Annotated in this window: 51 protein-coding genes, 1 tRNA gene and 1 pseudogene; 23 read left to right on the top strand and 30 right to left on the bottom strand. The window is 63.9% G+C overall.

Annotation, left to right across the window (positions count from 1 at the left end):
• Positions 1 to 482: pseudogene (gene proA / locus B4F07_RS03785) on the bottom strand (gamma-glutamyl-phosphate reductase); the annotation flags it as partial.
• Between the two features lie 79 nt (positions 483 to 561).
• Between proA and B4F07_RS03780 the strand changes: the two are divergent.
• Entirely contained in the window at positions 562 to 1,686 is a 1,125-nt protein-coding gene (locus tag B4F07_RS03780; protein ID WP_293697714.1) for a DUF3667 domain-containing protein, read from the top strand.
• Between the two features lie 82 nt (positions 1,687 to 1,768).
• Entirely contained in the window at positions 1,769 to 3,400 is a 1,632-nt protein-coding gene (locus tag B4F07_RS03775) for an alkaline phosphatase D family protein (RefSeq protein ID WP_293697712.1), read from the top strand.
• Here the strand turns inward: B4F07_RS03775 and B4F07_RS03770 are convergent.
• Positions 3,397 to 4,320 carry a crotonase/enoyl-CoA hydratase family protein gene (locus B4F07_RS03770; RefSeq protein WP_293697710.1) on the bottom strand — a complete coding sequence of 308 codons (924 nt, stop codon included), beginning with the start codon at positions 4,318 to 4,320 and terminating at the stop codon, positions 3,397 to 3,399. The genes B4F07_RS03775 and B4F07_RS03770 overlap by 4 nt on opposite strands.
• 245 nt (positions 4,321 to 4,565) lie before the next feature.
• Here B4F07_RS03770 and purC point away from each other — a divergent pair, with 245 nt between their 5' ends.
• Together purC and B4F07_RS03760 are read left to right on the top strand one after the other, a co-directional pair.
• Positions 4,566 to 5,345 carry a phosphoribosylaminoimidazolesuccinocarboxamide synthase gene (gene purC, locus B4F07_RS03765; RefSeq protein WP_293697885.1) on the top strand — a complete coding sequence of 260 codons (780 nt, stop codon included), beginning with the start codon at positions 4,566 to 4,568 and terminating at the stop codon, positions 5,343 to 5,345.
• A gap of 179 nt (positions 5,346 to 5,524) precedes the next feature.
• Positions 5,525 to 8,419: a M16 family metallopeptidase gene (locus B4F07_RS03760; protein WP_293697708.1), complete on the top strand. Its 2,895-nt coding sequence runs from the start codon at positions 5,525 to 5,527 to the stop codon at positions 8,417 to 8,419.
• Between the two features lie 145 nt (positions 8,420 to 8,564).
• On the opposite strand, the gene B4F07_RS03755 is transcribed toward B4F07_RS03760, so the two are convergent.
• The 3 genes from B4F07_RS03755 to B4F07_RS03745 form a co-directional block, all read right to left on the bottom strand.
• On the bottom strand, positions 8,565 to 8,984 hold the full coding sequence (locus B4F07_RS03755; protein ID WP_293697706.1) for an addiction module antidote protein: 420 nt from the start codon (positions 8,982 to 8,984) through the stop codon (positions 8,565 to 8,567).
• A 304-nt stretch (positions 8,985 to 9,288) separates the two neighbouring features.
• Positions 9,289 to 9,771, bottom strand: coding sequence for a bacterioferritin (bfr, locus tag B4F07_RS03750; protein WP_293697704.1), 483 nt, complete (start codon positions 9,769 to 9,771; stop codon positions 9,289 to 9,291).
• A gap of 99 nt (positions 9,772 to 9,870) precedes the next feature.
• Positions 9,871 to 10,044, bottom strand: coding sequence for a (2Fe-2S)-binding protein (locus B4F07_RS03745; RefSeq protein ID WP_293697884.1), 174 nt, complete (start codon positions 10,042 to 10,044; stop codon positions 9,871 to 9,873).
• Positions 10,045 to 10,237: 193 nt separating this feature from the next.
• Here B4F07_RS03745 and purS point away from each other — a divergent pair, with 193 nt between their 5' ends.
• Positions 10,238 to 10,468: a phosphoribosylformylglycinamidine synthase subunit PurS gene (purS, locus tag B4F07_RS03740; RefSeq protein ID WP_037513977.1), complete on the top strand. Its 231-nt coding sequence runs from the start codon at positions 10,238 to 10,240 to the stop codon at positions 10,466 to 10,468.
• 14 nt (positions 10,469 to 10,482) lie between these two features.
• A complete protein-coding gene (purQ, locus tag B4F07_RS03735) occupies positions 10,483 to 11,148 on the top strand; it encodes a phosphoribosylformylglycinamidine synthase subunit PurQ (protein WP_293697702.1) in 666 nt (221 codons plus the stop codon).
• Here purQ and B4F07_RS03730 read toward each other — a convergent pair.
• Together B4F07_RS03730 and B4F07_RS03725 are read right to left on the bottom strand one after the other, a co-directional pair.
• Entirely contained in the window at positions 11,110 to 11,505 is a 396-nt protein-coding gene (locus tag B4F07_RS03730) for a hypothetical protein (RefSeq protein WP_293697700.1), read from the bottom strand. The two genes, purQ and B4F07_RS03730, sit on opposite strands and share 39 nt — an antisense overlap.
• A 3-nt stretch (positions 11,506 to 11,508) precedes the next feature.
• The gene (locus B4F07_RS03725) at positions 11,509 to 12,297 is read right to left on the bottom strand and encodes a queuosine precursor transporter (RefSeq protein WP_293697698.1); all 789 of its coding nucleotides are present in this window, start codon (positions 12,295 to 12,297) and stop codon (positions 11,509 to 11,511) included.
• Between the two features lie 58 nt (positions 12,298 to 12,355).
• On the opposite strand from B4F07_RS03725, the gene B4F07_RS03720 reads away from it, so the two are divergent.
• A tRNA-Arg gene (locus tag B4F07_RS03720) sits at positions 12,356 to 12,432 on the top strand.
• A 54-nt stretch (positions 12,433 to 12,486) separates the two neighbouring features.
• Here the strand turns inward: B4F07_RS03720 and B4F07_RS03715 are convergent.
• The 5 genes from B4F07_RS03715 to B4F07_RS03695 form a co-directional block, all read right to left on the bottom strand.
• Entirely contained in the window at positions 12,487 to 14,556 is a 2,070-nt protein-coding gene (locus B4F07_RS03715; protein ID WP_293697696.1) for a transglycosylase domain-containing protein, read from the bottom strand.
• 175 nt (positions 14,557 to 14,731) lie between these two features.
• Positions 14,732 to 15,139, bottom strand: coding sequence for a peptide-methionine (R)-S-oxide reductase MsrB (gene msrB / locus B4F07_RS03710; RefSeq protein ID WP_293697694.1), 408 nt, complete (start codon positions 15,137 to 15,139; stop codon positions 14,732 to 14,734).
• A gap of 94 nt (positions 15,140 to 15,233) precedes the next feature.
• Positions 15,234 to 16,331, bottom strand: coding sequence for an NAD(P)/FAD-dependent oxidoreductase (locus tag B4F07_RS03705; protein ID WP_293697692.1), 1,098 nt, complete (start codon positions 16,329 to 16,331; stop codon positions 15,234 to 15,236).
• A complete protein-coding gene (locus B4F07_RS03700) occupies positions 16,328 to 17,041 on the bottom strand; it encodes a methyltransferase domain-containing protein (RefSeq protein WP_293697690.1) in 714 nt (237 codons plus the stop codon). Before B4F07_RS03700 ends, B4F07_RS03705 begins: the two co-directional genes overlap by 4 nt.
• Positions 17,038 to 18,111, bottom strand: coding sequence for a type III polyketide synthase (locus B4F07_RS03695; RefSeq protein ID WP_293697688.1), 1,074 nt, complete (start codon positions 18,109 to 18,111; stop codon positions 17,038 to 17,040). The genes B4F07_RS03700 and B4F07_RS03695 overlap by 4 nt, the downstream gene beginning before the upstream one ends.
• 95 nt (positions 18,112 to 18,206) lie before the next feature.
• On the opposite strand from B4F07_RS03695, the gene B4F07_RS03690 reads away from it, so the two are divergent.
• Positions 18,207 to 18,719 carry a DUF4402 domain-containing protein gene (locus tag B4F07_RS03690; RefSeq protein ID WP_293697686.1) on the top strand — a complete coding sequence of 171 codons (513 nt, stop codon included), beginning with the start codon at positions 18,207 to 18,209 and terminating at the stop codon, positions 18,717 to 18,719.
• An 8-nt stretch (positions 18,720 to 18,727) separates the two neighbouring features.
• Here the strand turns inward: B4F07_RS03690 and B4F07_RS03685 are convergent, their stop codons facing one another.
• Positions 18,728 to 19,675 (bottom strand): WD40 repeat domain-containing protein, encoded by a 948-nt coding sequence (locus B4F07_RS03685; protein WP_293697684.1) that lies wholly within the window; start codon positions 19,673 to 19,675, stop codon positions 18,728 to 18,730.
• 163 nt (positions 19,676 to 19,838) lie between these two features.
• Here B4F07_RS03685 and B4F07_RS03680 point away from each other — a divergent pair, with 163 nt between their 5' ends.
• The 3 genes from B4F07_RS03680 to B4F07_RS03670 all read left to right on the top strand — a co-directional run bounded on the left by B4F07_RS03680 (position 19,839) and on the right by B4F07_RS03670 (position 22,180).
• Positions 19,839 to 19,985 (top strand): hypothetical protein, encoded by a 147-nt coding sequence (locus B4F07_RS03680; RefSeq protein ID WP_293697682.1) that lies wholly within the window; start codon positions 19,839 to 19,841, stop codon positions 19,983 to 19,985.
• Between the two features lie 72 nt (positions 19,986 to 20,057).
• Complete coding sequence (locus tag B4F07_RS03675) at positions 20,058 to 21,059, top strand: HEAT repeat domain-containing protein (RefSeq protein WP_293697680.1); 1,002 nt, start codon at positions 20,058 to 20,060, stop codon at positions 21,057 to 21,059.
• A 161-nt stretch (positions 21,060 to 21,220) separates the two neighbouring features.
• Complete coding sequence (locus tag B4F07_RS03670; RefSeq protein WP_293697678.1) at positions 21,221 to 22,180, top strand: transposase; 960 nt, start codon at positions 21,221 to 21,223, stop codon at positions 22,178 to 22,180.
• On the opposite strand, the gene B4F07_RS03665 is transcribed toward B4F07_RS03670, so the two are convergent.
• Together B4F07_RS03665 and B4F07_RS03660 are read right to left on the bottom strand one after the other, a co-directional pair.
• Positions 22,152 to 23,072, bottom strand: a complete 921-nt coding sequence (locus tag B4F07_RS03665; RefSeq protein WP_293697676.1) for a XamI family restriction endonuclease — start codon at positions 23,070 to 23,072, stop codon at positions 22,152 to 22,154. The two genes, B4F07_RS03670 and B4F07_RS03665, sit on opposite strands and share 29 nt — an antisense overlap.
• The gene (locus tag B4F07_RS03660) at positions 23,062 to 24,270 is read right to left on the bottom strand and encodes a DNA cytosine methyltransferase (protein WP_293697674.1); all 1,209 of its coding nucleotides are present in this window, start codon (positions 24,268 to 24,270) and stop codon (positions 23,062 to 23,064) included. Before B4F07_RS03660 ends, B4F07_RS03665 begins: the two co-directional genes overlap by 11 nt.
• A gap of 505 nt (positions 24,271 to 24,775) precedes the next feature.
• On the opposite strand from B4F07_RS03660, the gene lepA reads away from it, so the two are divergent.
• From lepA to B4F07_RS03645, 3 genes are all read left to right on the top strand, one after another.
• Entirely contained in the window at positions 24,776 to 26,599 is a 1,824-nt protein-coding gene (lepA, locus tag B4F07_RS03655) for a translation elongation factor 4 (protein ID WP_293697672.1), read from the top strand.
• A gap of 92 nt (positions 26,600 to 26,691) precedes the next feature.
• Positions 26,692 to 27,537, top strand: a complete 846-nt coding sequence (locus B4F07_RS03650) for an alpha/beta hydrolase family protein (protein WP_293697670.1) — start codon at positions 26,692 to 26,694, stop codon at positions 27,535 to 27,537.
• Between the two features lie 69 nt (positions 27,538 to 27,606).
• Positions 27,607 to 28,254, top strand: a complete 648-nt coding sequence (locus tag B4F07_RS03645) for a GNAT family N-acetyltransferase (protein WP_293697668.1) — start codon at positions 27,607 to 27,609, stop codon at positions 28,252 to 28,254.
• 224 nt (positions 28,255 to 28,478) lie between these two features.
• On the opposite strand, the gene B4F07_RS03640 is transcribed toward B4F07_RS03645, so the two are convergent.
• The 3 genes from B4F07_RS03640 to B4F07_RS03630 form a co-directional block, all read right to left on the bottom strand.
• Positions 28,479 to 28,754, bottom strand: a complete 276-nt coding sequence (locus B4F07_RS03640) for a hypothetical protein (RefSeq protein ID WP_293697666.1) — start codon at positions 28,752 to 28,754, stop codon at positions 28,479 to 28,481.
• Positions 28,755 to 28,940: 186 nt separating this feature from the next.
• Positions 28,941 to 29,240 (bottom strand): DUF1153 domain-containing protein, encoded by a 300-nt coding sequence (locus B4F07_RS03635; protein WP_088442398.1) that lies wholly within the window; start codon positions 29,238 to 29,240, stop codon positions 28,941 to 28,943.
• Positions 29,241 to 29,242: 2 nt separating this feature from the next.
• Positions 29,243 to 29,623, bottom strand: coding sequence for a hypothetical protein (locus tag B4F07_RS03630; RefSeq protein ID WP_293697663.1), 381 nt, complete (start codon positions 29,621 to 29,623; stop codon positions 29,243 to 29,245).
• Between the two features lie 132 nt (positions 29,624 to 29,755).
• Between B4F07_RS03630 and mnmA the strand changes: the two genes are divergently transcribed.
• The 5 genes from mnmA to B4F07_RS03605 all read left to right on the top strand — a co-directional run bounded on the left by mnmA (position 29,756) and on the right by B4F07_RS03605 (position 32,761).
• Positions 29,756 to 30,907: a tRNA 2-thiouridine(34) synthase MnmA gene (gene mnmA / locus B4F07_RS03625; protein WP_414711674.1), complete on the top strand. Its 1,152-nt coding sequence runs from the start codon at positions 29,756 to 29,758 to the stop codon at positions 30,905 to 30,907.
• 63 nt (positions 30,908 to 30,970) lie between these two features.
• Entirely contained in the window at positions 30,971 to 31,411 is a 441-nt protein-coding gene (locus B4F07_RS03620; protein WP_293697662.1) for a hypothetical protein, read from the top strand.
• 106 nt (positions 31,412 to 31,517) lie between these two features.
• Entirely contained in the window at positions 31,518 to 31,664 is a 147-nt protein-coding gene (locus B4F07_RS03615; protein ID WP_293697660.1) for a hypothetical protein, read from the top strand.
• 17 nt (positions 31,665 to 31,681) lie between these two features.
• Entirely contained in the window at positions 31,682 to 32,374 is a 693-nt protein-coding gene (locus tag B4F07_RS03610; protein WP_293697658.1) for a DsbA family oxidoreductase, read from the top strand.
• A 75-nt stretch (positions 32,375 to 32,449) separates the two neighbouring features.
• Positions 32,450 to 32,761: a hypothetical protein gene (locus tag B4F07_RS03605; RefSeq protein WP_293697656.1), complete on the top strand. Its 312-nt coding sequence runs from the start codon at positions 32,450 to 32,452 to the stop codon at positions 32,759 to 32,761.
• Here the strand turns inward: B4F07_RS03605 and B4F07_RS03600 are convergent.
• On the bottom strand, positions 32,758 to 33,468 hold the full coding sequence (locus B4F07_RS03600) for a hypothetical protein (RefSeq protein ID WP_293697654.1): 711 nt from the start codon (positions 33,466 to 33,468) through the stop codon (positions 32,758 to 32,760). The two genes, B4F07_RS03605 and B4F07_RS03600, sit on opposite strands and share 4 nt — an antisense overlap.
• 146 nt (positions 33,469 to 33,614) lie before the next feature.
• On the opposite strand from B4F07_RS03600, the gene B4F07_RS03595 reads away from it, so the two are divergent.
• The 3 genes from B4F07_RS03595 (at position 33,615) to B4F07_RS03585 (ending at position 35,455) form a co-directional block, all read left to right on the top strand.
• The gene (locus B4F07_RS03595; protein WP_293697652.1) at positions 33,615 to 33,854 is read left to right on the top strand and encodes a DUF2171 domain-containing protein; all 240 of its coding nucleotides are present in this window, start codon (positions 33,615 to 33,617) and stop codon (positions 33,852 to 33,854) included.
• A 256-nt stretch (positions 33,855 to 34,110) separates the two neighbouring features.
• Complete coding sequence (locus B4F07_RS03590; protein ID WP_293697650.1) at positions 34,111 to 34,887, top strand: hypothetical protein; 777 nt, start codon at positions 34,111 to 34,113, stop codon at positions 34,885 to 34,887.
• 61 nt (positions 34,888 to 34,948) lie between these two features.
• A complete protein-coding gene (locus B4F07_RS03585) occupies positions 34,949 to 35,455 on the top strand; it encodes a hypothetical protein (RefSeq protein WP_293697648.1) in 507 nt (168 codons plus the stop codon).
• 73 nt (positions 35,456 to 35,528) lie between these two features.
• On the opposite strand, the gene B4F07_RS03580 is transcribed toward B4F07_RS03585, so the two are convergent.
• The 10 genes from B4F07_RS03580 to B4F07_RS03535 form a co-directional block, all read right to left on the bottom strand.
• The gene (locus B4F07_RS03580; protein ID WP_293697646.1) at positions 35,529 to 36,239 is read right to left on the bottom strand and encodes a hypothetical protein; all 711 of its coding nucleotides are present in this window, start codon (positions 36,237 to 36,239) and stop codon (positions 35,529 to 35,531) included.
• 268 nt (positions 36,240 to 36,507) lie between these two features.
• Positions 36,508 to 36,822: a GIY-YIG nuclease family protein gene (locus tag B4F07_RS03575; protein ID WP_293697644.1), complete on the bottom strand. Its 315-nt coding sequence runs from the start codon at positions 36,820 to 36,822 to the stop codon at positions 36,508 to 36,510.
• Positions 36,823 to 37,593: 771 nt separating this feature from the next.
• A complete protein-coding gene (locus tag B4F07_RS03570; RefSeq protein WP_293697642.1) occupies positions 37,594 to 38,631 on the bottom strand; it encodes a DUF262 domain-containing protein in 1,038 nt (345 codons plus the stop codon).
• Between the two features lie 85 nt (positions 38,632 to 38,716).
• Positions 38,717 to 38,941 (bottom strand): hypothetical protein, encoded by a 225-nt coding sequence (locus tag B4F07_RS03565; protein WP_088442384.1) that lies wholly within the window; start codon positions 38,939 to 38,941, stop codon positions 38,717 to 38,719.
• Positions 38,938 to 39,204: a DUF2442 domain-containing protein gene (locus B4F07_RS03560; protein ID WP_293697639.1), complete on the bottom strand. Its 267-nt coding sequence runs from the start codon at positions 39,202 to 39,204 to the stop codon at positions 38,938 to 38,940. The genes B4F07_RS03565 and B4F07_RS03560 overlap by 4 nt, the downstream gene beginning before the upstream one ends.
• Positions 39,197 to 39,466, bottom strand: coding sequence for a DUF4160 domain-containing protein (locus B4F07_RS03555; protein ID WP_293697637.1), 270 nt, complete (start codon positions 39,464 to 39,466; stop codon positions 39,197 to 39,199). The genes B4F07_RS03560 and B4F07_RS03555 overlap by 8 nt, the downstream gene beginning before the upstream one ends.
• A gap of 92 nt (positions 39,467 to 39,558) precedes the next feature.
• Entirely contained in the window at positions 39,559 to 40,623 is a 1,065-nt protein-coding gene (locus B4F07_RS03550; RefSeq protein WP_088442382.1) for a ribonucleotide-diphosphate reductase subunit beta, read from the bottom strand.
• Between the two features lie 121 nt (positions 40,624 to 40,744).
• The gene (locus B4F07_RS03545) at positions 40,745 to 42,685 is read right to left on the bottom strand and encodes a ribonucleoside-diphosphate reductase subunit alpha (RefSeq protein WP_293697882.1); all 1,941 of its coding nucleotides are present in this window, start codon (positions 42,683 to 42,685) and stop codon (positions 40,745 to 40,747) included.
• 701 nt (positions 42,686 to 43,386) lie between these two features.
• Complete coding sequence (locus B4F07_RS03540) at positions 43,387 to 45,678, bottom strand: EAL domain-containing protein (RefSeq protein ID WP_293697632.1); 2,292 nt, start codon at positions 45,676 to 45,678, stop codon at positions 43,387 to 43,389.
• 115 nt (positions 45,679 to 45,793) lie between these two features.
• A complete protein-coding gene (locus B4F07_RS03535; RefSeq protein ID WP_293697881.1) occupies positions 45,794 to 47,536 on the bottom strand; it encodes an acyl-CoA dehydrogenase in 1,743 nt (580 codons plus the stop codon).
• 52 nt (positions 47,537 to 47,588) lie between these two features.
• Between B4F07_RS03535 and B4F07_RS03530 the strand changes: the two genes are divergently transcribed.
• Positions 47,589 to 48,548 carry an L-threonylcarbamoyladenylate synthase gene (locus B4F07_RS03530; protein ID WP_293697630.1) on the top strand — a complete coding sequence of 320 codons (960 nt, stop codon included), beginning with the start codon at positions 47,589 to 47,591 and terminating at the stop codon, positions 48,546 to 48,548.
• A gap of 120 nt (positions 48,549 to 48,668) precedes the next feature.
• Here the strand turns inward: B4F07_RS03530 and B4F07_RS03525 are convergent, their stop codons facing one another.
• Positions 48,669 to 49,571 (bottom strand): DMT family transporter, encoded by a 903-nt coding sequence (locus B4F07_RS03525; RefSeq protein ID WP_293697628.1) that lies wholly within the window; start codon positions 49,569 to 49,571, stop codon positions 48,669 to 48,671.
• Between the last annotated feature and the right edge of the window lie 80 nt (positions 49,572 to 49,651).

The following is a 49,651-nucleotide window of genomic DNA, read 5'->3' as shown; positions in this document are numbered from 1 at the left end:
CCGCGCAGGATCACGGCATTGCCCGACATCAGCCCCAGCGCCGCGGCGTCGGCGGTCACATTGGGGCGACTTTCGTAGATGATCCCGATGACGCCGAGCGGCACGCGCACACGGCTCAGCACCAGCCCGTTGGGGCGCGTCACGCGGTCGATCTCGGTGCCCACCGGATCGGGCAGCGCCGCGACGGCGTAGATCGCATCGGCAATCGCGGCCAGCCGCTCTTCGTCCAGCCGCAGCCGGTCGAGCATCGCGCCGGACAGGCCGTTTGTCCGTCCCGCCGCCATATCGTCGACATTGGCCGCCAGGATTTCGTTCGCCCGCGCGCGGATCGCGGCCGCTGCGGCCATCAGGCCGGCGGCCTTGTCGGCGGTCGGGGTCTGCGCCAGCCGTTTGGCTGCGATGCGCGCTTGGGCGCCCATGTCGGCAATCAGGGCGGCGGCATCGCCGGGCATCGGCGGCGGGGTGAGGGCTTCGGCGTTCATGCAATTGCCACTATCACGTTTCGCTGGGCGCCCGAAAGCCCCGTTGCACCCGGCCCTGTACCGCTTTAGGCAAGGCGCCATGAGCGGGGACGTGGAAGGCATTGGGGCGGCGGTGACGGCGGGGCTGGCGGGCCGCGCGGTCGAACCGCAGCATGGCGGTTTGGGCGGATCGCACGGCGCCCTTCGCTGCCTCAACTGCGGGACCAGCCTCACCGGCTCGCACTGCCACCATTGTGGCCAGCGCGCCGACGTCCATCGCAGTTTTGGCGCGATCGGGCATGATCTGGTGCACGCGATCTTTCATTTCGAGGGCAAGATCTGGAACACGCTGCCTCTCCTTGCGTGGCGGCCCGGCGACCTGACGCGCCGTTACATCCACGGCGAACGCGCGCGTTTCATCTCGCCGCTCGCGCTGTTCCTGTTCGCGGTGTTTCTGACCTATGCGGTGCTCGCGATGGTTGGCAGCGGCGGCGGGGTGGGGGAGGGCCTTGCCAAGGCAGCGGCCGAGCAGACGCGGTCGAACGCGCTCAAGGAAAGTTTCGAGGTTGAAGTCGACCGTGTCGACGCGCGGCTCGCCAACAAGACTTTGTTGGCTGCTGAGCGGACGGCACTCGAAGACGAACGGGCGACGCTTCAGAAAAGCGCCGACTATCTTGGTGTCGCGCGCCGCCTGAGCCAGGAGGAGCTCGATAAGGGGCCGCCGGTGCTCAAGGATCCGGTCGATCAGGTGATGACCGGCGCCGATTTCCTGTCGCGGACGAAGGTCGATACCGGGGTGCCCTTTATCGATCAGAGTTTGCAAAAGGCGATCGCGAACCCCGCGCTCATGTTCTACAAACTTCAGGCGAACGCCTATAAATTTGCTTGGGCGCTGATCCCGTTATCCTTGCCCTTCATGTGGCTGCTGTTTCCGTTCAGCCGCCGCTTTCATACGTACGACCATTTTGTGTTCGTCACCTATTCGATCAGCTTCATGCTGCTTCTGTTCGTGGTCGTGCGCCTATTCAACCTGTCGATCTTCGGCGACGTCGCGACGGCGTTCGCGATGCTCTACATCCCCTTTCATATGTATCGCCAGCTGCGCGGCGCCTATCGCTCGTCACGGTTCGGGGCGTTTGTTCGCACCAATTTGCTGCTGTTTTTCAGCCTGTTTTCGGTGATGATGTTCATGTTCCTGCTGCTCGCGCTCGGGCTGATGGGCTAGGGTCAAGGCCTTCGTTCGCCGCGCGCGCCGAATCGTAACAAAGGCCGGGCAAAGAACCCGCCGGTCGACGAGGAGATTTGTGATGCATCACCAATGGGGCGAAATGGATCGGCGTCAGTTGATCGCACTTGGGACGGCGGGACTGGCGGCGCTGTCGCTGCCCGGCGCCGCGAAAGCGATGATGGCGCAGGGCTTTACGCATGGCGTCGCGAGCGGCGAACCGGCGGCGAATTCGGTGCTGTTGTGGACACGCTATGCCGCGGCAAGCGATACGACGCTGACCGCCGAAATGTCCGAGACGTCGGACTTCGCCAAAATTGTCGGCGGCGGCAATGTCATCGCGACCGGCGATCGTGACCACACCGCGAAGCTGATTGTTTCCGGCCTCGAACCGGGCCGCTGGTATTTTTATCGCTTCATCGCCCCCGACGGGACGACGTCGCTGACCGGTCGCACCCGCACCCTGCCCGACGGGCCGACCGGTGCGTTCAACATGGCGCTCTTTTCCTGTTCGAACCTGCCCTTCGGCTGGTTCAACGCCTATGCCCATGCCGCGGCGCGGCAGGACATCGACCTCGTCGTTCATGCCGGCGACTATCTCTACGAATATCCGATCGGCGATTATCCTTCGCTCAAACAGGCGCTGCCGGGTCGCGAGATCCAGCCGGCGCACGAAATGGTGGCGCTCGCGGACTATCGTCTGCGCTACGCTGCCTACCGCAGCGACCCCGACCTCGCGCGGCTGCATGCGCTGTTCCCGATGATCGCCCAGTGGGATGATCATGAGATGACCAACGACGCGTGGAAGGGGGGCGCTGAAAACCACAATGCGGGCGAAGGCGAGTGGGCGGATCGTGTGATCGCCGCCGAACGCGTCTATCGCGAATGGATGCCGGTCGCCGACGCGCGCTGGCGCCAGTATCAGGTCGGCGATCTGGCAACGATCTTCCTGCCCGAAACGCGCGTCACCGCGCGCGACCGCCAGTTCGAAGTCGACGCGATTATCGCGGGCGGCGGCGATGCCGCGGCAAAGCTGAAACAATTTGCCGAAACCACCTATCGCGATCCGGCGCGCCAGATGCTGGGCACGGAACAGGAAAAATGGCTGTTCGGCGGCTTCGCGGCCTCGACCAAGGCGGGCACCCGCTGGCAGGTTTGCGCGCAGCAGGTGGTGATGGGCACCATCTTCACCCCGCCGGAAACCCGCGATTGGTTCGGCGGCAACCAGCCTGACTTTATTCGCCGCCGGGTCGAGGCGGGGCAATTGGCCGCAAAGGCCGGGCTGCCGCTGAATCTCGACGCCTGGGACGGCTATCCCGCGGCGCGCAGCCGGCTGCTCGCCGCGGCGCAGCGCGCCGATGCCGACCTTGTCACCTTGACCGGCGACACGCACAACGCCTGGGCGCTCGACCTGGCCGAGGACGGCCGACCGGCGGGGATCGAGATCGCCGGACACAGCGTCACCTCGCCGGGCTTTGAATCCTATATCAAGGGCGTCTCCGACGAGGCGCGGGTTGCCGCGCTCCGCCGTTCGTCGCCGCAGCTGAAATGGGCAAACACCCAGGATCGCGGATATGTGACCGTCCAGCTGACTCGCGACCGGGTCACTGCCAACTGGCACAATGTCGAAACGATCCGCACGCACACGCCAGCACTGAAAAACACGCACAGTATGACCGCGGCACGCGGGCGGCGCAAATATGACGCGGCCTAGCTATAGGGCGGCGTGTCCTCGAACTCGCCGAACCACGGATAATCGTTGGCGACGCTGACCGTGAAATTCGCCGGACGTTTTTCGAGGAAACTCGACACGCCCTCTGCCGCGTCGGCACTGCGCCCGCGTGCAAAGATCGCGCGGCTGTCCCAGCGGTGCGCGCTCATCGGGTGCGGCGCGCCCAGCATCCGCCACAGCATATGACGCGTCAGCGCGACCGATACCGGCGCGCTATGGTCGGTCAGTTCGCGCGCCTTGGCGATCGCGGCATCGATCAGCGCGCCGGGCGCGTGGACCGATTGCACCAGCCCTTTCTCATGCGCTTCGGCGGCATCGATCAGCCGGCCTGAATAGCACCAGTCGACCGCATTCTGGATGCCGACCAGCCGCGGCAGGAACCAGCTCGACGCGGCTTCCGGCACGATCCCGCGCCGTGCAAACACAAACCCATAACGCGCCGTTTCACTGGCCAACCGCGCGTCCATCGACAATGTCATCGTCGCGCCGATGCCCACCGCGGCGCCGTTGATCGCGCCCAGCACCGGCTTTTTGCAGTCGAAGATGCGCATCGACACCCGCCCGCCCGAATCGCGGATCAACGGATGCGACCAGTCGATTGTGCCGTCATCGGCGACCGGACTCGCAGACATGCCGTCGGGCAGCAGCGCCGCCTTGTCGGTGCGCTTGTCATAGTCGAACGTTGCGGCGCCTTGGCCCAAGTCGGCCCCGGCGCAATAGGCGCGGTCGCCTGACCCGGTAAAAACCACCGCGCGCACGGCGTCGTCGGCGTCGCATTCGTCGAGCGCGGCGACAATCTCCAGCATCATTTCCGTGGTAAAGGCGTTCATCCGGTCGGGCCGGTGGAGCGTCAGCAGCGCGATGCCTTCGTGGCGGTCGAGGCGAATCTGGTCGAAGCTCATATCTCTCTCCCTTGGTTGCGGCCATGGTTGCAAGAGAGGCGGGCGAGCGCAAGCTCTAGTTGACGTAAACGTAAGGGCGAGCGTCGTAGCGACATTCCCTCGCCCATTGGGAGAAGGATAGAGAGAAGCGAGGGATGACGCGCCCCCGCTTTGCCGCTATAGGCCGCCCGACCGCCCCGGCGCCGCCTCTCCCTGAGTCGCTTGCCGGGGCCATTCATTTGGTTCCGGCAGAAAGTTTGTACGCCATGTCCCGTCGCCGCCAGATCTACGAAGGCAAAGCCAAAATCCTGTATGAAGGCCCCGAACCCGGGACGCTGATTCAGTATTTCAAGGACGACGCGACCGCTTTCAACGCCCAGAAAAAGGGCACGATCAGCGGCAAGGGCGTGCTCAACAACCGGATTTCGGAGCATGTGTTCACGCTGCTCGGCAATATCGGCGTGCCGCATCATTTCATCCGCCGCCTGAACATGCGCGAACAGCTGATCCGCCAGGTCGAGATCGTGCCAATCGAAGTCATCGTGCGCAACGTGGCCGCGGGGACGCTGTCGAAGCGGCTCGGGATCGAGGAAGGCACGCAGCTTCCCCGCACCCTGATCGAGTATTGCTACAAGGACGATGCGCTCGGTGACCCGCTGGTGGCCGAGGAGCATATCGCCTGCTTCAACTGGTGCAGCCAGGAAGAATTGCACGATATCCAGGACATGGCGATCCGCATCAACGACTTCATGTCGGGCATGTTCGCGGCGGTCGGCATCCGGCTCGTCGATTTCAAGCTCGAATTCGGGCGGCTGTACGATGGCGATTTCAGCCGCATCATCCTGGCCGACGAAATCAGCCCCGACGGCTGCCGCCTGTGGGACATGACGACGAACGAAAAACTCGACAAGGATCGCTTCCGCCGCGACCTCGGCGGTGAGGTCGAAGCCTATCAGGAAGTCGCCCGGCGCCTGGGCCTGCTGCCGGAGGGCGGCGACAATGCGGTGCTCGATCTCGAAAGCCACCGCAAGAAAAAAGGCAGCTAAGCTTCAACGCGGGCCCGTTAATCCCGTTCGTATCCCGACTTTGCGCGACCCGAACGGTTCGATGGCCGTCCACATCGGTGCGGTCAGGATCGGACAAGCGCACGTCGTTCGTCAAAGTCCTCGGTGCTTTGGCATAGCCTTGGCTTGACCGCGCGCGCGGCGGTGGCCACATCGTTCCGATGTCTAGCTCCCTTGTTCGGCGCGCTTCGACCGCGCTTTCGCCCCTCGTCCTGCTTGCCGTCATTGCCGCACCGGCCTACGCCCGCGAAGCGCCGGCGCCGACCGCCGCGACGGCCGCCGCCAATCCGCAAACCGAAGCAGCCAAGGCGTGGAAATTTGCGGCCAGCGATGTGCCGGTCGATCCGAACATCCTGTTCGGCGTGCTGCCCAACGGGATGAAATATGCGCTGCTGCAAAACACTACGCCCAAGGACAGCGTCGTGCTGCGGATGCGGTTCGACGTCGGCAGCTTTGCAGAGGCCGACGACCAGCGCGGGCTCGCCCATTTCCTCGAACATATGGCGTTCAACGGCTCGACCAATGTGCCGGAGGGCGAGATGATCAAGCTGCTTGAGCGCAAGGGGCTGGCGTTCGGCGCCGACACCAACGCCTCGACCGGCTTCGACGAGACGATCTACAAGCTCGATCTGCCCAACGCTTCGGACGACCTGATCGATACCGGGCTGATGCTGATGCGCGAAACGGGCAGCGAGCTGACCATCGATCCCGCCGCGGTCGACCGCGAACGCGGTATCATCTTGTCCGAGCGCCGCGCGCGCGACACATATCAGCTGCGCAACCTCATCGATCAGCTCGATTTCCAGATGCAGGGGATGAAGGTCGCGAGCCGAATTCCGGTCGGCACCGAAGAGGTGATTCGCACCGCTCCCGCGGCGCGCCTTCGCGACCTGTACGACCGTTATTACCGCCCCGAGCGCGCAACGCTGGTGATGGTCGGCGATTTCGATCCGGCGGCGGTCGAGGCCAAGATCAAGGCACGCTTTGGCGACTGGAAGGGGCGCGGCCCCGCGGGCGCCGATCCCGACATCGGCAATGTCGATTATCGGCGCCCCGCCGCGGCCGACGATTTCATCGACCCCGCGATCCAGGATTCGGTAACGATCGCGGCGTTCAGACCGTGGATCGAAGAACCGGATACCAAAGTGAAGCGCGCCCGCACGCTGGCCGAAGATATCGGCGAGGCGATCGTCAGTCGCCGACTGGCCAAGATCGCCCTGAACGAGGATTCACCAATCCTGGCGGGCTATTTTGCCGAAGCCGGCGGCTGGAAAATTTTTGACCAGGTTACCTTCGGCGCGATTGCCAAGGAGGGCGCGTGGAAAGAGGCGCTGGCGCTGATCGAACAGGAACAGCGCCGCGCCATCGCACATGGCTTCACCCAGGCCGAGGTCGACGAGCAGCTGGCGAACCGCCGCACCGCGCTGCGCAACGCCGTTTCCGGGGTGACGACGCGGCGCAGCGATGCGCTCGCCGACACGCTGATCACTGCTGCCAAGGGCGATTTTGTGTTCGTTCGCCCCGAAACCTCGCAGGCTTTGTTCGAAGCGACCGCGCCTTCGCTCAGCGCCGCGGCGGTGACCGCCGCGTTCCGCAAGCGGATGGAGGGGTTCAGCGCTCCGCTGGTTCGGGTGTCGGCAAAGAAACCGATCGAGGGCGGCGCCGATGCGATCCTCGCCGCGCTGCGCAGCTCGGCCCAAGTCGCGGTGGCAGCGCCGACCGAGGCCACCAATGCGGCCTTTGCTTATGACAATTTCGGCACGCCGGGCAAAATCGTCGCCGATGACCGGATCGACGATCTTGGCATCCGCCGCGTCCGCTTCGCCAATAATGCGATGCTCAACATCAAAAAGACCGATTTCCAGAAGGACCGCGTGCTGCTGTCGCTGCGCGTCGATGGCGGCAATCTGCTCGCGACGCGCGAGGATCCGACCCGGGTGTCGCTGGCGGGTTCGCTGATGCTCGGTGGGCTCGAAGCGCACAGCCTCGACGAACTGCGTTCGATTCTGGCGGGCAAGACCGTCAGCCCGAGTTTCGGCAATGCCACCGACGCGTTCGGCGGCAGCGCGCTGACGTCGCCCGAGGATTTCGGGCTCCAGGCCAAGTTGATGGCGGCGTATCTGACCCATCCCGGCTATCGCCCCGACGGCCTCGCGCTGATCCGCCGGGCGCTGCCCCAGCAATATGCCGCGAATGATGCGACCCCGGCGGCGGTGATCGGCCGCGATGCGGGCGGCATATTGGCCAATGACGATCCGCGCTCGCAAACCCCGCCGCTCGAAAAACTCATGTCGCTCGACTGGGCGCAGCTGAAACCGGTGGTTGCCGACAGCTTTGCCAACGGTGCGATCGAGATCGGCGTCGTCGGCGACATCGATGAACAGGCGGCGATTAACGCGATCGCGGCGACCTTTGGCGCGCTGCCCGCCCGCCGCGCCGCCTTCGATCCGCGCCCCGACGCCCGAGTGCGCGAATATGCCAGGGACCGCAGTGAACGGACGCTGATCCACAAGGGACCGGCCGAACAGGCCGAATTGCGCGTCTATTGGCCCGCCCGCGACGACAGCGATCTGGCGGAGGCGATGCGCCTAAACTTGCTTGCGCGGGTGATGCAGCTCAAACTGACCGAGGAACTGCGCGAGAAGCTTGGCGAAAGCTATAGTCCAGGCGCTGCCGCCAGCTTGTCGGACGAGTTTCCCGGCTATGGCCATGTGTTCGCCGCGAGCAACGTCGATTTCAAGGATCTTGCGACGACGCGCGCCGCAATCTTTGCCATCGCCAAGGAATTGCGCGACATCCCCGTCGATGCCGACCTGCTCGACCGTGCGCGCAAGCCGCTGGTCGAAGCGATGACCAAATCGCGGCGGGAAAATGCCTATTGGCTGCCCTATGTCGCCGAGGCCGCCAGCCAAAGCGACCGCCTCGACCGCAGCCGCAACGGCATCCGCGAAGTCGAGGCCGCGACGCCCGCGGACTTGCAGGCGCTGGCAAAGCGCTATCTGGTCGATGACAAGGCGCTGGTGATCAAGGCGGTGAGTGACAAGGCGGGGAAGTAGACGGGCTGGTGACGATCTTTATTCCATCGTCATCCCGGCGAAGGCCGGGATCTCGCCGATGCGGCAAACCGAGAGGGTGAGATCCCGGCCTTCGCCGGGATGACGAATAAGGGAAGGTCGGGAATCCACCCATAGCCGTTCTCCCCTAATCCCGCCCCGGCGCCCGCGCCCGGATGAAATTTTCCAGCGCGACAAAGATCATCTCGCGCGCATCGCTCCCCAGCATCTCCGCGGTCAGCACATCAAAATGCACCCGGTCGCCCTGCGCCACGGCGTTGACCATGTTCGCCAGCAGCGCCTCGTCGAAACTCGCGCGCGGGCAGCAGGGCGGGGCGACGGCAAAGGGGTCGGGCCAGCTGTGGCCGATCGCCTCGACCACCAGACGATAGCGCCGCGCCGCGAGGATATTGCCCCAACGCCGCTCCAGCTCGGGCATCGGGTCGCGGTCGCCTCGGCGACAGACGATGCAATAGCGCAGCGCCAGCACCGCCTGCGCGGCTTCGACCGACAAGTCGCGGATCAGCGGTTGCTGAGTCAGTTGCCGGATCAGGGTGCTGCTTTGCATGGTTCTATCGTCTCCCGGCAGTGCCGTCCTCTGTCTCCGCTGTCGAAAAAGATGCCGGTCACTGCATAGGGCAGCGACCGGCAGGAGGGGACTGCCTCACCTTGCTATTGAGAATTAATCGCAAGTGCAAGCGAAAAAAGAGGCGCCCGAAAGCGCCTCTGATAACCGTGGGATTTTCCGTCGCGTCGCCCCCGCGCAGGCGGGGGCCGTCATCGGTTTATGCAGCGGCGCCGGAAAATGCCGCCTGCGGCCGTGTCGGGAGGCACGTGACTCCCGGCACCCTGCGCGGGGGTGACGATGAATCTCAATCCTCGCCCGACGGCCTCGACTGCAGCTGGATATAATTCTCGATCCCCATGCGTTCGATCAACTCGAACTGTTTTTCCAGCTCGTCGACATGATGTTCTTCGCTTTCGAGGATCGACCCGAACAGGTCGCGGCTGACATAGTCACGCACGCTCTCGCTATGCGCCATCGCGTCCTTTAGCAACGGGATCGCTTCTTCCTCCAGCGCCAGATCGGCCTTCAGGATTTCCTCGACCGTCTCGCCGACGCGCAGGCGGCCCAGCATCTGGAAATTGGGCAGACCGCCCAGAAACAGGATGCGGTCGGCCAGCTGATCGGCGTGTTTCATCTCGTCGATCGATTCTTCGCGCTCGAACTTGGCCAGCCGCGCGACCCCCCAATTGTCGAGCATCCGGTAATGGAGCCAGTACTGGTTGATCGCGGTCAGCTCGTTCTTGAGCGCCTCGTTCAGAAAATCGATGACCTTTTCGTCGCCCTTCATGCTGTCGTCCTGTCATTTTATCTTGGAATGGGATGGGCGCATTATACGCGCCCCGGCCCCGTCAGGCCAAGGTCAAAAATGGCGGAAAACCAAGAAAAATCAGGCGGTAGCGGTGACGTCGCTGATGATATTGCGAGCGAAAGGCAGGCATTGGCCGCACTTGGGTTTGCGACCCAATTGCGCATAGGCGGCCTTGGCGCAGCGCAACTGGCCGGTTCGCGCGACATCGCGAAGCTGGCTTTCCCTTATTGCGTTGCAGACACAGACGACCATGTGCGAATCCTTCTCAACAACTGTGGTGTAGGGATAGTGCGAGGGATTCGCAACAGGAAAGATGCGACTGGTTCGCAGTCTGAACTGCGGCATTTTTCACCGCTTCCGTGTCCCGCCGCCCCTTGCCCCCACAGTGATTCGCGGGCATAGGCGCGCCCATCCTCCCGCACCCCGCTTGCAAAGGTCCGCGCCCATGAAAGTGAATGTCTATGTGACGCTCAAGCCGGGGGTTCTCGACCCGCAGGGCAAGGCGATCCATCATGCACTCGAAGGCTTGGGGTTTGGCGGCGTCGCCGATGTGCGCGCCGGACGTTTCATCGAACTCGACGTCGCCGACGGGACCAGCGATGCCGATCTCGACGCGATGTGCGCCAAGCTGCTCGCGAACACGGTGATCGAAAACTACCGCATCGAACGCCCGTAACAGGAGCTCCGACCATGAAGACCGCCGTCATCGTCTTTCCGGGTTCCAACTGCGACCGCGACATGGCGGTCGCGCTGGAACAGGTTACCGGCCGCGCCCCCGCGATGGTGTGGCACCGCGAGACCGAACTGCCCGACGGGACCGACTTCATCGCGCTCCCCGGCGGCTTTTCTTATGGCGATTACCTCCGCTCGGGGGCGATGGCGGCGCGCTCGCCGATCCTGCGCGCGGTGGCCGATGCCGCTGGCCGCGGGGTGCCGGTGCTCGGCGTGTGCAACGGTTTCCAGGTACTGACCGAGGCGCAGTTGCTGCCTGGCGCCCTGATGCGCAATGCGGGTCTCAACTTCGTGTGCCGTACGGTGCCGCTGAAGGTCGAGAACAGCCAGTCGCTGTTCACCGCCAGCTATAAGGCAGGCGAAGAAATCAACATCCCTGTCGCGCATCACGACGGCAATTATTTCGCCGACACCGCAACGCTCGACCGGATCGAGGGGGAAGGGCGCGTCGCGTTCCGTTACGCAGACAGCGTCAACGGGTCGGCGCGCGCTATCGCGGGCGTCCTCAACGACGCGGGCAATGTGCTGGGCATGATGCCGCATCCCGAACGCGCGATTGACCGCGCGCACGGCGGCACTGATGGGCTACGCCTGTTCGAAGCGGCGCTCGGCGTTCTCGCCTGACATTTCGTCCACTGTCACCGCGGCCTCTTTGGCATGCGGTTGCAGCCAGCGTCCGACGAGCAGCAGCACGGTGGGCCAAAACATGGTGTTCCAGATGTCGTGCCAATGCGCGGCGTCGGGTTGGAGCATTGAATCGCCCATCTCGCGCGTCATGTCGAGCCACTCGCCGCCAACGGCCATCGCCAATACTGCCAGCCATGCGACGATCCAACCCCCCCGCCACCGCCAGACCAGGCGAATGAGCAGGAACAGCGTCAATCCGAAATAAATGTGCAGCGCGTCTTTATCGAGCCCGCTTAACTCGACCAGCGAAGCCTTGCGTTCGCCGAACAGCGAGGCGATTTCGATGAGGGTCATGGATCAAACCTTGGCAGCGAATGGCGTAAAGTCGGTGCCTTCGTCGAACACATCGACACCTTCGCGGCGTTTCAACGCACCCACCACGACATAGGTTGCCGGGGTCAGCGCCGCTTCCCACGCCACTTTGAGTGCCCAGTTCGTGACCATCACCAGCAGCACCTGTTCGGTTTCCCAGATGCCGAGAAAGGCGATCGGGTAAAAGATCAGGCTGTCGATCCCCTGGCCAACGATCGTCGATCCGATCGTCCGCATCCACAAAAAGCGTCCGCCCGTCGCGACCTTCATCCGTGCCAGGACATAGCTGTTCACAAACTCGCCCGCCCAGAAAGCGAGGATCGAGGCGAGCACGATCCGCCACGCGCTGCCGAACACGCTCTCATACGTCGCTTGGCACACCGCGCCGCTGCCGCTGGCCTCGCCCGACGTCAGGGTCAGGCTTTCGGTCCCGCTGCACCACCAATCCTGCGCGGGCGGCATTGCCAGCACGGCCCAGCTCATCAAAGCCATGAACACCAGCGCGCCAAAACCGGCCCAGATCACCCGCCGCGCGCGGGCATAGCCATAAACCTCGGTCAGCACGTCGCCGATGACATAGCCGATCGGAAAAAACAGGATCCCGGCGCCAAAGGTCAACCCGCCGAGCGTCGACAGCTTCGACGCCCCGATGATGTTGCTGAGCAGCAGGACGGTGACGAACGCCGCCATGACCAGATCATAATAGCGAAAATGATGGACGGCCGCGGCGGATGTCCGGGCGGGTGTGAACGAGGGCGGCGGCGATTCAGTCATCGGCCCGCTGCTTAACCCGCTTTGCAGCCCAAGCAAACCACGCTATTCGCGCCTCCGGGCGCCCGTAGCTCAGCTGGATAGAGCACCCGCCTTCTAAGCGGGTGGTCGCAGGTTCGAATCCTGCCGGGCGCGCCATCAACAATCCGCCAAATTATCGCTGCGCCCGCTGCGCCCGCTGCGAACTCGACTCTAATTAAACTCGGCGGGTGGCGGGCGCTGCGTCGGCGCTTTCACCGTTGGCGGGGCCATTTTTGGCTGACCACCATTTTTGGGGGCTGCGCCGGTGTCGCCGGACCCGCGCCGTCCGGTTTGCTCCTCAATCCATTGCTGATCGAGCACCGGACCCTCTTCGGGCGGGGGTGGGGCGGCTTCTTCGGGTGGGCGCATGTCATATGGCAGTTCGATCGGCATACCATTTTCATCGACCAGCCCGCCTTCGCCGGGCTCGCCCATATAGGCCTCGCCTTCGTCCTCCAGCTGCCATTCGGGCAGCACGACCTCGGTGTCGAACGCCTCGACCGGGCGCCGCGCGACCGCGACGCGCATATAATCGGCAAAGGCCTGCGCGGGGGCGCGGCCGCCTTGCAGCCCGCCGACCGCTTTCGCATCGTCGCGGCCCATCCATACGCCGGTGGTCAGCCCGCTCGAAAAGCCGAGGAACCAGCCGTCCTTGTTGCTCGTCGTCGTGCCGGTTTTGCCCGCAACGGGCCGCCCGATCTGCGCGGCGCGACCGGTACCCGTGTTGACCGCGGTCTGCAGCAGGTCGGTGATCCCCGCGGCAACCCAATTGTCGACCAGCACCTGTCCGCGCTCGGCGGGGCGCTGGTACAGCAGCCGTCCGTCGGCGGTCGTCACCTTGGTGATGCCATAGGGCTGCACCGAAATGCCGCCGCGCGACACCGCGGCAAAGGCGGCGGCCATGTCGATCACCCGCACTTCGGCGCTGCCCAGCACCATCGACGGGTGGGTGTTGACCGGGGTGGTGATGCCAAAGCGCCGCGCCATATTGGCGACCGACGAAAAGCCGACCTCGTCGCCCAGCTTCGCCGCGACGGTGTTGACCGAATAGGCAAAGGCGCTGCGCAGATCCATCGTCCCGGCAAAGCGCCCCGACGAGTTGCGCGGCGACCAGCCGTTGATCGTCACCGGTTCGTCGACCACCGGATCGTCGACCTTATACCCTGCCTCCAGCGCCGCCATATAGACGAACAGCTTCCATGCCGATCCCGGCTGACGCAGCGCCTGCGTCGCGCGGTTGTAGTTGGAGGTTACATAATCCTTGCCGCCGACCATCGCGCGCACCGCGCCGTCGCGGTCGAGCGAGACCAGCGCGCCCTGGACGCCGCTGGGCGTATTCGCCTGGATCGCCGCGGTCGCGGCGCGCTGCATATTCAGGTCAATCGTCGTATAGACGTCGAGCGCTTCGCTACCCTCGTCGATCAACAGATCGAGCTGCGGCAGCGCCCAGTCGCTGAAATAGCGCGCGCTGTTCTGCCCGGTTTCCTGCGCCAGTTTGACATTGGCGGGTTCGGCGCTGTCGGCCTGGCTCTGGGTGATCACCCCGGCATCGACCATCACGCTGAGCACCACTCCGGCGCGGCCCAATGCGGCACCGGCATCGGCGGTCGGCGAATAGCGCGAGGGTGCTTTCACAAGACCGGCGACCACCGCGGCTTCGGACAGGGACATTTCGGTGGCGCTATGCCCGAAAAAGCGGCGCGATGCGGCGTCGATACCGTAACTGCCGCCGCCGAAATAGACCTTGTTCAGATAGAGTTCGAGGATCTCGTCCTTCGAAAATTTCCATTCGAGCGCAAGCGCCAGGATCATCTCGCGCGCCTTGCGCTTGAAATCATAGCTGTTCGACAGGAACACGTTGCGCGCCAGCTGCTGGGTGATTGTCGAGGCGCCCTGCAAGCGGCGGCCACTGCCGCGATTCTCCACCGCGACCACCGCGGCGCGCGCCATCCCCACCGGGTCGAGCCCGGGATGATAGCGAAAGCGCCGATCCTCCACCGCGACCATCGCATCCTGCATCACCTGCGGCGTTTCGCGCAAGCTCAGCCAGCGGCCATAATTGGGGCCGATCGACAGGAACACGGTGCCGTCGGCGGCGCGGACGCGGATCGTCTGACCAGCGGGTGATTTCTTCAGCTCTTCAAAACTCGGCATCCGCTGAACGGCCAGTCCGACCGCCACCGCCAGGGCGATAAGGCAGACCACGCCCAGGCCGAGGCCCCAGCGAAAAAGCCGCCGCATCCAGATACGAAAGCGCGATGGCTCCGCCGTGTCGGGCGCGCGCGGCCGGTCGCCCGAAGATGATGATTTTCCTGACGATGACGGCTGTCGGTCGCGGCGCAAAGCGATAGTTTCCTTCCCTCGCTGCGCCCTGTCGCGACAGCCCGTTTGACGTCAGCCCCTCGACGACGGTTGGTTATCCGTCGTCGGTGTTGGCGTCATCCTGCCCGCGACCCGCGAAGTCAAGCGCCGCGCTGTTGATGCAATAGCGCAGCCCGTTCGGTCCGGGACCGTCGGGGAACACATGGCCGAGGTGGCCTTCGCATTTGGCGCAGCGCACTTCGGTGCGGACCATGCCGTGGCTGGTGTCGGTCAATTCCTTGACGGCGCCGCCCTCGGCAGGCGCGGTGTAGCTCGGCCAGCCCGAACCGCTGTCATATTTGGTGCGGCTGTCGAACAGCGGTTCGCCGCACCCGGCGCAGCGATACATGCCGTCACCCTTGTGATCGGTATATTTGCCGGTGAAGGCGCGCTCGGTGCCGCCCTCGCGCAGCACGTGATGCGCCATCGGGTCGAGCGGCTTGGCGTTGGTCGGGTCGGTCATGATGGCTGTCTCCTTCGCGGCGCGCCGGTCGTCGGTCGCATCGCACTTGTCGCCAATATCGGATCGAAACCGCGGTCGTGCAAGGGCGAGAGGGTCAGCCGCCCCGGATTCGCGTCGCTTGTGACATCCAACGGACAAGCGATGGAAAAGCGGACGCCAGCGACGTCAAGACGCCCGCGGTGCGACGATTCTCCCCGGCGCGCCAAACGGCGCTGGCAATGGCAAAAGGCCGCGCCATGCGCGCCGCCAGCGCGTGCTGGAACGCGGGCGCGGCGCCTGCACCGCCGTGACGCCACGCCGCCGCGGCCGTGTCGCCGCTGGCGAGCGCCAGTCCCATACCTTCGCCCGCCAGGCTGGGGATGACCCCCGCCTGATCGCCGAGGCGGAACAGGCCAGGTTGGGTGTCGGCAGTCCGCCAGCCATAGGGGACATGGCCGATCGCATCGATGGAAGCCGACCAGTCGGCATAGGCCAGCCGCTCGCCGAGGCACGGATGCCCGTTGCCGAGCGCGCGGAGCAGCGTGGCGGGATCGCCGCCCGCTTCGTCGAGCCGCGACTTGTGGGTCGCAAGGCACAGGTTCGCGCTGCCATCCTCCTGACGCACCAGCCCGGCATAGCCGCGGTCGAACAGGTGCAGTTCGACCGCATCGTCGATCAGCCGGTCGAGCGCGGTGTGGGGCGACAGCCGCAGCCTCAGGCCCATCACGGGGTCGTGCTGCTGCCACGCGGCCGGCTCGCGCGGTTGCCCGCGAAACCCGTGCTTGCCTGCCGCCAGGAACAGCGACGGGGCCAGCAGGGTGGCGCCGTCGCGTGTCTGGACCGCACCACCGTCGATCGTTGTCGCATGGACCCCGCGCTGCAGATCGGCCCCCGCCGCGACCGCCGCCGCTTGCAGAACGGTATCGAGTCGCCGCCGCGACACCCCCATTGCAGTTTGCGGCAGCGCCGTCTCGCTGCAGCGCGACCCGGCGAACAGCCGTACCCGCCCGACTTGCTGTCCGCCGAGCGCCGTGCGGTCAATCCCCAGCGCATCGAGCCGCGCCAACGACTGCCAGCTCAAAAACCCGCCGCACAGCGCGTCGCCGGTCTCGCGCGTCCGTTCCAGCAGCAGCACCTTGGCACCCGCGTGCGCCAGCCCGATCGCTGCAGCGGCTCCGGCGGGTCCAGCGCCGATGACGATCGCGTCGGTCATCGGATGCGCTCGACACAGAGTCGGTACGGAAAGCTGCGAAAGATGCGCGCGGTCGCCGCGGTAGCGGGCAGCGCGCTCCTCAGCATCGCCTGCCATTCGGCGCGGCGAAAGCTGCGCCCGACCGACAGCTGACCGTCGCGGCGCACGATCGGATCAACCAGCGCCAGCGCCGCAAGCAAGGGATAACCGGCAAAGGGTAGGCGCTGGCGGTGGAGGTCGTTGATCAGCCAGCCGCGCATGGCTTCACCGTCCATAAAGCGCAAAAATTCGGTGCGTTCTGCAACGCTCATATGATGGGTGACCAGGCTAGACAGGATGATGTCCCAATCCTGCCCCGCCAGATCGCGATAATCGCCGGTGACCAGCCGCGCACGCGTGCCCAATCGGCGTTCGGCAACGCTCTGGCTTTTTGGATTGAGATCGACCCCCACCAGCTCAAGCGCTATGCCGCGCTTGGTTCCCCAGCGGTCGATCCGCGCCAACATGTCGCCGCTGCCGAAACCCACATCCAGAATGCGCCATGGCCGCGCGCCGACGCCGCGCGCGGCGACGCGATCGAGAAAGCCGAGTGTCGGGCGCGCCGCCAGCGTCAGCGCATTGATCCGCGACAGGTCGTCCAGCACCTTGGCGTAGCGTTCCGGCGCCAGTTCGGCCGCGTCCATCTCCTCCTCGGCGCTCATCGGCGCGCGAAGGCTGGTGAAGGGGTTCATGCCGCGGTGAAACGGATCGCTTCGGCAGCAAGGCCGGGACCGAAAGCGATCGCCAGCCCGTCGCCCTTCGCCTCGCGCGCCATCATGTCGGCGAGCACGAACAGGATCGTCGCCGATGACATATTGCCAAAGCGCGCGAGCACGGCGCGGCTGTCCGACAGCGCTGCCGCCGGAACCCCCAGCGCTGCCTCGACCGCATCGAGCACCGAGCGCCCCCCGGCATGGACAGCCAGCAGCGGCGGCGGATCGCCGGCCCCGAACAGCTGGTTTCGTACCGCGGGCGCCGCCAACGCTTCGCGCAGTCGCCCCGGCACTTCGCCCGACAGCTGCATCGCAAAACCGGTGTCGCCGATTTCCCAGCGGATCAGGTCGGCGCTGTCCTCCAGTGCCAGACTGGCGCCCTCGCCCAATGCGAACCCGACGGGGTCGGCCGAGACGATCGCCGCCGCGGCGCCGTCGCTGAACTGGAGCATCGCGAGCAAGGGTTCCGGGGCGTCTTCAAGTTGCAGGTGCAGCGTCGACAGCTCGACGCTGACCACCAGCACCACCGATTGCGGTTCCGACCGCACGATGTGCCGCGCGGTGCGTAGCGCTGTAACCCCCGCGTAACAGCCCATGAAGCCGATCAGCACCCGCTCGACCGTTGGAGAGAGGCCCAGCCGCCGCGCCAGGATCTGATCGATCCCCGGCGCAACAAAGCCGGTGCAGCTCGCGACGACGATATGGGTGATCCGTGCCACATCGAACGCATCGCCCAGCGACGCGATCGCCTGCATCGCCAGCTCGGGGGCCTGGTCGGCATAGGCCCGCATCCGCGTCGACGTCGGCGGCAGCTCGGGAACGTCGTAAAAGCCGCCCGTCGCGACCGGCGATCCGCCGCCTGCTGTGGGGGGCAGCACCGACCAGCGATGGTCGATCCCCGACCGCGCGGTCATCCGCGAAAACACCGCGCGCACCCGCTCGTCGGCCAGCCGCGGGGTCGCCCAGTCGATAAAGGCCTGATGGATATCGTGGCCCGGCACCGCGGTGGCGAGCGCGTTCAGCCGGGGGGACGGCGCGGATGTGGTCATCGCGCATCTGTGGCCGAAAAGCGCAAAACTAGCCAGCGATTCGCGGCGCGGGCGTTTTACGCCGGGTTAACCATGGCGCGGCTATGCATAGAGCCGTGAAACTGCGCTTTTTCCTTGCTTTTGCGCTGACATTTATCACCGCGCCCGCCGCGGCGACGCAGTGTCTGCTCTGCGCGCCCGACAAGCCGGGCAGCGCGGCGGCGCGCGAGGCCGAGGTGCCGCTGCGCGTCGAGGTCGAAACCCGGCTCGACATGGGGCGTATCGCGGTCGGCGCGATGGGCGGCGCGGTCGCGGTCGATCCCGTCTCGGGCACGCGCCGTGTCAGCGGCGACGTCGTCGATCTCGGCGGCTTTGCGCTCACCGGCACCGTCACCGTGCGCGGCGCCCCGGGCGCGGAAGTGCGCGTGATCCTGCCGGCCAGCGTCGATCTGGAGGGCGGCCACGGCGGCACCGCGCGCGTCACCGACCTCAGCACCGACCTGTCCGCCGCGCCGCGCCTCGGTCCCGACGGCCGCCTGCAATTCCGCTTTGGCGGACGGTTGCAGATCACCGGCGCCGACGACGGCGATTATCGCGGGCGGATCCCGGTGACCGTCGAATATCAATAGGGCGCGCGCTAGGGCGCGATCGCCAGTCCGTCCCCCTGTTTCCCCGCCGCAATACGGCGCAGCACTTTGCCACTCGCGACATCGATCTCGGCGACCTTGTCGACCCCCGTCTCCGCCGCATAGAGCCGCTTCGAATCCGGGCTGAACAGCAAGGTCACTTGCCGCGCCGCATCGCCTTCCGACACCGCGATCGTCCGCACCGGCGCGCGTGTCTCTGCATCGAACAGGCTGATCGTGCCCTTGCCGATATTGCTCGTCGCGATCAGTCGGCCGTCGGGGCTCGCCAGCACCCGGATCGCCACCGGATCGACCGCTTTCTCGTCGACTTTCCCACCGCTCGCGGTATCCCACACCGTCACCCGCGGCGCATCGAGGTCGCCGACCCACAGCTCGCGCCCGCCCTTGGCCAGCGCCAGCCCCTCGGGCCGTCCACCGACCGCCAGGTCGCGCAGCTTCGCCCCCGCATTCAGGTCCAGCACGCTCACCGTCCCCGACCCGATATTGGCGGTATAGGCGGTGCGGTTGTCGGGCGCGACGACGACCATATGCGTCCCCTTTTGCCCCGTCGCGATCGACGTCACCGTCCCGTCCGCCGCAACCACCGCGACCGACTCGCTGCCCTCGGTCGTCGCGACCAGCCGCCCGTCGCTTAGCCACAGCAGCCCGTGCGGCCGCTGGTTCGGGCTGAGGTCGATCGTCTTCAGCTTCCGCCGCGCCGCGACGTCGAACACGTCGATCGTCGTCCCGCCATAGGCGACCACCGCCGCCTGCTTGCCGTCGGGCGACACCGCGATCTCGTGCGGCATCTTGCCCGTCGGCAGCCGCGCCAGCTCCGCGCCCGACGCCAGCGCGACAAGGCTCAACGTATCCTCGCCCTTGTTGCCGATCAGCAGCGTTTCGGCGGCGACCGGCGCGGCCAGCAGCAGGGCAAGGGTGGTGGCAAGGGTAAGGCGCATGGCAATCTCCCGGTTCGTTTCCGCCATCCTATGCGCCGCCGCCGCCGGGGCAAGCCGCCTTCGACCAGCGACATTACGACAAGTTAACTGGCGCCCCACGCACCACCACCTAGCCTCGACCCCCGGCGGCAGGTCGCGCCGCCGGTCACATCAGGAGGGGAATATGGGTCTGCCAGCCATCGACATCGACGCGCTGCCGCTGCTCGACACCGCGGTCGGGCTGTTCGGTTCGCTCGTCAACGAAAGCGTATCGTCGGGACCGTCGGTGTTCGAGATCGCGGTTACCATCGCGCTGATCATTCACGACTGACCGGGTGGCGGGCAGGGGCAGGGGCTTCGCCACCCGCCCTTTCCCGCCCATCGCCCTGTCACTCCTGCCAATATGCCCGCCCGCCACTCGCGCCACGACCATTTCCCCCGCGCCGATGCCGCGCGCCGCACCGCGATCCGCGCCGCGGTGAGCGCCCTCGACGCGAAGTGGACCGCCGCCGACACCACCCCCGACGGCCTGCTCACCGCCATCGATGCGCAGGCCAACGCCAGCCCCGACGCCGCAATCGCCGCGCTCCTCCCCTGGCTCACCGACCCAGACTGGCTCGCCGCCCGCCTTGCCAGCGCCCTCGCGCTGCTCCGCACCGACCCCTTCGCGCGCCCGCCGCTCCGTCCAGTCGGCGGGGCAGACGGCGCCCCCGGCGGGCTGGTCCTTGCCGATCGCGGCGTCGTCCGCCTGACCCTCCGCCTCTGGCCCTTCGCCACGCACACCCCGGCCCCCGCGCCCGCCATCTTCGTCACCGGCCGCGCCGCGCTCCACATCCTCGCCAGCGGCGGCGCGCAGCTCTGCCTCCACCAGGTCGCGGTCACCCCCGCCGAGGAGGCCGGCGCCTTCACCGCCCGCGCCGCCGCGCCGTGCCACAGCACCTCGCCGCGCCCGCTGCAAACCGGCGAGACGCTCCACCTCGACACCGCGCGTCAAAGCGTCTCGCTCATCCCCGGCGCGCGCGACACGCTCCTCCTCGAACTCACCGTTCAGCCGCCGTCGCCGCTCCCGATCCGCAGCTACGACCCCGCGACCGGCCGCCTTCTCCACGTCAGCGCGTCCTGCCGCGACAGCAGCTTTCGCGCCATGGCGCTGACCCTGCTCCGCCACCTCGGTCGCCCCGACGCCGCGCCGCTGTTCGCCGCCGAGACGCAGAGCGAGGATTTCGCCGCCCGCTGGCACGCGATGCGCGAACTGATCGCGCTAAACCCCACCGCCGCCCGAGCCCCGCTCGCCGCGATGGCGGCGGGCGACCCGCACCCCGAAGTGCGCGCCGCGGCAAAAGCGACTCTGGCGCTGTTTAACAAGCCCTCCCCTTCAGGCGAGGGCAGCGAGCCCCGGACTTGATCCGGGGCGCAGCGGGTGGGGTCCATCGGCCTAGCGCAAGGCCGATGGACCCCACCCCAACCCAGTGGCAGGGTCGATCATGCCCCCGGCATGATCTAAACTGTCCGGGGGACAGTTTACCCGCCACTCCTGAAGGGGAGGGGCTAGCAGAAAGCCCCCCAATGCCCCGCCCGATAACCCCGCCCCCCGGTCTACCGCTCACCCTTGAGCAAGTCACCGCCACCCTCGACCAGCACGGCGTCGACCTCACCGACGAGGCCAGCATCCACCGCTGCGCCACCCTCCTCGCCGGGCTCCAGCGCAACCGCGACTTCCTCGCCGACCACCTCATCGCCGCGCTCAAATCCGACGCCGCCGACCAACAGCCCACGAACCGCTATTCGGCGCAGGTCATCCTCCTCCACCGCAGCCCGCGCGGCTGGTATCTGCGCGCCAATATCTGGCCCGCCGCGACCGACGCCGCTTATGCGAGCAGCGGCGCCGCCGCCTTCTCCTACGGCGTCGCGCACGACCATAATTTCAACTTCCTCACCATCGGCTATTTCGGCCCCGGCTATCTCAGCGACGATTATGAGGTCGATCCAGAGGCGATCGACGGCCGCCACGGCGAGCCGCTCAACCTGACCTTCACCGGCCGCAGCCAGCTTGGCGAAGGCCAGATGCTCCTCTATCGCGCCCAGCGCGACCTCCACTGCCAGCAGCCCCCCGCCAGCCTGTCGGTCAGCCTGAACATCATGGACGAGGGCGAGCATGTCCCCTGGCGCGACCAATATATCGTCGACCTGGGCCGCGAAGCGAGCGCGCGCGCGGGCCAGCCCCCCACCATCGCCCGCCGCCCGACGCTGACCAGCGGCGAACTGCTGCTGCGCTGCGCCGTCCACCTGAACGCCGAGGCGCAGGGCATCGCCGACCATGTCGCCCAGACGCACCCCGTCCCGAGAGTTCGTGCGAACGCCATCGCCGCGCTGGCGGCGGTCGCGGAGGGCGAGGGCAGAGCGGCGGTGCTGGAGCGCGGGATGCGCGACCGCGATGCGCGGGTCAGGGACGATTGCAGGCGGTGGCTGGCGCGGAAGATTACGAACGAGAGCGGCACTAAACTTGTGTCGAGAGCCAATCGTTGAACAGGTCCAAACGATGAGACCAAAATACTTTCACATTCTCGTCGAGCAATCGCTGTACATCGCTCAATTTTATAACGCCTTGGAGTAACGCGGCGGGCTGCACAAAATTGCCCCAATGAGAGCGCCATGCCGTCGCTTTTTTCGACACGTCATTTATGCGTTTGACTGAATTCGTCTCGTCGTTTGTGACTTTGCATTCGAGTGCCAGAACAACCGCATTCCGCAGCCCAAGTGCAATATCAACCTCCGCTCGACCCGTAACTCCGCTAGCAAAGCGCGCCTTGTGCATAAATTGACGCGGTTTGAGAGCGCCTTGCTGATCAATCGTTCGCGCTGCTATTTTTTCCCAGCCGCTCGTTTCTAACATCTCTATCAGCGTTTGCTCTTGAACGCGCGCGATCCGATTACGCCGTGCTGTCGCCACGCGCTGCGCTGCAATTAACGGAGCCGTCGCGAGCATTAATGCGTAAAGTTCACGGAGATGGGGCTTGCGACCGTGCCGGAGCCAGGGAGCCAAGCGCGGCGACAGCCATTTGGCTAAACTCGCCGCGACGATTTGGGCTCGTTCAGGATTAATGCCGACGCCCGACTTTTCCGAACTTTTGGGCCAGCTGCTGCAAATGAGCTTAAACTGATCTTGGCTCGTCGGCGGCGCCATCAGAGATCGAAGAACCGTCATATGGCTTCCCGAAGCGACCAGAGCTCCCTCTACATCGCAAAGATAATCAGATGCCCGCAGCGCGTGGGCGATCAATTTACGCGCTTCGGTCAGCGCTTCTCGCCAATCGGCACTTCCCTCTTCGGGTACGAGGCTCTCCTCATAAAGCTGTCGGGCTTCAAGTCGTAATTGCTCATGCAGCCCCAGCGCGTCGATCGCGGCATTATCCAGCAAATGCCGTACCTACTGCCGCCCGACGGCGACGATCGGGTGCTGCTCGCCGCGAAGCTCCATTTCGCCATTCTTCTTTGGCCGTGTAATTGATGGCCGCCTCCAGCTTTGACGCAAGTGGTGCCAGTTTAACTGGCTCGATGCGACGATCATCCCAAGAACGCAAAATATGAGCGTGAAGTACTTGCCCGATTTTTTGAGCTAAACGCGGCGGAACAGCATTGCCAATCAAGCGATACTGGTCCGTTCGCTTGCCCAAAAATATCCACTCAGGCGGGAAAGTCTGCAATGCGGCACATTCTCGCGGACACAGTCGCCGGATCCCAATTTCGGGATCAATTATCCAATCTTGTTGTTGATTGGCGGTGACGGTCCGAGCTGGCAAGCGCGTGTCCGCGATGAAGGCGCCTTGCTTATAGCCCCAGTGTCCGCCGGGGCGCGTTGCCTCTGCCTTTCCCGGACTCTTGACTCCCGTACCGGGCTTGAGCGCGCTCAATTGCGCTCCCAATTTTTCATTTGGCCGGATGATTTCATCTTCGGCGAGCATATTCGCCGCCAGTAAAGCTGCATTCATCGGCATCCAAGGCGTGACTGTCCCCGCTTTGCAATGAGTGGGGTCAGGAAAAGCCATCTCGTCGCCGATACGATACCCAAATACCACCAGCCTGACGCGGCGTTGTGGCACGCCGTAGTCGGCGGCATTGAGCAGCGCCACTTGGGTCTGAAAGCCTGCCTTCAACAGTTTCGTTCTAATAAGAGCCAATGCAGACCCGGGAACACCATCTGGCCCCCTGGCGGTCAGCAATCCACGCACATTTTCAAACAGTAACCAGCGAACATCTAGCTCGCTTGCCAATCTGACAAAATCATCGAACAATTGGCCGCGCGGGTCCAGCCAACCTTTTTGATGGCCAGCGCTGCTCCATGATTGGCAAGGCGGGCCACCAACCAGAAGGGGAACCTGCCCCCGCTCGCAACCAATCCGGTCGAGAATTTCTTTCCCGGTTGTTCGGGATACATCCGCGCGTTCAACGACCGCATCTTGCAAATGCGTCGAATTGCGTCGCTTGTTTTCGATTAGCGTAGCGTGCGCGGCCGCGTCGATGTCAGCCGCATATAAGCAAGAAAAACCCGAATCTTCCAATCCGATGTCAAGGCCGCCAGCGCCCGAAAACAACGAGATAAAACCGATTTTTCGCATTATAGCCCCTTTCTCCACCTGATATCGCTTTGGCTGTCGCGTGACAAATCAAATTGATGACATTACAATGTTCATTGTATGTTCTATTATTTTGCTTCGGAAAATCAACGAAAAAATTGGCATTTGAACGGATTGATCGCGCCTTTGCGTGAGGCAATCTTCCTTCTCCTCTTCCGCGCCCTCTGCGTCTCCGCGCGAAAAACCGCTTTCCTACAATATTCCGCCATGCCACCCTCGCGATCTGGCTCTTTGACTCGTCCATCTGCTGCTCCACCGCGCGCCAAACATCGCGCCCGCGCGCGACCTTTGCGATGTTCCGCCCGCGCGCATAGTGGGTGACCTTTGCGACCTTCGGCGGCGCTTGCCGGGTGTTTCATTGGGCTGAACTTTCCTGAACTTTGGATCGCTAAAGCCACAAAGGACACAAATCCGATGCCCTTATGCGGGGCTTTTGTGGCTTTAAGAGCCTGCTGACAGCGCGCATTTCCCCTGCTAACGCGCCCGCATGACCACGCCCATGTCCCACATCCGTAACTTCTCCATCATCGCGCATATCGATCATGGCAAATCGACGCTCGCCGACCGGTTGATCCAGTTCACCGGCGGGCTGACCGCGCGCGAAATGTCGGCGCAGGTGCTCGACAATATGGACATCGAAAAAGAGCGCGGGATCACCATCAAGGCGCAGACGGTGCGCCTGAAATATAAAGCGCATGATGGTGAGACCTATGAGCTCAACCTGATGGATACCCCGGGCCATGTCGACTTCGCCTATGAAGTGTCGCGGTCGCTTGCGGCGTGCGAGGGCGCGTTGCTGGTCGTCGACGCGGCGCAGGGGGTCGAGGCGCAGACGCTGGCCAACGTCTATCAGTCGATCGAGCACAACCATGAGATCGTGCCCGTGATCAACAAGATCGACCTGCCCGCCGCCGACGTCGACAAGGTGAAGGCCGAGATTGAGGATATCATCGGGCTGCCCGCCGACAATGCGGTGCTCGCGTCGGCCAAGTCCGGGATCGGGATCGAGGAAGCGCTGGAAGCGATCGTCACGCGCATCCCGCCGCCAAAGGGCGACGCCAATGCGCCGCTGACCGCGATGCTCGTCGACAGCTGGTACGACCCCTATCTGGGCGTCGTCATCCTGATCCGCGTCATCGACGGGGTGCTAAAAAAAGGGCAGCAGATCAAGTTCATGCAGGCGGGGACCACCCACCTGATCGACCGCGTCGGCTGTTTCACCCCCAAGATCGAGCAGCTCGCCGAGCTGGGCCCCGGCGAAATCGGCTTCATCACCGCGCAGATCAAGGACGTCGCCCAGGCGCGCGTCGGCGACACCGTGACCGACGCCAAGCGCCCCGCCGCGGCGGCGCTGCCGGGGTTCAAGGAGGTCCAGCCGGTCGTGTTCTGCGGCATGTTCCCGACCGACGCGAACGACTTCGAGAAATTGCGCGAGAGCATCCAGAAGCTGCGCCTCAACGACGCGTCGTTCAGCTTCGAGATGGAGAGCAGCGCGGCGCTCGGCTTCGGCTTCCGCTGCGGCTTCCTCGGCCTGCTTCACCTCGAGATCATCCAGGAGCGGCTGACCCGCGAGTACGACCTTGACCTGATCACCACCGCGCCGTCGGTGGTGTACAAGCTCAAGCTGGGCCACACGAAGAACGAGGCGGCAAAGGAGATCGAGCTCCACAACCCCGCCGACATGCCCGACCCGAACCGCATCGACGAGATCGAGGAGCCGTGGATCGAGGCGGTGATTTATGTCCCCGACGAATATCTGGGCAGCATCCTGAAGCTGTGCCAGGACCGCCGCGGGGTGCAGAAGAACCTGACCTATGTCGGTGGCCGCGCCCAGATCACCTACGAACTGCCGCTCAACGAAGTCGTGTTCGATTTCTATGACCGGCTCAAGAGCATCAGCCGCGGCTATGCGTCATTCGACTATCACCAGATCGGCCACCGCCCCGGCGACCTCGTGAAGATGAGCATCCTCGTCAACAACGAGCCGGTCGACGCGCTGTCGATGATCGTCCACCGCGGCACCGCCGAGGTGCGCGGCCGCGGCATGTGCGAGCGGCTCAAGGACCTGATCCCGCGCCACATGTTCAAGATCCCGATTCAGGCCGCGATCGGCGGCAAGGTGATCGCCCGCGAAACCATCGCCGCGCTGCGCAAGGACGTGACCGCCAAATGCTATGGCGGCGACGCGACCCGCAAGAAAAAGCTGCTCGAAAAGCAGAAAGAGGGCAAAAAGCGGATGCGCGAATATGGCAACGTCAACATTCCGCAGGAAGCGTTCATCGCCGCGCTGCGGATGGGCGACGACGCCTGATCAGGCTTGGCAAAAATGCGGTTGTCGGGCTGGCGCTGCTGCTGGCAGCCTGCACTCCGGCAGTCGTAGGACCGGTGAAGGGAGAGCGCGCGGTGCGCGACAAGCCGATCATGACCTGGCCCGACCTGCTGACCCGCGCCAAACCGGCGCCCGACGCGACGATCCGCTATGGCAAGGACGCGCTACAGATCGTCGATGTCTGGGTGCCAAAGGGGAACGGACCGCACCCCGCGGTGATCATGATCCACGGCGGCTGCTGGCAAACTGCCGTCGCCGAGCGTGACATCATGAACTGGATCGCCGACGATTTGCGGTCGCACGGGGTCGGGGTGTGGAACATCGAATATCGCGGCGTCGACCGCGGCGGCGGGATGCCGGGAACCTATGAAGACGTCGCCCGCGCCGCCGACATGTTCATGGTCGAGGGGGCGAAGCATGGCTTTGACACCGGCGGGACCCGGATTGCCATCGGGCATAGCGCCGGCGGCCATCTCGCGCTGTGGCTGGCGCGGCGCCCGGCGCTGGCGGCGGACGATGCGCTGCGCGGCGCCGATCCGATCCGCATCGACCTCGCCATCAGCCAGGGTGGGCTGCCCGACCTTCGCGCGGGCGCGGCAAGCAGCGGCCATGCGTGCGGCGCTGACGCCCCCGCAGCGATGGCGCGCGGCGACTATGCCCGCACCGCCCCGCCCGAAATGCCGCTGGGCAATGCGCGCGAGATGCAGTTTAACAACGACCGGGACCGGGTTACCCCGCCCGCAACCGGCGCCGCTTACAGCAGCGCAATGGCAAGCCGCGGCGTGACGGTGCCGATGGAAATAACCGCCGGCGAGGGCCATGTCGAACTGATCGCGCCCGACAGCGTCAGCTGGGCGAAGCAGCGCGGCGCAATCTTGACAGCGCTGGGCCGATCGGTCGCTGCGCCCACATCGCGATAACGATCCGCAACGAACGGCATTTGCCAGCCGGGCTTGCGGTGCCTATCATGGCCCAACTGGGAGGCCGCGATGACCGCGACGGACGGACAGGCGCCACGACGAGCCAAGGCGATCGAGGATATCGCGGTGCATAGCGCGCTGAACGACGGGACCGTCGTGTGCCTGCGCACGATCACGCCGGACGATGAGCAATTGCTGCGCGACGGCATCGCCAAATTGTCCGCGGAATCGCGCTATCTTCGCTTTTTCTCGCCCGTTCCGGTCCTGCCCGATTCGGTGATCGAGCGGCTGGTCGATGTCGATGGCCATCACCATATCGCATGGGGAGCGATCTGCACCGAATGCGAGGGGCAACCGGCGATCGGCGCGGTCCATGCGGTGCGCTATGACGACGGCGGCCGCGCGGGCGAGTTTTCGGTCGCCGTAGTCGATGAATTTCAGGGGCAGGGGCTGGCGCGGATGATGACCGCGGCGCTGCTTGTCCACTGTCTGTCGGAGGGGCTGGCGGTGCTCGACGTCCATATATTGTCGGAAAATGCCGCCGCGAAGCGACTGGTCAAATCGCTCAATGCCGAATGGACCGGTGAGTCGGCCGGAGTAGCCGAATATCGGCTCGGCGTTGCGGCGGGGATCGCCGCGCTCCGCGCCGACACCGATGCGCCGGGGGTGCAGGACGTGCTGCGCGCGCTCGACCCCGGTACGAAAGGTTCTGCCTAGTCCCTCCCGCCGCCGGGGGTCGCTACCGGCGCCGGGAGGGTTGGCCGTGGCACAAGAGCGCCAAAACGCTCTGCCACGCTGCCCCCCATAGCGGGGGTAAGATTACAAAGTGGTGACGGGCGTCACACGCGGTTCGACATGATGGATAAAGCTGCCACCCACGACAAAGGGCGCCGGAACCATGTTCCAGCGCCCTCCACCCTGCCTGTTTAGGGACGGCAGTATTATTTCTTCTGCGTGTCGCCGACGCCGGTTTCCGACGGAGCGATTTCGCCGTTGTCGTCCATGGCGTTGGCCTTTTCTTCGCCCATTTCTTCGACGACATCAGCCTTGTTTTCCATGGCTTCCTTCGCGGGGCCTTCGGGCATGGCGTCGGCCTGATCGTCGATCACTTCAGCCTGTGCTTCGGCCTGATCTTCGACCTTGTCCGCAGCGGGGCTCTGGCAAGCGCCAAGAGCGAGGGTCGAAGTGGCGGCGAGGGTAATGAACATCTTACGCATAATCGAGTGACTCCCAAAGTTGACTCCGGGGCTTAACGCGGGGTGAACAATAGGGTTGCAATGAAACCGTCAAAAAGCCGAAATGGGTGGGATTTTTCGGAACGCGCAGTCGGATCGCGCGCGATGCACGCAAAAAAGAGGACGCCGCAGCGCCCTCTTTGGTCGGGTTTTTTTGCGCGACCGCGATCAGAATCGCTGCTGGCGCTCGTACAAATCGCGATAATGCTGAATGCGCGTCACGCGCAGCCCTGGCATCCCGCTGCGATCGATCGATCGTTGCCAGCTGGCAAATTCTTCGAGCGTCAGGCTGTAGCGTTCGCACGCCTCGTCAACGCTCAGCAGCCCACCGTTGACCGCCGCGACGACCTCGGCCTTGCGGCGAACGACCCAGCGGGTCGTCGATGGTGGCGGCAGCGAATCGATGGTCAGCGGTTCGCCGAGGGGGCCGATGACCTGAGCCGGCCGGATTTTCTGATTCTCGATCATATTCATTCCATGGTTTCGACGTCGGGGGGGAATTTGTCCGACGAATTTGTATCTAAATCAGAGGGACTCAACATCGGCTGAAATCCTCTGGTAAACAGGCTGTTCATAGTTTCGGGCAAGGCGTTCACCCCGTCCGACAGGTCGAAGAAACGAACGATATGTGGCGTTGTTTGTTCCGGCAGACGGCGCGATGCACCGAGCATCTGTCGCAGTGCGTTAAGCGTTGCAGCATGCGCCCGACGCGTCGCGTCAGCCTCCAGCAGCCGGACGGTGGGCTGCGCAGCCTGTCGCGCACTGGACACGGCCAGAATGATGTCAAAGCCAGGCTTCGACAGTCTGGCCGCACCGGCAAGGCGCGGAAATTCGGACGGGGCCATGTTCATAACGCCGGTCTAGCGCGAACCGCCTAAGGTCACGTAAATGCCCATTTCATGCCTTGTTAGCTAAGCTTAACCCCCGTCAATATCTTGACACGAGCGTCGGAAAAGCTGGCTTTTTTGGCGTGGCATCCCTAGATGACGCGCATCATGGCGACGATGATTTCTTCTGCCGGGCTTGCCCAGGCTGACTTCCAGCTGGCGATGCCGCTGAAAGATCGGCGAATCGTCGTCGCGATGTCGGGCGGAGTCGATTCGAGCGTGGTCGCTGCGCTCGCGGCGCGGTCAGGCGCCGAAGTGATCGGGGTCACCCTCCAGCTTTATGATCATGGCGCCAAGGCGAAGCGTGTCGGCGCCTGCTGCGCCGGACAGGACATCAAAGACGCGCGCGCGGTCGCCGACCGGCTGGGCTTTGCGCATCACGTTTATGACCATGAAAGCCGGTTTCGCGACACCGTGATCGATCAGTTTGCGGACGAATATCTGAACGGGCGGACGCCGATCCCCTGCGTGCGTTGCAACATGGGCGTGAAGTTTACCGACCTGTTTGCGCTGGCCAAAGAGCTTGGAGCCGACTGCCTTGCGACCGGCCATTATGTCCGGCGCATGATGGGACCGAACGGTGCCGAACTGCACCGCGCGGTCGATCCCGCGCGCGACCAGAGCTATTTCCTGTTTGCGACAACGCAGGATCAGCTCGATTTCCTGCGCTTTCCGCTGGGCGGGATGGAAAAAAGTGTCGTGCGCGAAATCGCGCGCGACCTGGGGCTGGGTGTTGCGGGCAAGCCCGACAGTCAGGACATCTGTTTTGTCCCGGACGGAGATTACGCGACACTGGTGCGCAAGTTGCGTCCTGAGGCCGATGACCAGGGCGAGATTGTCCATATCGATGGCACGGTGCTGGGCGCGCACAAGGGACTGATCCACTACACCGTCGGCCAGCGCCGCGGGATTGAGATCGGCGGACAGGCCGAACCCTTGTATGTCGTCCGCCTTGACTCCGCGGCCAAGCAGGTGATCGTCGGGCCGCGCCGCGCGCTTGCGGTATCGGCGGCGCGGCTGGGCGAGGCGAACTGGCTGGCGGCGGTCGATGGCCGCGAGGTATTCGCGAAGGTGCGCAGCATGGCGCGGCCCGTACCGGCGCGCGTGGTCGGCGACCGGCTGATCTTCAACGACGCCGAATATGGCGTTGCGCCGGGACAGGCCGCGGTGCTTTACGATGCGGCGGACGAAACCCGCGTGCTGGGCGGCGGCTGGATCGAAGAGACCTTTGCCGCCGACGCTGCATAAGCCGGTGCAACCATTGACATTCCCGCCTGTTGGTTCAGCTTGGACGATGAAAACGGGGAGACAATGATGACCAACTGGATCTGGCGCGGCGCGGTGCTGTTGTGGGCCGCCTTTTTTGCGATCGTGGGTTTGCGCGGACTGTTCGATCCGGCAAGCTATTCCGAGACCTTCAACTTTGCGATCACCGGGGTTGCGATCAACACGCTGCGCGCGGATCTGTCGGCTTTTTTCATCGTCGCGTCGGGCGCCGCGGTCATCGGGGCTTTGGTTCCAATCTGGGTGCGCGCCTTGCTGGTGCCGGCGGCACTGTTCGGCACCGCGTTTGTCGGCCGTCTGATCGGCGCCGCCATGGGCGACCCAACCAATTGGGGCATCATCCAAGCGATGATCGTTGAGGCACTGACGGTCGTGTTGATGCTGGCGAGTTGGTGGGCGCTGTCGCGACCCGCGATGATCCAGGATTCCGCGTTCAACGCCGGGGGGCCGGACAATATCGCGGCATAGAGCTGTGCGCAGGCTAACCGGAAACGGCGCTGTTCTTGTCTTTTTAGTCATTTTGTGACCAAATCGCGCCCGGGTCGCTTCTTTTCCTTTTCTGGTGGAGGGGCGTATGACAGCCGATGATGACAAGCGGGCGCGTTCGGACAGGCGGTCGGCCGAAAGGCGCGTCGCCGACGATCCCGATTTCAAGGGGCCGGAGCGTCGCAAGGACGACCGGCGCACGGGCAAGGATCGCCGGTCACCCGATGGGGCGTGACGGGCAGGAGATTTTCGTTGGCTGAACCGAGCGTGCCGCGCGTGAGCGTCGATATTGTGTCCGACGTGATGTGCCCATGGTGCATCATCGGCTGGCTGAAATTCCAGAGCGTGATGGCGCATTTCGAAAGCCGGCTGGACTTCCGCGTTCAGTGGCATCCGTTCGAGCTCAATCCCGACATGCCGCCCGAGGGCGAGGATGCGGCCGAGCATGTGATGCGCAAATATGGCATCACCGCCGAACAGAGCCGCGCCAACAGCGGCAAGATGGCGGGCGTTGCGGCTGACCTCGGCTTTGCATTCAATCGCGGTCCCGGTTTCCGGATGCGCAACAGTTTCGATGCACACCGCCTTCTGACGTGGGCGGGTGCGCTGGAAGAGCCCGAGCAGGCGGCCGCGACCGGGGTGCAGACCGCGCTGAAGCTGGCGCTGTTCGCGGCGCATTTCACCGACAATCGCGATGTCAGCGACCATGCGGTGCTCGCCGACGTCGCCGCGTCAGTCGGCCTCGACCGCGGCCGCGCCGAGTCGATCCTGGCATCGGGCGAGTTCGGCGAGATGGTGCGCACTGAGCAGGCCTATTGGGCCGACCAGAATATCACTGGCGTGCCCGCCTTTATCCTCGATGGCCGGATGCTGATCCCCGGCGCACAGGATCCCGAGGTGTTCATTCGCGTCATCGAGAATAAGGTGCTGGCCGCCGCAGCCTGATGGCGGCGCCCGCCAAGGAACATGTCGGCACGGCGGCGCGTTTCCCTGATCGTCCCCCCTTTCAAGGAGCCGATCATGGCCGATAGCCCGCGCAATACCGTTTCCGAAGCCCCCGAAGCGATCAACCGCGAGCAGGACGACGAAGAGGCGCAGGCGCAAACCGTGGCGGAAGCGGCACGGCATGAACGCCCGCTGCCGGAGAGCACGAAGGTCAGTTCGGGCGACCCCAGCGATGATGTCCAGGATCTGGTCGATCATATGCGCCAGATGGAACGCTCGGGTCAGATCGATATGGACGCCTATCGCGGCGAGCGCAGCGACGATGATGAAGATAGCGAACTTGGTCCCGGCGGCATCGACGACGACGAACCGCGCGGCTCGCCCTAATCGATAGCTTCGGCGCCTTTGGTGCTGATCGTCCAGACGTCAACGTCATCGGGCGCCGGGGGCAGGTCTTCGCGCAGCGGCTTGTTCGGGCCAGCGAGTTGGCGGTCGATGTCCGTCGCGATCAATTGCGCCACCGGATTGTCGCGCTCGGAGCCATATTCGTCGCGGCGGGCGGTCAGATAGGCGGTGCGGTCGCCGGGGGGCAGCGCCGCGGCCTCGGCATAGAGGCGGACGACCTGCAACCACGGGGCGTCGTCGGTCAGCACGTCTTCGGCCCAGCGGCTGAACGGCCCGCCTGCGGCGCGCCAGTGATCGCCTTCCCATTTCAGGAAGAACAGGACGCGCGAGCCGCGGGGGAAACTCATTCGGTTGCAAGCACCCGCGAGGCTTTGCGGATGGGCGTCCTTGAGCTCGTAAGGATTGCTGAGCATCGCTTCGGCGCCGCTTGCAATCCATCCCGGCATTGCGAGTGGGCCGGCGGGTAGCTCCCCCTTGATCGCGGCGATCGGTTCGACGGTAATCCGCTGTTCGGGAATGGCGTCGGGCGCGAGGGCGCTGTCTGTCACGGTCGCGAGCAGGATCAGGTCGGCGTCGGCTACCAGCTCGACATTGGTCGGGACGCGGTATCCCGGCGCAACCGAACAGGCGATCGCGGGCAGCGGCGAGGCGAGCAACAGGATGGCGACAAAGGCAGCGGGAAAGCGCATGATGTACAGGCTAGGCCTTTGCGCGGCGCTTGGGAAGCGGCACGGCTTTCGGGCGGCTCGTCGGCGGGTCGGGATCGAACGCCGCCGCCGGGCGTATCAGGCTAGAACTTCGCGGGCTGTCCCGCAGAGCGGCAAGGAGAATGACGATGGCTGAGCATGACCATAGCGCGATCAAGGAACATATGAATATCGTCGGCGCCGACGGCGTCCATGTCGGGACGGTCGATCGTCTCGACGGCGAGCGGATCAAGATGGCGAAGAGCGACAGCGTCGACGGCAAGCATCATTATCTGCCCGCCGGACTGGTCGCAGCGGTGGAGGGTGACACGATACGCCTGTCGGCAACCGGTGCGACCGCCGTCGGCCTGTTCGAAGAGGCCGAATAGTCCCAACGCGCGATAACCCGGCGTTCGAACTAGCCCGCCCCTGTACGCCAGTGGGCGGGCTATTTCATGACCACCCGCGCGCCCCTGCCACCGCGGGATTTTGTGCAAGGCCAAAGACTCGGCCCGCGAATCGCGCTATAGCGACACCGCAATCGGGCCAGCGCCGGGCGGCGCCCCCGATCGGGTCGTCCGGGCTGCGCGACAGGCGAGAAGCGCCGCGCCATCCCCCATGTGGCAATGCAGCAGGGGAAAGAGCATGTACCGTTTTTCGATGAAGTCGGTCGCCGTACTGGCAGCGGCGTCGATGCTGGCAACGCCGGTGCTGGCGAAACAGGTGCCGGGGTTGCAGGATCTGGTCGGCGCGCGCGGCGCCGGCGGCGAAACGCAGATGGAAATGCGCGGCTATACGCATATCGAAACGCACCATGATGGCGACCGCAAGCATAGTTATTGGTGGAACCGCGACAGCAAGCAGTGCGCGCATGTCGTGACGTGGGACGGCCGGTACCAGTCGGTGGAAAATGCGTCGAAGTCTGATTGCAATCAGGGCGGCGGCGGCGACAATGCGGGGGCCGCGGTCGCAGCGGTTGCCGGGATCGCGCTGATCGCCGCGCTGGCGAGCAAGAAGCACCACAAGGACAAGGACTATGACCAGCAGGGGACGGGCGATTTCGACCGCGGGTACCGCGACGGCCTGTATAACGCGCCCTACCATAATTATGGCCGGTCCGACGCCTATTCGAGCGGCTATCAGGCGGGGGTGAACGAGCGCAGTTCGAACCTGGGCCATCATTATGGCGGCGGCGGTTATGCCGAGGTCGGCCAGTTCATGGACCTGAACGGCGCGCGCGCGTCGAGCGCCGACGATGCGATGCGCAGCCGCGGGTTCAGCAATGTCGATAGCTTCAAATCGGGCAACACCGCGTACAGCGTGTGGAACCGCCGCGCGAGCCGCCAGTGCGTCCAGATGACCGTCGCCGACGGGCGCGTTTACGACATCCGCGACATCGGCACCCACCCGCGCTGCCGATAGGCGGCGGTGCGATCGCGACTGGCAGCTAGCGCCCGGCGGCAAGGCTGCTATGGGCGGGGCGATGAAGCCTGTGGGATCGCGAAAGGTGGTGTTGGCCCGGCTGAAGGCCAAGCCGTTGCTGGCGGGGCAACTGCTGTGCGCGCTGGCCGCCGCGCTGCTGGTGCTGCGACAGGCGCTGCCTGTGTGGGACGACGGCGCGGCCGCGGTGGTGCGCGCGGTGCTGCTGGGCAATCTGCTGGTCAGCGCCGGGATTGCCGCGGCGCTGGTCGGCCTGGTCGCTTTTCACCGCGCGTGGCGCTGGCGGGGCGCCTATATCTGGCACGATGGCAGTATGCTGTATCGCGGTGGCGGCGAGCGCTGGCCGCTGGCGCTGATCCGCGACGTGGTGCTGGCCAAGAGCGAGCTGGGCATCGCGTCGCTGCGGCTGGTGGTCGACGACGACAGCGAGGTGACGCGCGAGCTGGTGAAGCTGTACCTGCTGGAAGATGCGCCCGAGGCAGTGCGCGGCGGGGTGATGTTCGCGGTCGCGGGGGTGCGCGGCTTTCCGGGCGGATCGGTGCTGAATTAGGCAGGGTGCGGTCCGTCTGCGGCCCCAAAGTTCAGCAAAGTTCAGCCCAACGGTGCGGCGCCCGGGCCAAAGTTCAGGAAAGTTCAGCCTCATCCCACGCCGCCACCACGGGCGGCGTCGCGGGCGGCACCAGCGCCTTGTCCGCATCGTCGCGATACCAGCGCGGCAGCTCCCCGTCGCACAGATCGGCAACCTCGAGCGCCACCGCGAGATCGTCGGGCGCCATCAGCGCCGCGGGCGCGGCGGGCGGTTCGGGGTGGAGGTGGACGAGCGCTTCGGCGACCGGAGTCGCGGCGGCGGCATGCGCCGCGGCGCCTTCGCGGAAGCGGTCGGGGCCATAGGCGCGGATCAGGAACATCAGTAGCCGATCGCTGTGGCGCAGGCGGCGGCCGACGCGGTTGCCCTCGCGGTCGAACACGGGTTCTTCGCTGCCGACCAGCGCGCGTTCGAACGCGGTGTCGAGCAATTTCTTTGCCGCCGCATCGATCGCCGCCGACCAGGCGCGGTCGAACGCCTCCGCGCCCGGCGAGCGGCGCAGGCGATAGGCGGAGGATTCGGACATGCCGACCTGCCGCGCCGCGGTGGCGACCGAACCGCTGTCGGCCAGCGCCTCGATAAAGGCGCGCTGCTTGTCGGGCGACCAGCCGTCCTTGCGGCGTTTTTTCAGCACCGGCACCCAGTCGTAAGCGGCGGGGTCATGGCCGTGCGCGTCGAGCGCGGGGGTGGAGTCGGGAACGGCGGCGGGGGCCGCGTCGGGCGAAGGGATGGGGGCGATGTGGCTCATCTGCCAGTTTGGAGCATATGGGAATAATGTAGGAAAGGGGTTTTTGGGGTGGGGTGTGCGAAATAGGATTTTGGGGTGTGTGGGGCGGAGTGGTTCGGTCGAATGCAGGTGATTTTGATTTCACGCAAAGGCGCAAAGGCGCGAAGACGTGAAGGGCTACCCCACATTCGTCATCCCGGACTTGATCCGGGATCCATGCGGCGAGGCAGGAATGGATGCCGGATCAAGTCCGGCATGACGAACGAGGGGACCGAGTAAAGGTTCGACGTCACCCACCCAGCGGCGGCAACCCCAATTCCTCGGCCTGATCGCGCCATTCGGGATTGCCTGCCTCGATTAGCTCGATCTTCCACTTGCGCTGCCAGTTCTTGATCTGCTTCTCGCGCGTAATCGCGGCGTGCATCGTCCCGGCGAGTTCGAACCAGACGAGCATTTTGACGCCATAGCGTTTGGTGAAACCGTCGAAACTGCCGTCGCGGTGCTGTACGATACGCTGGATCAGGTGCGAGGTGACGCCGGTGTAGAGCGTGCCGTACCGCGCGCTGGCGGTGATATAGACGCAGGGCTGGAAGTCGGCGTGCATGGGGTGGAGGCTAGGGCGGCGATGGACCCCGGATCAAGTCCGGGGTGACGAGTCTAAGCCAAACCGGATGCTTCCCCGCGCCTCGTCATGCCGGACTTGATCCGGCATCCATGCGGCGTGTGACCAAATGGGGGCTATTGCACCTGTCTCCGCAATTTCTTAGTTCACGCAAAGGGAAGATATCAATTGTAGTTCGTCTACCCAAAATCCAAAGTTCACTCTTCCATCTTTTCGAATTATTCCGCTCACTCCGACCGGAGATAAGTCCATAGACTTGCTAAACCATTTTGCAGATCTCAGCTTTTCGGCACAGTCGCTTCGTTCATGGCAGAAGAAATTTCTTACCGTTCGTACTTGATCGGCGGGAGAGTTGGCATCGCCAACAGCCAATGAGTAATTTGAAAAATTCGCGATATTTAGCTTTTTCGCGACGGCAATCGATTGATCCGCATCGTGCCACCGCGGTTCGTTTCCAATTTTGCCTTTTGTGTTCGTCTTCGCCGCCAAGAGAGCAGCGGATTTTGAGCGAATTGGACTTGATGGTAATAGAGCGCCGCTTGCCGTCCGCACTCCACCCACGGCAGATGAAAGAATGACGGACCGGTGAAAGTCGGACCAACAGTCAACTAGAGAGATGACACAAAATTTGACCGCGCATGAAGATGCGTACTCACCGTTCCTTGCTCTTTCGAGCGCGCTTTCAAAATTCGCTCGAAGAACTTCAGTCCGTTTTACAAACCGTCTTCTATCAAGCTCGAGGGAGCTCATGTATTAACCCTGCAAGGCTTCCACAAATACAGGAAATCTAACGCGTCTACTCGCTATTCTCTGGGTACTAGATTTAGAGGCTCGCCAGAAGGCAGCGTTCACTTGCGGCTCTTCAACCGATTCTATTATATCTGCCAGGTTGGCGAGATTGTCTCGCACCAGATTCAAGTCTTCCGGTAATGCACCACGCTCAGGCATGTCAGGAATGCTGCCAGCGGGAATGCCCACTAGAACGTGAGCGGCTGCTGCGAAAAGCATAAGAAGATGTGGCGGTTGCAATATCGATCGACCTGCCAAGCTGGGCGCGAGTTCTTCTATAATAAAATCCAAAACTGTCTCAAATTTATTCTCGATTTCTTCTCTGTCAAAGTCATCCCTATTATCATATTTTTTGTATAAAGCTTCGATTTTCGGAGCGCCACCATCTTGGACGCCATCGAGTATATTGCCATACATTTCAGAGACTAGTGAGTCGTTTAGCATTCTCACCATTTCACGATGAGAAAAAATATCATACTGGTCCCAAGTATCAAAATACTTCGACGCTTCTTCGTGAATAGACCATTTGAAATCGCCTTGATACTCGGCGTGTCGAAGTTCAGACGGGATTAATTTAACATTATATGAATTTAAGCGTGCAAATATATCTAAGACTAGGCGATCATCCGCATTAACAAGCTGATCAACGGCTAATGGATACTGCAGAAAATGATCTTGCAACTCATCGCTCAGGGTAGAGAATTTAAAACCGGCAAACTCTCTGGCGCGTTTCGACAAGGTTATTTTGTCAGCGGCAAAGTCAATAATTGCTCGTAACCGCTGTTGCCCATCGACAACTTCTCGAACTGCTCGTTTGGAATCCCGGTCAATTTTTGACCGGATGAAAATTTTTGGTACCGGCAATCCTCGTAGAATCGTATCAATCAAAAGGATTCTAGCGGCGGGCGTCCACACTGATCCTCGCTGGAAATCAGGATTAAGTTTAAGACTCTTGGCATCGTGCCACTCGATAAAGTCGGAAATCCTAAACTGTTCGAGCATGCCTTACTCCGCGGGATAATGTATGGGCTAACGCCCTCACGTAAGTGGTGAATATCGTCAAGGCCGCTTTAGAACATCTGCCATTTCAAACCGAAAACCCGCCCGCATTGCGCCGGTTCGAGCTCGCCGCCAGCACCTTCTTGCCCTGTGGGGTCAGCGCCCATTTGGCGCCCTGTTTCACCACCAGCCCCAGCGTGACGAGTTCGTCGCGGATCGGGTCGGTGGGGAGTTGGGGGCGGCGGTTCGACAGGCCTTCGAGCGTCGAACGCTGCGGCTGGCTGAGGATGATCAGTTTCTGTTTTTCGGTCATGCTGCTTTCCTGTGCAACAGGCCCGCTTCCGCCAGTTCGGCGTGAAGCGTCCATGGTGCGAGTTCGAGGCCGTTGGGCCAAGCCAGTGCGCCGGCCTCGATAAAGGCGCGGGCAAACTCGCTTGGCTGGAGTAAGGGGGTTGTCAGCACGGTCGGGCGACCGGCCAACAGCGGATAGGCGTTCCAGATGCCGAAGCTGCCGTCCGAAAAGGACAGTTTCAGACGATGCTCGCCCGCCGCTTCGAGTGCCAGTATCTTAATCATCCACATCTGCTCCCGCGATCATTTCCATCGGTAACAGATCGACGCCGCGCTGCCAATTGGCGGTCAGTTCGTCGCGGTGGCGGTCAGCCCATTCCTGTACGATGCGGAGCGCCTTGTTCGGCAGCGAGCCAGCCATCAGGCTGCCGTCGGCGATCCGGATCAGCGCTTCGAAACCTTGATAGCTTGCATGGAAATGCGGCGGCGCATGGTCGTTGTGATACATGCGGATGATGATGCCGAAGAAAAGCGAAATGACGGGCATGTTGCTGTCCTTCCTGCCCACCCCGCTACACTAAGCCAGCAAGCTGGCAAGTTTCGCTGCCCCTACCGCGAGCGGGAGGGGGTTGGCGTGGATTACTCCGCGGCGATCCCTGCCTTGGCGAACATATCCTCGCCGTCGGTTTCGGCGGTGATCACCGGGGCGGTGTCGTCGTTCGCCTTGGCTTTCTTGCGGTTGTCGAAGCTGGACCAGACATTGTTCCACTCGCCGCGCGTCGCGCCCTTGCTGTATTCGGTCGCGCGGGTTTCGAAGAAGTTGGCGTGCTCGACGCCGTTGAGCAGCGGGGCGAGCCAGGGGAGGGGGTGTTCCTCGATCATGTAGATCGGCGCGAAGCCGAGCTGGCCCAGGCGCCAGTCGGCGATGTAGCGGATGTAGCGCTTGATTTCCTTGGGCGTCATGCCGGGGACCGGGCCTTGCTCGAACGCGAGGTCGATGAACGCATCCTCGAGCCGGACCGTTTTCTGGCAGGTGTCGATGATGTCTTCCTTCACCGCTTTGGTCAGGCAGTCGCGTTCCTTGGTGAAGGTGTGGAACAGCTTGATGATGCCTTCGCAATGCAGGCTTTCATCGCGGATCGACCAGCTGACGATCTGGCCCATGCCCTTCATCTTGTTGAAGCGCGGGAAGTTCATCAGCATCGCGAAGCTGGCGAAGAGCTGCAAGCCTTCGGTAAAGCCGCCGAACATCGCGAGGGTGCGCGCGATATCCTCGTCATTGTCGACGCCGAACTGCTGCATATAATCGTGCTTGGCGCGCATCTCGTCATATTCGAGGAACATGCCATATTCGCTTTCGGGCATGCCGATGGTGTCGAGCAGGTGCGAATAGGCCGCGATATGCACGGTCTCCATGTTGCTGAACGCGGTCAGCATCATCTTGATCTCGGTCGGCTTGAACACGCGGCCATATTTGTCGTGGTAGCAATCCTGCACCTCGATATCGGCCTGGGTGAAGAAGCGGAAGATCTGGGTGAGCAGATTGCGTTCATGGTCGCTGATCTTTTGCGCCCAGTCGCGGCAATCCTCGCCCAGCGGCACTTCCTCGGGCACCCAATGGATCTGCTGCTGGCGCTTCCAGAAATCGAACGCCCAGGGGTATTCGAAGGGCTTGTAGGTGTTGCGGGATTCTAACAACGGCATGGCGGGTATCCTTGGGTCAGATCTTTTTCGTCATTCCGGCGAAAGCCGGAATCCATCGATGGGCTGCGCTCCCCCGCGTGGACCCCGGATCAAGTCCGGGGTGACGAGGGAGGGGCTATATTTACTGGCAGGCCAGACACTCGTCATAATCGGTGGTCTGCAATTCATAAACCGGCGCCTCGGCGGTGTTGTCGGCCTCGACCCCGCCCGCGAAGCCGGCGCGCTGCACCGATTTAGAGCGGAGATAATAGAGCGATTTGATGCCGAGTTCCCACGCGCGGTAGTGGAGCATGAGCAGGTCCCACTTTTCCACGTCCGCCGGGATGAACAGGTTCAGCGACTGCGCCTGATCGATATAGGGCGTGCGGTCTGCCGACAGTTCAAGCAGCCAGCGCTGGTCGATCTCGAAGCTGGTCTTGAAACAGTCCTTTTCGTCCTGGGTCAGGAAGTCGAGGTGCTGGACGCTGCCGCCGCGTTCGAGGATCGAGTTCCAGATATTGTCGCTGTTCTTCGCCTTGTCGACGAGCAGCGCTTCGAGGTGCGGGTTGCGGATCGAGAAGCTGCCCGAGAGCGTCTTGTGGGTGTAGATGTTCGCCGGGATCGGCTCGATGCACGCGCTGGTGCCGCCGCAGATGATGCTGATCGACGCGGTCGGCGCGATCGCCATCTTGCAGCTGAAGCGCTCCATGACGCCCTGATCGGCGGCGTCGGGGCAGGGGCCGCGTTCCTTGGCGAGCAGCATCGACGCCTGATCGACCTGGGCGCGGATATGCTTGAAGACGCGCAGGTTCGACGATTTCGCCATGGCGCCCTCGAACGGCAGGCCGCGCGCCTGCAGGAAGCTGTGGAAGCCCATCACGCCGAGGCCGACGCTGCGTTCGCGGCTGGCCGAGTATTTGGCGCGCGCCATTTCGGGCGGGGCGCGGTCGATATAGTCCTGCAGGACGTTGTCGAGCATGCGCATGACATCCTCGATGAACATCTTGTCGCCGTTCCACTCGTCCCAGGTTTCGAGGTTGAGCGACGAGAGGCAACAGACCGCGGTACGGTCGTTACCCAGATGATCGCGGCCGGTGGGCAGGGTGATTTCGCTGCACAGGTTCGAGGTGGTGACCTTGAGGCCGAGATCGCGGTGATGCTTGGGCATCATGCGGTTCACCTGGTCGATGAAGATGATGTAGGGCTCGCCGGTCGCGAGGCGCGTTTCGACGAGCTTCTGGAACAGCGAGCGCGCGTCGACGCTGCCGCGGACGCTCTGGTCCTTGGGGCTGCGCAGGTTGAATTCGGTGCCGTCGCGGACGGCTTCCATGAACTCGTCGGTGATCAGCACGCCGTGGTGGAGGTTGAGCGCCTTGCGGTTGAAGTCGCCCGACGGTTTGCGGATTTCGAGGAACTCCTCGATCTCCGGGTGGCTGATGTCGAGATAGCAGGCGGCCGAACCGCGGCGGAGGCTGCCCTGCGAAATCGCGAGGGTGAGCGAGTCCATGACGCGGACGAAGGGAATGATGCCGCTGGTCTTGCCGTTGAGGCCGACGGGTTCGCCGATGCCGCGGACGCTGCCCCAATAGGTGCCGATGCCGCCGCCGCGGCTGGCGAGCCAGACATTTTCGTTCCATGTCTCGACAATGCCCTCGAGGCTGTCGGGGACCGAGTTGAGGTAGCAGCTGATCGGCAGGCCGCGGCCGGTGCCGCCGTTCGACAGCACGGGGGTGGCGGGCATGAACCACAGGCGGCTGATATAGTCATAGAGCCGCTGCGCATGATCCTGATCGTCGGCATAGGCCGAGGCGACGCGCGCGAAGAGGTCCTGGTAGGATTCGCCGGGGAGGAGGTAGCGGTCCTCGAGCGTTTCCTTGCCGAAGTCGGTGAGCAGCGCATCGCGGCTGCGATCGGTGACGATGTCGAATCGGCGCGCGTGGACCTTCGCCTCGCTGCTGTCGTTAAGCTTGGCGGTCGGGGCCGCTTCGGGGACCGATTCGGTCGCTGGAGGCGCTTCGTTCTTCGTCAATTCCACCGTCGCCACGTCGCTCGTCTCCACCCGTTCTGTCTCGCGAAAATCCATCATATCCGTCCCCGATTGCCCATGCGCCGCGGCGCATATGTTCCTGTCTTGTTCGACTCGGGACGAAGCCCCAGCCTAGCATCTATTCGATCCGCGGGGGCACATATTTTTGGCCGCACGAAGCACTTTCCCGAGCCCATATGCGATGGGCGACGGAAAACCGCCATTTTTGGCTAACCACTAATTATTGGGGTGCCCCCTCGGCCGACCCACCATCTATAGTGCCACGTCGGCGCCGCGATGCAAGACAGTAAATGACGATTTAGGGACTCGGTTCGTCGATATTTTGATTCGTCTCGTCGCTCGTGATGCCCGGTCGCGGGGGCGCGCGCCAGCCTTTCCGCGGGTTTGCGCAAATATGAGTGTAATCGCGATTTAAATGGATTTTTTATTGCAGAGCAGGGCCGCTGAAATGGCGATTGGCGCCAAAGGCTGGCCGGTCACCACGTGTGTCAAGCGGTCGCGCGGGCCGCGGGCAAAAAGAAAGGGCCCCGGCAATGCCGGAGCCCTCTCCCTGAATTTGCATCCAGGTTAGGCCGATGCGCCACCGTTGCCGGAGCCGCCGCCACCCAGAAATCTCCAAAACCAACCCATAAAATATCTCCTGTCGGCACTGCCCACGAGGAACAGTTAACGGAGCATATACCATCTTTGGTAAGGTAAATCGAGTCTTAACCATAGCATTACAGCCAATCTGGCAGTTATGCGGTGCGGTTTTGCGGCGGGGCCGAAAGGGTTGCGGCGAGTTCGGAAAATAATTGCGGCTTGCCAAGATGATAGCCCTGACCAACGTCGCAGCCGAGCTGGCCCAACAGGGCCATGGTTTCGGCATCTTCAATGCCTTCGGCGACCGCAACCGCGCCCAGCCGATGTGCTAGATCAATGGTCGATTTCACCACTTCAAGGTTCCGCTGCGAATCGCGCATCGTCATCACGAACCGCTTGTCGATCTTGATTTCGTCGGCCTCGATTTCGGTGAGATATTCGAGGTTTGACTGGCCGGTGCCATAATCGTCGATCGACAGCCGGATGCCGGTGCGGCGCAATTGCGCGAGGGTCTGGCGCGCCTGGCGGCTGTTTTCGATCTGCGCGGTTTCGGTGATCTCGATGGTTAGGACTTCGGGCGGCAGATGATGCGCGGTGAGCATGACGCGGATCGTGCCGACCAGATCGCTGTGATCGAGCAGCGTCGCCGACAGATTGACCGACATATTGATCCGGTGGCCGCGCTCATGCAGCTGCGCCGCCGAACGGATCGCCTGATCCATCACGAACAGCGTCAGGCGATAAATGTCCTGGCTTTTTTCGGCCTGGACGATGAACTCGTCGGGCGGGATCGGGCCGCGCGTCGGGTGCGTCCAGCGCGCCAGCGCCTCGACCCCGACCAGCTTGCCCGTCGCGATGGCATATTGCGGCTGGAAGGCGACCCAGATGTCGCCGCCGGTCAGCGCGTCCTCCAGCTGCGAGTGGAAGGAGAGTTGCCAGCCGGCATCGTCCTTTTGCCGCGGGACATATTTTGTCCACAGCGCCCGGGTACGGATCGCGCGTTCTGCAGCGACGAGCGCTGCGGCAAGACGCTGGGCGTTCGATCCCTCGAACTCGTCATTCACCCCAAAAGCAATTGCAACATCGACGCGCAGCTCGCCGATCGTCAGCGGCGCGTTGAACAGCGCGGCAAGCCCGGCAAGCTGTCCCTCGATCTGGCTGTGCTGATAATAAGGCACCAACCAAGCGAACGTGCCGTCGAGGTCGTGATGAAGCGCCGTACCCTGTGACGCAAGCAGCAGGCGGCGGGTAACCTGTTCGATCAGCTTTCCAATCCCGTCACCCGGGATGAAAGCGGCAAGATCTTCGAAATTGACAACCTTGGCGGCAACGACCGTCGCACTGCCAAACGGCGTCTGCGATCGCAGCGCTTCGAAGTTGGGGAGGCCCGAGACGGGATTTTCGCGCTGGGCCGAGCGGCGACGGCGGGTTCGCGATACATTGGCGCTAACCGCAGCGATCAGGAAGCAGGCGCCCCCGATCTGGGTTGCCACCAGGCTGAGACCCAGAATGATCTTTGCGGCGATCAGCAGCAAGGTCGTGCCCAGCGCCACGCGCGAATACCAGCGCCCACCCTGCCAAGTCAGCGCGCCCAACAGCAAGATCGCAGTGATCGCCAGCGCCGGTAGCCAGCCGATATTCGTCGGTTGGCCGCGCTTCAGCGCCTCTCCCGCGATCAGGTGAATATAGGCACCGGGCAGCTTGTCATGACCGGGCAAATAATGTTTGTCGGGTGACGCTGCGGCGGTAAACGCAAAGATAACATCTTTTCCGCGCAAAAGCTCGGGATCGAGCTTGCCTGTCATTACGTCGATCGCGCTATATTCTTTGATCGTGCCCGCGTCATAGGACAGGTCGAGCGCGAAAACGTCGGGTCGATCGGGTTGCCGATCGGCGAGCTTGGCGGCAAAACTGGGCAGCAGTCGGCCGCTTGCCGTGACCGCAAGTGGCACTTTCCAAACTTGCCAAAACTCATACTCCCAGCAGATGCAGGCTTGTTGTGCGCGATCCCCGAACGCGGGATCAGGCCAATAATCGACCACAGCGGTGGTTCTCTGGGTGCTGCTTCCCGGCACCGCAAGCACGATCCGGTCGCCCATTTTCCGGACAGCATCCACCAACAGGGGAAAGTCGCGATCTTGAAGGCGGCGCTCATAGGAAAAATCGACAAAAAGCCGCTTGGCCGGTGACGCGCCAACCGCGCTGACGAGTTGCGCGTGATGCGAGACGTCGAAGTCCTTGTTTTCAACGGCCTGCAAAGTCTTGTCATCAAGGCCGACGACAACGGTGTCGCCTGACACGGGTCGCCACGCGACGCGGCCCACAGCGCTTTCAAGGATGCGGTCGACCGGTTCGGTGATCGACGAAAGCCCCGCCGCCACGCTCAGCAGCAATGCGAGAGCGATCGTGCGCCAACTGATGATCAGATTTTTGACCGGAATGGGCACGCACGTCTCCAGCAATTGCTGGTCGTGCCTAGTGCCCGATGGTTATCATCGCGTTAATCATGAACAAAATCTTGCTGCCCCCGAAGGGCTGAAAAGCCGCTTATATCCCCCGGTTTCAGGCAAATTTCGGTAGCGGGGCGAGCGCCGCGTCACCCGCCAGTGCCGATGGCGCGAGGCCGGTCGCGGCGGGGACGATTTGCTCCAGGTAAAAGCGGGTCGAGGCGATCTTGGCCTCCAGGAACGCGCGGTCGCCGCTGTCGTTGTCCAGCGCGGCCTTTGCCGCCCGATGCTGAAGCGCCATCAACCAGCCGCAGGTCGCGGTAGCCAGCATGGTCAGGTAGGGATAGCTGCCCGCGAGCCGGTCGCCGGTGCTGGCTCCGACCATCCAGTCGGTGACCGCGCGGCAGGCGTCGGCGAGCTGCTGGAGCTCGGGGAAATCCGCAGCGCCGTGCGCGATGTCATCGATCAAACCGCGGACGAGGTCGCCGCCGGCCATGCCGAGCTTGCGTCCGACCAGATCAGCGGCCTGAATGCCGTTGGTGCCTTCGTAGATCGGAGCGATGCGCGCGTCGCGATAATGCTGCGCGGCGCCGGTTTCCTCGATGAAGCCCATGCCGCCATGGACCTGGATGCCGAGGCTGGCGACTTCGCAGCCGATGTCAGTGGCATGCGCCTTGACCAGCGGGATCAGCACTTCGGCGCGCATCGCGGCGGCTTCGTCGCCTAATTTGCCGAAATCGGTCTGCGCCGCGGCATAATAGGTCAGCGCGCGTGCCGCTTCGGTCTGGGCGCGCATCCGCCACAGCATTCGGCGGACGTCGGGGTGCTGGTCGATGGTGACGGGGGTGCGGTCGGTGCCGCCCGCGAGCGCCGACTGGACGCGTTCGGCGGCGAAGCGCTGCGCCTGCTGCGTCGCGCGCTCGGCGATCTGGACGCCCTGACAGCCGACGAGCAGGCGCGCGGCGTTCATCATCACGAACATCGCGCGCATCCCACCCATTTCGGCGCCGACGATTTCGCCGAGGCAATCCTCGTCTTCGCCATAGATCATCACCGCGGTCGGCGAACCATGAATGCCAAGCTTGTGCTCGATCGACGCGCAGCGGACGCCGTTCGAAAGGGCGGGTTTGCCTTCGGCATCGAGGCGATATTTGGGGACGAGGAACAGCGAGATGCCGCGCGTCCCCTCGGGCGCGCCGGGGGTGCGCGCGAGGACGAGGTGGACGATATTGTCGGTGAGGTCATGCTCGCCGAAGGTGATGTAGATCTTTTGCCCTCTGATCTTGTAGAGTCCGGCATGTTCACCCTCGGTGACCAGCTCCGCGGTCGAACGCAGCGCGCCAACGTCGCTGCCCGCGGCGGGCTCGGTCAGGTTCATCGTGCCGTTCCACGCGCCCGACACCAGGTTCGGCAGCCAGGTCTGGCGCTGCTGCTCGGTGCCATAGGCCATCAGCGCGTGGATCGCGCCGGGGGTCAGGATGTTGCACAGGGTAAAGCCCATGTCGGCGGTGCCGAGCGCCTCGATGATCACGGTCGCGAGGGTGAAGGGCAGGCCTTGGCCTCCATATTCTTCGGGTCCGTCGATGCTGCCCCAACCGGCGTCGACGAACGCCTGATAGGCTTCCTTGAAGCCCGGGGGCATGGTGACCTTGCCGTCTTCCCACTTGGGGTTCTGGACGTCGCCGACGCGATTGAGCGGAGCGTAAACCTCGGCGGCAAATTCGCCGATACCGTTGACGATCGCCTCGACCATGTCGGGGGTCGCGGCGGCGAATTTGTCGTGCGCCGCCATCGCGTCGATACGCGCGATATGGTCGAGAACGAAGAGTTGTTCGGTGGTCGGCGGCGTATAGGTCATCTCGTCCCCGCTTTTGCTGGCGATTCTATGCTCGGCGCGGCTATAGCGCGGCATGGCGACGGGTCAAACGAACGAGAACATGGCGACCGAGGTATGGCCGTTTAACACGGATGCGATAGCGCGCGCCGCGGCGCTGGTCGCCGATGGCCGGCCGGTCGCGGTGCCGACCGAGACGGTGTACGGCCTCGCCGCCGATGCGCGCAACGCCGACGCGGTGGCGCGCATCTATGCGGCGAAGGGGCGGCCTGATTTCAACCCGCTGATCGTACATGTCGCCAATCTGGCGGCGGCCGAGCGGCTAGGGGTGTTCAATGCGGTCGATCGCGCCTTGGCGGCGCGCTTCTGGCCGGGGCCGCTGACTTTGGTGGTGCCGCGCCGTGACGATTGCCCGGTGGCGAGCATCGCGACCGCGGGGCTGGACACGATCGCGCTGCGGGTGCCGGGGCATCGCGCGATGCAGGCATTGCTGACGGCAACGGGCGCGCCGCTAGCCGCACCGAGTGCGAATGCGAGCGGGGGCGTGAGCCCGACCAAGGCAAGCCATGTGCTGGCGACGCTTGAGGGGCGAATTGCGCTCGTGATCGACGATGGCCCCTGTGCAGCGGGCGTGGAATCGACGATTGCGCGGGTGAAGGGGGGTGCGGTCGAGGTGCTGCGGCCCGGACCGGTGACGGCGGCGATGCTGGCGAAGGCGAGCGGCTTGCCGGTATCCGGGGTGAAGGGTTCGGAGATCGTCGCGCCGGGCATGCTGGCGAGCCATTATGCGCCGGGCAAGCCGGTGCGATTGCGCGCGACCGATTTTGCGGATGACGAGTTCGGGATCGGATTTGGCGCTCTTGCGGGTGACTATAGCCTGAGCGAAGCGGGCGATCTGACCGAAGCGGCGGCGCGCCTGTTCGATGCGCTGCATGCCGGGGCGGCGAGCGCGAAAGCGCGGATCGCGGTCGCGACGATCCCTGCCAAGGGGCTGGGCGCGGCGATCCACGACAGATTGAGCAGGGCGGCGGTTTAGCAGCGGGAGATAAAACCCCGTTCGCATCGAGCGAAGTCGAGATGCCCGTCGACCTCGCGCTGCCCCGATGGGTGTCTCGACTTCGCTCGACACGAACGGGGATATGGAAGCGTTTTGCGGCTAAGCCGCCGCCGGTTCGATCGGGTCGAGCTGCGGGGTTTTGCGCGCCACGATCAGGCAGCCGACGACGATCAGCACTGCGCCGGCGATCGTCGGCCAGGTCACCGCTTCGTCGAAGAACATCCAGCCGAAGAGCATCGCCCAGAGGAAACCTGTGTATTCAGTGGTCGCCAGGATCTGCGCCTCGGCGCGGGCATAGGCCCAACTGAGCAGGAGCAGCGACGTTACTGCAAGGAAAGCGGCGCCGGCGAGCGGGATCGCCTGTTCGCTGCCGGGAACCGCGAGGAACCAAGGCGCCGCCATCGCGAGGATCAGCGCGACGAAGCCGTTCTGGAAAAAGGCGATCTCCATCGGTTCGGCCATCTTGGCCTGCCGCCGCGCAAGGATGAGGTTATAGGCATAGAGCAGCGCCGAGCCGACCACCGCGCCGACCGCCCACAAGGCCTCGGGCGCATAATCGCCTTGGCCAAGCTTGCCCGCGACGATCACGATCACACCGGCGATGCCGAGCAAGGAGGCGATGATCGAGCGCGGCCCGATCCTCTCGCCCAGAAAGATTGCGGCCATATAGAGGGTCGCGAGCGGGGCGATGAAGGCGATCGCGATCGCTTCGGCCATCGGCAGCCGCGCGAGCGCCCAGAAGAAGCTGACCGCCATCCCCGCGACGAACAGCGAGCGGACGGCGTGGATGCGCAGCGTGGCACGATCGGGCATCGCGGGGCGGCTGGCGAAATAGATCGCGCCGCTGAGGATCGTCCCGGCGCCGGTGCGCCACAAGACGGCGTTGTAAGCGCCGATGTCGATCGACAGCCCCTTCATCAGCACGTCCATCGCCGAAAAGGTCGCAATGCCCGCGCACGCGATCAGGAACGGGATGACGGGAGAGGCCGAATCAGGACGCATGGATGGGGCTGTACCTTGCCTCCTCCCCTTGGGGGAGAAGGATATGATCCTCCCTATGGCGAAGCCATGGGGAGGTGGCA

This window comes from Sphingopyxis sp. UBA6723 (assembly GCF_002454115.1).
GTDB lineage: Bacteria > Pseudomonadota > Alphaproteobacteria > Sphingomonadales > Sphingomonadaceae > Sphingopyxis.
This window is presented reverse-complemented; position numbering and strand designations above follow the sequence as displayed.

What these genes read in the sequence shown, in the direction of transcription:
- B4F07_RS03780 (WP_293697714.1), top strand. Translation starts at nt 562, where the DNA reads ATGAGCGGGGACGTGGAAGGCATTGGGGCGGCGGTGACGGCGGGGCTG.
- B4F07_RS03775 (WP_293697712.1), top strand. Translation starts at nt 1,769, where the DNA reads ATGCATCACCAATGGGGCGAAATGGATCGGCGTCAGTTGATCGCACTT.
- B4F07_RS03770 (WP_293697710.1), bottom strand. Translation starts at nt 4,320, where the DNA reads ATGAGCTTCGACCAGATTCGCCTCGACCGCCACGAAGGCATCGCGCTG.
- purC (WP_293697885.1), top strand. Translation starts at nt 4,566, where the DNA reads ATGTCCCGTCGCCGCCAGATCTACGAAGGCAAAGCCAAAATCCTGTAT.
- B4F07_RS03760 (WP_293697708.1), top strand. Translation starts at nt 5,525, where the DNA reads ATGTCTAGCTCCCTTGTTCGGCGCGCTTCGACCGCGCTTTCGCCCCTC.
- B4F07_RS03755 (WP_293697706.1), bottom strand. Translation starts at nt 8,984, where the DNA reads ATGCAAAGCAGCACCCTGATCCGGCAACTGACTCAGCAACCGCTGATC.
- bfr (WP_293697704.1), bottom strand. Translation starts at nt 9,771, where the DNA reads ATGAAGGGCGACGAAAAGGTCATCGATTTTCTGAACGAGGCGCTCAAG.
- B4F07_RS03745 (WP_293697884.1), bottom strand. Translation starts at nt 10,044, where the DNA reads ATGGTCGTCTGTGTCTGCAACGCAATAAGGGAAAGCCAGCTTCGCGAT.
- purS (WP_037513977.1), top strand. Translation starts at nt 10,238, where the DNA reads ATGAAAGTGAATGTCTATGTGACGCTCAAGCCGGGGGTTCTCGACCCG.
- purQ (WP_293697702.1), top strand. Translation starts at nt 10,483, where the DNA reads ATGAAGACCGCCGTCATCGTCTTTCCGGGTTCCAACTGCGACCGCGAC.
- B4F07_RS03730 (WP_293697700.1), bottom strand. Translation starts at nt 11,505, where the DNA reads ATGACCCTCATCGAAATCGCCTCGCTGTTCGGCGAACGCAAGGCTTCG.
- B4F07_RS03725 (WP_293697698.1), bottom strand. Translation starts at nt 12,297, where the DNA reads ATGACTGAATCGCCGCCGCCCTCGTTCACACCCGCCCGGACATCCGCC.
- B4F07_RS03715 (WP_293697696.1), bottom strand. Translation starts at nt 14,556, where the DNA reads ATGCGGCGGCTTTTTCGCTGGGGCCTCGGCCTGGGCGTGGTCTGCCTT.
- msrB (WP_293697694.1), bottom strand. Translation starts at nt 15,139, where the DNA reads ATGACCGACCCGACCAACGCCAAGCCGCTCGACCCGATGGCGCATCAC.
- B4F07_RS03705 (WP_293697692.1), bottom strand. Translation starts at nt 16,331, where the DNA reads ATGACCGACGCGATCGTCATCGGCGCTGGACCCGCCGGAGCCGCTGCA.
- B4F07_RS03700 (WP_293697690.1), bottom strand. Translation starts at nt 17,041, where the DNA reads ATGAACCCCTTCACCAGCCTTCGCGCGCCGATGAGCGCCGAGGAGGAG.
- B4F07_RS03695 (WP_293697688.1), bottom strand. Translation starts at nt 18,111, where the DNA reads ATGACCACATCCGCGCCGTCCCCCCGGCTGAACGCGCTCGCCACCGCG.
- B4F07_RS03685 (WP_293697684.1), bottom strand. Translation starts at nt 19,675, where the DNA reads ATGCGCCTTACCCTTGCCACCACCCTTGCCCTGCTGCTGGCCGCGCCG.
- B4F07_RS03680 (WP_293697682.1), top strand. Translation starts at nt 19,839, where the DNA reads ATGGGTCTGCCAGCCATCGACATCGACGCGCTGCCGCTGCTCGACACC.
- B4F07_RS03675 (WP_293697680.1), top strand. Translation starts at nt 20,058, where the DNA reads ATGCCCGCCCGCCACTCGCGCCACGACCATTTCCCCCGCGCCGATGCC.
- B4F07_RS03670 (WP_293697678.1), top strand. Translation starts at nt 21,221, where the DNA reads ATGCCCCGCCCGATAACCCCGCCCCCCGGTCTACCGCTCACCCTTGAG.
- B4F07_RS03660 (WP_293697674.1), bottom strand. Translation starts at nt 24,270, where the DNA reads ATGCGAAAAATCGGTTTTATCTCGTTGTTTTCGGGCGCTGGCGGCCTT.
- lepA (WP_293697672.1), top strand. Translation starts at nt 24,776, where the DNA reads ATGACCACGCCCATGTCCCACATCCGTAACTTCTCCATCATCGCGCAT.
- B4F07_RS03645 (WP_293697668.1), top strand. Translation starts at nt 27,607, where the DNA reads ATGACCGCGACGGACGGACAGGCGCCACGACGAGCCAAGGCGATCGAG.
- B4F07_RS03640 (WP_293697666.1), bottom strand. Translation starts at nt 28,754, where the DNA reads ATGCGTAAGATGTTCATTACCCTCGCCGCCACTTCGACCCTCGCTCTT.
- B4F07_RS03635 (WP_088442398.1), bottom strand. Translation starts at nt 29,240, where the DNA reads ATGATCGAGAATCAGAAAATCCGGCCGGCTCAGGTCATCGGCCCCCTC.
- B4F07_RS03630 (WP_293697663.1), bottom strand. Translation starts at nt 29,623, where the DNA reads ATGAACATGGCCCCGTCCGAATTTCCGCGCCTTGCCGGTGCGGCCAGA.
- mnmA (WP_414711674.1), top strand. Translation starts at nt 29,756, where the DNA reads ATGACGCGCATCATGGCGACGATGATTTCTTCTGCCGGGCTTGCCCAG.
- B4F07_RS03620 (WP_293697662.1), top strand. Translation starts at nt 30,971, where the DNA reads ATGATGACCAACTGGATCTGGCGCGGCGCGGTGCTGTTGTGGGCCGCC.
- B4F07_RS03615 (WP_293697660.1), top strand. Translation starts at nt 31,518, where the DNA reads ATGACAGCCGATGATGACAAGCGGGCGCGTTCGGACAGGCGGTCGGCC.
- B4F07_RS03605 (WP_293697656.1), top strand. Translation starts at nt 32,450, where the DNA reads ATGGCCGATAGCCCGCGCAATACCGTTTCCGAAGCCCCCGAAGCGATC.
- B4F07_RS03600 (WP_293697654.1), bottom strand. Translation starts at nt 33,468, where the DNA reads ATGCGCTTTCCCGCTGCCTTTGTCGCCATCCTGTTGCTCGCCTCGCCG.
- B4F07_RS03595 (WP_293697652.1), top strand. Translation starts at nt 33,615, where the DNA reads ATGGCTGAGCATGACCATAGCGCGATCAAGGAACATATGAATATCGTC.
- B4F07_RS03590 (WP_293697650.1), top strand. Translation starts at nt 34,111, where the DNA reads ATGTACCGTTTTTCGATGAAGTCGGTCGCCGTACTGGCAGCGGCGTCG.
- B4F07_RS03585 (WP_293697648.1), top strand. Translation starts at nt 34,949, where the DNA reads ATGAAGCCTGTGGGATCGCGAAAGGTGGTGTTGGCCCGGCTGAAGGCC.
- B4F07_RS03580 (WP_293697646.1), bottom strand. Translation starts at nt 36,239, where the DNA reads ATGAGCCACATCGCCCCCATCCCTTCGCCCGACGCGGCCCCCGCCGCC.
- B4F07_RS03575 (WP_293697644.1), bottom strand. Translation starts at nt 36,822, where the DNA reads ATGCACGCCGACTTCCAGCCCTGCGTCTATATCACCGCCAGCGCGCGG.
- B4F07_RS03570 (WP_293697642.1), bottom strand. Translation starts at nt 38,631, where the DNA reads ATGCTCGAACAGTTTAGGATTTCCGACTTTATCGAGTGGCACGATGCC.
- B4F07_RS03565 (WP_088442384.1), bottom strand. Translation starts at nt 38,941, where the DNA reads ATGACCGAAAAACAGAAACTGATCATCCTCAGCCAGCCGCAGCGTTCG.
- B4F07_RS03560 (WP_293697639.1), bottom strand. Translation starts at nt 39,204, where the DNA reads ATGATTAAGATACTGGCACTCGAAGCGGCGGGCGAGCATCGTCTGAAA.
- B4F07_RS03555 (WP_293697637.1), bottom strand. Translation starts at nt 39,466, where the DNA reads ATGCCCGTCATTTCGCTTTTCTTCGGCATCATCATCCGCATGTATCAC.
- B4F07_RS03550 (WP_088442382.1), bottom strand. Translation starts at nt 40,623, where the DNA reads ATGCCGTTGTTAGAATCCCGCAACACCTACAAGCCCTTCGAATACCCC.
- B4F07_RS03545 (WP_293697882.1), bottom strand. Translation starts at nt 42,685, where the DNA reads ATGGATTTTCGCGAGACAGAACGGGTGGAGACGAGCGACGTGGCGACG.
- B4F07_RS03535 (WP_293697881.1), bottom strand. Translation starts at nt 47,536, where the DNA reads ATGACCTATACGCCGCCGACCACCGAACAACTCTTCGTTCTCGACCAT.
- B4F07_RS03530 (WP_293697630.1), top strand. Translation starts at nt 47,589, where the DNA reads ATGGCGACGGGTCAAACGAACGAGAACATGGCGACCGAGGTATGGCCG.
- B4F07_RS03525 (WP_293697628.1), bottom strand. Translation starts at nt 49,571, where the DNA reads ATGCGTCCTGATTCGGCCTCTCCCGTCATCCCGTTCCTGATCGCGTGC.